This is a genomic window from Grimontia sp. AD028, from assembly GCF_000973155.1.
GTDB classification, from domain to species: domain Bacteria; phylum Pseudomonadota; class Gammaproteobacteria; order Enterobacterales; family Vibrionaceae; genus Enterovibrio; species Enterovibrio indicus.
Map to the genome: position 1 here is coordinate 1 of NZ_LASY01000135.1, position 49325 is coordinate 49325.

Here is a 49325-nt window from a genome sequence, read left to right on the forward strand (position 1 = left end):
GGGCTTTGTTTGGATTGGCAATCAGTCTTGGTATTCAGTCTGATCTTCAGGGCGTAGTTTTAGCTGCACACCCATCAGGAAATTACGCAGGATCTGGTCTTTACACTGACGGTAGTGTTTGTTGTCCGGCTTGCGGAAAAAAGCACTCAGTTCATGCTTGCTTAAGCGGAAGTTCGCCAGCTCCAGGATCTCCAGAATATCTTCCGCTTTCAGGTTCAGCGCAATACGCAGCTTCTGAAACACCATGTTGTTGCTCAGATGGGCATCAGGCTGAGGTTGTTCACCGTCGCGTTTACCGCGTTTTAGGTTGATCAAACCGTTCAGAAAAGAAGAAAGCTCGATGCTGTTCATTTGCACGAACGCTTCGTCTTCATCTCTTTTCATCCAAGCCGCCACTTGTTCAAGCGTCACGGTTACATCAGCCAGCGCGAAAATTTCCACAACTTCTTTGTCTTTAAAGTCGAAGGTATAGCGAATGCGGCGCAAGATATCATTATTGGTCAAAGCAGATCCTAGTCTTAGGTGGTCCGGCGTAATCAACACGATTTACCGGAGAGGCGGGGGAGTCTATCAGAGTTCCAGGCTTGCACCTAAGGGAATCATCCCGCGTACAACCCCTGTTTTACAGGAAAAAAAGAGAGCCCAAGTGACCTTGGACTCTCGTTCTTTTGAATCAGTGTCTTGCGACGTTTGAAGGCCTAGATGTAGTAAGCTTCAACCGTGCCTTTCAGTGTGATCAGCAATGGCTGGCCACGACGATCCAGTGCTTTAGGTGAAGGAATTTTGATCCAACCTTCGCTGATGCAGTACTCCTCAACATCAGTACGCTCTTTACCGTTGAAGCGAATGCCGATGTCGTGCTGGAAGCATTCTTCCACAAAGTGTGGGCTACGTGGGTTACCAGAAAGGTGGTCTGGCAGCGCTGGCTTTGAAGTTGTGTCGTTCATTATATTGACCTGATGTCATTTGAAAGTGCGCCATTGTAGAACATAGATGGGCTCTAGCTCAATCGGCATCATTGCACTGATTTCATGTCGCCGAAAATGAATGGTTTGCATCGTGATGGCTGGATCTATTCAATCCAGCACCAACTCTAAGTCGACGAAACTACGTGTTTTACAGAGGCTATCGAGGATCTCTTTCCGTACTATCACCAAATCATCGCTTTTGTGTTTAAATACTTCCGCGGTGAAGCACACGATGATGAGGTAACTACTGCCGACCTTCATCGCCAGTAATTCTTTGCATTGAATGTCCCTTGCACTGAGCAGCTGTCGAATGGTTGTGTCGATTTCACGCTGCTCGTCTTCATCTTTAAGGCTACCACCCATTAACTCATGAAACGCGCACCGGATTAGATCAGCAGGCTGTGGCATCATCGCTATCCCCAACAGCACCACGACAATGGCATCTCCAATGTAATGCAGAAAACCCCACGCCCCGTGAATATCCACGAAGATAATGGCAATCAGCGCAATACCAATTGCAGCAGAAAGCACGCCATCCACCAGCGAAGACTTTGCCTCCGCATCCAGTAACATACTGTTGTATTGCACTTTTTTGTTTTCATTACGGTAGTAAAACGCCAGCCCCAGACATATCGCCACCATAGCCAGGGTATAAATCATGATGGGCCCGATCACGAGCGGGGGTGTCGGCTCCCCTTCGATATAGCCAAAGATTTTGCCAATATTGGTCGTGATAGAAGAGAGCAACACACCAAGGATCATGATGCCTTTGAACAGGGTATACATGGACTCGCCAGCAAACTTTCCAAAAGGAAAATCGTCCGTCACCAGCGCTTTAACGCGGGTCAGGCGAAGTGCGACTATTGACGAAAGAAAAAGAATAAAGGAAAGGTTACCGTCCAGCAGCAACGCTTCAGAGCCTGATAGGTAATAGGTCACCCACCCTGAAAATGCCATCACCAAATTAGCCATAATACTGACTTTCAGCGCTCTTTCTTCAGTGGCAATCAACGCATTGTCTTTCATAAGTGTCCGCCCTATCGACTCACTTCTTTGCATCCTTCATCAGTTGTAGTTGCCGAGGGTGGTATTTTCCGTCTGGTAAGTGAGCCAGAAGACAGGTTTGTTCTTGCGATGAATCTTTGGGTAGTTTTGATGCGGGGTTAACGGCTTTGACAATGAGAGATGTTGATTAAGTCTCCACCAAAACTCTTACCAAGAAAGCCCAAGATAAGGAGTCAGGAAGGTTTCAACCTCATCCCGTGCGAGACCAACCTCAACATGCACGCCACCCTGCTGCAACATCGCAATACCCGCGCCATTGTTTCGCCGATCTGGGTCGAGTAGCGAAACGACCACTTTGCCTATCCCTGAATTCAACAAGGTTTCGGCACACGCTGGCGTTCTGCCAATAAACGAGCAGGGTTCAAGTGTGACGTATGCTGTTACCGTTTTAATATCGATATTTGAACTGAGCTTCCCGAGTGCTTCCACTTCCGCATGATGGCCGCCAATAGGTTGTGTAAACCCTTCCGCAACAATATCGCCATTGGCGACAAGGACGCAGCCCACAGGAGGGTTGGGTTGGCAATAAGGCAGTGCATTTTTTGACACATCGAGCGCTCTAAGCATGAATCGCTTTTCGTCTATCACGTCCTGTTTCCTGCTTCTTTTCCCGTTGGAATGATCATCTCCGTCGACGCGCCTGACGTTCCTCGTTGAAAATGACACTGCCCCCCCAATCTCTTTACGCGTGATTGAATAGACGCCAGTCCATACCCGTGATCACTGTCATCTTGTTCTTCACTGCATTTTCCGTCGTCTGTAATCTGAATATGTAGTGAATTTGATTCCATTTGGCAACAGAACATCACTCTGGTCGCGTCCTTTGCATGTTTGATCGTGTTGGTTATAAGCTCCTGAAAAACACGCAGTAAGTCCAGCTTTTGTTGGGCGCTCAAGTGCATTTCTTCGTCACAGATATCAAGGCTCCACACTAAGTCGATACCAGAGGCCTCCAAGACGGGCTCGATGCGTGAGCGCCACTGACCAAGGAGCACGGTAAACTGGGTTTCAAACAACGGGTTCCGGCTATCAAGAATCAGTCTGAGGTCATTGAGACATTGCTGCGCTTTGAGTTGGAGATCTTCCCGGCCAACGCTCTTCACTCTTAGCAAGGTGATCAGCTCTACCAACTGGCTACCCAATCCATCGTGCATGTCAGATAACAGGTTTTGCCGTTCCGTCAGCAAAGCACGTTGCTTCTCACTTTCGTGGGCTATCGACTGCTCTTGCTCAAAACGTTTTACTGCTTCAACGACTTTGTCTTCCAACGTTTTCTGCAACTCTTCACTCTTGTTTAAGGCGCTCACATAGCGGTACATCAGCAAGCCACAAAGTGTCAGAAAGATCAGTAAGTTTGCATGTATACTCAGCGGAAAATACATATCCAGAAGCTGCATGCCATCCAGTGAATCCAACACCCCAGCATAAACACCCACCAGACCGGATATCGCCAAGATAAGCGCACTGAGGCTGTGTCGTAAGTATGCCTGCCACAGCAGTATGTACCCGATATAAACCGCACTCAGCGCCACGAATCCCCGCAGGAAGCTCTCGTTAAATCGCCACCATATATATTGAGGATCCCATTCATACAACGCAAAGGAGGCAACCACCAGCAAGAGGGAAACACACCAAAATACATACTCAAGCTTTCTCGCCTGAATGCCATACCAGCGGTGAAGAAACAGCACCATAAACAGGGTGAGCAAAGGTTGAAATGAAACAGACAACATCCAATAAATGTGCTGGGAAATCGGTAAGTTGGAAATCGTGAACGTCATATTGGTCATGGCCCAGCAGACCGTACCCAGCGCGAAGTAGAGATATTCGCTGTTCTGACGACGAAACCACCAGAGCATCAGGTAAAACAAGGTGATGACCGGCGTGAGCCAGAGCATCACTTTATGAACGCCTATCTGAGACCAGTACAAACGCTGATAAACAGGTTTCACCTCTTCAGGCGTACCCGCGTAGATTTGAGGAAGCCGCAGCCCACCACTGGATCCAATATCTATCGAGACAGCTAGGTTCTCTCCGTCAAATAATCGATTGGGGAACTCGTGATAAACAGGCTGATAGCGAAAACGCGGCATCATACGTTCGCGGGAGTAGGCCACAGGCGCTGTCTGCCAAATTAACTCCCCTCCGGTTCGCATTGCCAAGGTATCTCTGAATGGCGGCAACAAAATCGCCGTGGTATCTCCACCCGCTTTTGGCAGTACCAAACTGTATTGCCCATAGGAAAAACCGCTACCAAGGGTGTAGTTATGCGGCAGGGAAACCTCCCGGTATGTGGGCTTACCGTCTTGCTGAATCACCTGAGTCGCCACATCAACGACGGGCAAGTTGATATGGTTAGTCACCTCAAGTCCCTTCACCATTATCAGCAGCAAGATTGCAGGCAGCACGAGTACCAACACAAAGCGAAATACTGCATTGGTTAGCGCCTTTCCAGAGTGCATCGCAGACATTCTTTGGTGCATTAGATCCTTAATACCCCCCAGAACTTGGGATGGTGATTATTCCTGTCAGATTTAGGCTGTTTGGTAAGCACTTCGCCCAAGGAGTTACCCATGAAATTCGCTGCCGTTACCGGAACAAACGGGAAAACCACCAGCATTGAGTTAACCCGCCAACTACTGAACCATATCGGCGTGTCCGCAATGACATGGGGCACGTTGGGGCTTCGCCACCAAGACATCACCGAGTCCCTGCCCTGGTATTGCAACACCCCTGAGCGAATCCATGACCATGTGAAGGAGGTGATGGCGCAGTGGCAAATCGACGTCTGCTTGATGGAATGCTTCAGCAGGTTACTGATTTTAGGACAGTACCAAAGATTCCAATTTGACTGTGGGGCTTTTACTAACCTGTCTCACGATCATCGCGATTACCATAAAACCGAGACAGACTACCTCAACGCTAAACTCACACTCACCGATCATTGCAAACCGGGCGCAAGCATCTGGCTCCGCCATGAAGAGCCACACCGCGAAGCATGGCTGACCGCTTGTCACCAACAAGACTGCATACCCCGAACATTCAGCAGCGAGACGCCACAAAGTGATTGGTATGGCGAGCTTGATCATCAAACACTGACGTTAAAACTCAACAACTATTCCTGGCAGGGCGAGGCCCCTTTTATTGGGCAACACAACGTCTGCAACTTGCTGACCGCCTTGGGCCTGGTCGCCAGCCTTTGTGGTTATCATGCCATGAAAAAAGCCCTTGCCTTTATCCCCTCTCTCACTCTGCCACCGGGTAGGTTGCAAGCCATTCCAGTCAACGATAAACGGCGGATTTTTGTCGATTTTGCCCACAACCCTGATGGCCTGGGTCAAACGCTTTCAGCGTTGAGAGAACACTATCAGAAGCCCTTAACCGTCGTGTTTGGGTGTGGGGGCGATCGGGACAAAACCAAACGCACGCCTATGGCAAAAGAGGTGGGGAAATATGCCCAACGCATTTTTATCACTGGTGACAACTCACGGACTGAGCCGATTGAGCATATCGTTACCCCCTTGCGCCAGACCTTGCCTCATGCGCGTTTTGTGAAAAACCGGGTCGAAGCCATTTATCAGGCACTCTCTGGCCAAACTGATGAGGACATTCTTGTCGTCGCGGGGCGAGGACATGAAACCTACCTTCCCGGCGCTTCACCTTTGCTACCTCCCTCTTTCTTCAATCAGCCGTTGTGCGATGCCGACGTCATCAAGATTTGCCTGAAGCAAATACAACAGCGCTGAACCTCACTCCAAAAGCCTGTTATCACGACATCTTTCTCTCAACACCTCTAAGGAGGAATCTATGCGAGTTGCAGTTATTGGCGATTCCGTCATGTGGGGACAAGGGCTCCCCCGGCATCAAACCTACGCAAACCAACTGGTTGCTTGGCTTTCCCGAGAGCTTCGTATTGGCGCTTCCATCAATGACATGCACCAACCCATCACGGGTGACTACAAAGCCCACTCAGGCGCGATTATTGGTAAAAAGAACGAGCATCATCGTCGCCCAGCATTCGACACCCACCTGCCACAACCCACGTTTTTTGGTGAACTGCCTGCGGCTTACCCCACCATCACGAAACAGCTGACAGAGCTTCAGCGCCCAGAGGATATCGATCTGCTTCTGGTGAACGGCATAGCCAATGATGTCGGTTTACTCTCCCCGGTCAGAGATTTCGAAAAAGCCATATCTAGCCTTGAACAACGTGTTAGCGACCGTCTGATCCCTTTTCTGACAAAAACCAGATCACAGTGCCCCAACGCGCTGATTCTCTACACAGGCTATTTCCCCGCAGTGTCACCCCATTCCAACTTCAAGAGCATTGAGCAGTTTACTGACGTGATGCATTCATCTGGCTCCATGATGCGACAGATATTGAATTTCAAAACAGGAAACCGGTATGCCGATACAGCTATCGATATGGCAAAAGCGCTTTCTCCTGTCGATGACGTATTGGGTTGGTTGTCTAAAAAGCTGCAAAAGCCAGACAACATGATTGAGCGAGTCAAACTCGATGGTTACCTCTTTTACAAAGCAATGGAACTGAGCACGATGCAGGCAGTAGATAGGGTTAACCGACGTCTGGCGTCGACGAACAAGGACCCGATATGGTTTATTCACCCAGGTCTATCAGCCACCCAGTCCATTTTTACCCGCCGCCCTCAGGTTTGGGGATGGAACGGCGACCGTATCGTAACGCGCGAACGCCAAAAGCTGTGCCCAAATTACCAAGCAGCCCTCGAGTATTCCGCCAAAAATGGGATTGAGGTAGAGCAGAACTTGTTTTCTGCCGTTTCCTGCAAAAACGCGCACCTTCTCCACCCAAATAAAGCAGGTGCGAACCAGTATTTTTCTAGGCTACGTTCGATGATGACAGATCATCACAACTTCAGCCTGCGAAAAGTGATGAACAACATCGCACCTAGCTATAGCCTCCGCAAAGCGACCCAAGAACTGGGCATTCCTTTCTATGGCTCCCTTCGAAACCTCATCCCTCATCAAACCCTGAATATGCTGGGAGCTACCCTGACCGTTCAGGCAAAAACCCGCGCCAAAAAGCTCACCTTCCACCTTCATTACAGCAACCGAAAGTTTCCATTGGTCGTGAATGCCGTCACAAATCAAGGTGCGATGACGCTATTCGCTTCTGAGCAGGTGGTGCTTGATCTGGAAGCGAGATTACCCATCCGATCACTCAACAAACTTTCACTACGCTGCGCCACATCTGGCGTCAGTAAAGTCAGTAACGTCAACTTGCAGGTGATGATCAACGGCGCGAGTTTCGCGTTTGATCTTGAAGACGCTGCAGCTGCATTGAGACCGCAAGGTATTCCTCTCCCGTTTGGTCTCAACGCAACCCAATAACAGTAAAAGGACACTCATTATGGCGACAGACATCAAGCTCAAAAGAACCTGTATCGACAACATCGCCCGCATGATTCGGTTTGGTGAACAACTGGACACCAACCGTGGTGGCGGCATGGTGTTATATAACAACACACTTTTTATCACTGACAATATCACCCGTTTTCGTAATGGCTTCAGTAGTAAGCGAACGTATATTACGCCTGACAAGGTATCGACAACCAAAGTCACCAGTTTTGAAGCCTTCAGCGAGCAGTTAGAGTGCCGCAGGGAGGTACGTGTCGGCATGTTGGGCTCAGTGACAGAAGCAGTTGATAACGAACCCGGCTCTCTAAAAGTGATTACCCCGAAAGACTCACCCGACATTCACATCGACGGCCGAACCAGCACAGTCAAAGCACGACATTTCAGCCGCACCTCAGATGAACGGCTAAAACAGGACATTAAACCCATTGTTTCCGCCCAGCAGTTGCTTAACCAAATCGAAGGCGTGACCTATCGGTGGAAGGATAGTCATCAGCCAACGGAGGAGTTTGGCCTGATTGCCCAGCAAGTAGAGACAGTGATCCCCTCTCTTGTCGATCAAGACGAAGATGGGCTGAAAAGTGTCGATTACGAAGGCTTGATCCCTTTGCTGCTTGAATCCGTCAAACAGCTGCATGCACACGTTCAGCAGCTTGAAACCCGCATTATTGAGCTGGAATCGGCGTCATCCCAGCCCTAACCCCCAACCCTAAAAGGAGGCTCCCATGAGTCAGACAGAACCCATGATCAAATTCGATGACGGTGGCAACCCAAGTCTGCTCCGTTACGACTTACCTGCATCGACAGCATTCACTTATGAGCAGGTTTCTGAACTTGTGATACCAAGCAAATTCAAACGCAAGAAAAGTACCGACAGTACATCCAATCAGGAGAAAAGCGGTCAAACCGTGGTACCTATGACCATGATGGCCATGAAAGCCCACGCCATCAGCCCACTTTGGCATGCAGTGCTTGCAAACGAAACGGATGAAAACGTTGACGAGCAACTCATTCAACCCGCGCCGGTGAATGACGTTATCGAGGACACCCCCATCCAAAACGAAGCGATAGTGCAAACCGCCGTCCAACCACTGGACTACCTCATGGATAAGTATGGTACGGCGCAAGTGCAGTACATGCTTGAGAACGGCTATGTCATAGACCGCTCTGTTGGCATTTCAGGCATCCCTAACTATGACCTCTACCTACCCAATTTGACATCAGTTCCAACGATTCGTCTGGTGGAAAAGATAACAGTCAGAAACTATCTCGGTGATTATGGTGCAGGCCGAGTGGTGGATTCCTTCTCCTTGCTACCAGGGGAAGAAGTCGAACTTTCCATCCGCAGCTTTGAGCAAACCAAAACCAACCGCTCGGAAACCCAAAGTATTCTTGATGCGCATAGTTCAGATACCCAATCAGAACTGACAGAATCACTGGATAGGGAGAGTAAAACCGAGTTTTCAGAAGACACGCAGGATAAATGGCGTCTTGAAGGTCGCACCGACTACCGGATGAAAACCAGCGCCAAAGTGGATATCCCTTTTGTGGGTAGTGGTGGCGGCGAGAATGAGCTAAAAATATCAGTCAGTGGTGGCTATGAAACACAAACCAATACCCACCGCGCCAACACACAGAAAACCGCAGAAAGTGCACTGAAAAAACACATCGACAAGGTGAATGCGAAACGCGAAGTCAATGTTCAGGTCGATCGCAGTAGCAGCCATACTGAAGAGAACGAGTTCAGTGAAAAACGGACGATTCGCAATATCAACGTCAGCCGCACCCTGAACTTTGTCGCACGACAGATGAACCAGGAATACCTGTCTACTTTCGCATTGACCGGTGCCTATCTTGAAGTCGACTACGGCACGCCCGCCAGTATCAAACGCTACGAGCTTTATGAGCTGGACGCTTTCTTTGAAGACTGTATTGCGGATCAACACTACCGGGAAGATGTCACTAAAGTTCTCTACCGAATGCTGGCCTCTATCCGCGACCACCAAGGAAATACCCGAAGCCTGATTAAACAGGAACACATCAAAACGCCAGAAGAAAAAACGCTGCTAAGTGTTGATCATCATGTAACGACGCCCGTATCTAACATCGGCGGCAAGCCCATTGATGTGCCGGGTATTGTATTGGCGGTTAACCAAAACATCCTGCAAACATCCGGTGTCGTCGTGGAAGCTCTGCTTGGTCAATCCAACGCGCTAGACCCTTACTCTATGGGGCTGCAAGCTAACGAAGTACGACGCCGGGAGCTCGAAAACAGTGAGCGTAAACTGAAAACCCATGTGATCAATGCGCTGATTGATATCGCCAACCAACCCGAGCACAAAGAGAACGCTATTGCAGCGATTTCAGCACTCCAGACCATTCACAACGATTGCTGTGAGGAAGAGAAAGGAGATAGCGCATGACGGACACACTCACCAACTCATCTTCCCTTATCACAGCGTCGACTAACCAAAGTCCGGTTGCCCCTTTGGGGCAATCTTTGGTGACGCCGGAAGAGGCTGCCCCGCGTAATCTCGGCACAGCCAAATTTAAATTTCATTTGCTGGATATGGAATATTCCAATGGTTTGCTGACCTTTTCTGTGCTGCTGGCAAACTTTGCTGTTAGCGAGCACAAGCTTTTACCGGGTCAGAAAAAATACCTTGATGAACTGGTTTCTCTTTTTAAAGCCTATGGGGATGATGCCAGAGTGACTCACCTTATTGGCAGAGCGAGCAAAACTGGCCCTGAAGGTAAAAATAAAGCCTATGCCAAAAGGCGGTTGGAAAGTGTTAAACAATATCTGGAGGAACGATGCCCAAAACTGCAAATCCTAAAAGAATTTTCTGATGGTTCAGCCTCTCCCACTCACGTGAAAAACGAAGCATCACAATTGGACTGGAACCGTTCGGTAGAAATCCGAGTTTCTGTGCTCATTCCAGCGCCCAAATTTCCTAAGCCAACACAAAAGGCAGTACCCAAGCCCAAAAACGTTTGCCCTAAAGGAGCATCGTATAAATGGCAGCTTGATCTGAAATTGATGCTGACGTTTGACTACTATTTTGGCGTTGTCTTTCTGGCAGGTAGACTATACAGTCTGGACGATCAAGGCGCTCGACTTGATGGCGGGAAGGAAGCTTACATAGTTGGGGTCTCTGTCAGCCCGCCACTATCCAAGTTTTCTAAATACCCTAAAGGGATGGGTAAAAAGAAGGCAAGTTCAGCCATTAAGGTGGCGGTATCAGCCAAGCGAATCGCTGCCTTGTTTAAGGCTGGAAAGATGGACGCGCTGGTCAGAGCCCTAAAGAAAAGCCAGCTCGGCGTCAGTGCATCTATAGTATCCACCAAGGACAGTGGCCTGGTCTCCTTCAAAGCTGATGATGGAATACACTGCTACCAGTACTCAGATTTCAATAAATGCCCTGTTGGAATTGCATTCGCTGCAGGGCAGGTAGCGACTGCCAGTGCTGAATTCTCCGTGCTGAAGCTGTTGGATAGTAAGTTTCCAGTAGAAAGGAAATTCTGGCTACATTATAAGGGTGTAGTTATAAATAAAAAGGGACTCGCGTTGGCAGATATTTCTATAGGCCTCGCGGGTGCCATGATGTTTGTGAAGTGAAAGTTAGGCTTACAGCAATCCTTGTTGATTAGCTTCAAACACCGCCTCACAACGACTACTCACTTCAAGCTTGCGGTAAATGGCCTTGATATGGTCATTTACCGTGTAGTGAGAGATGCCCATTGCGCTTCCAATCTCACTGGTTTTTAGTCCCTTTGCCAGTAGCACCAGCACTTCGTTTTCGCGGTTAGTTAAAGGATTATTCAGCGGCGTTTGCGTTCCTACCTGAATTTGATTTAACACATGCGCTGCCACCGCCGCACTCATGGGGGCGCCGCCCGCCAACTGACTTTCAATCGCTTCTTCAATTTTCTCAAACGGCGTGTCTTTTAACAGGTATCCGCGGGCTCCCGCCTGAATCGCACTTAGCACATTGGTTTCATCACCAAAAATGGTCAGCACCATCACCTCAGTGTCAGGGTGGTTTTTTCGCAGGTAGTGAATCAAATCCCGGCCATTGCCATCGGGCAGGCCTAAATCGACCAGCGCCAAATCGTACTCATTCTGTTCAGCCAACATCAGTGCCTCTGCCAGTGAACCAGCGCAATCACAATGGGTTATCTTATAGGAGGAGGCCAACTGCCCCAGAAACTGCTGATAGGCGGGGATATCTTCCACAATTAATAAACGGGTCACATGCCACCTCTTACTTCGGCAAAACAGAAGGAAAAAGTATCTAAGAATCAAAGCCGGATGGGTGTAATAAGCGCAAGACTGAGCACAATCTTACCTATACGTAGATCACTTAAAGAAATGGATATTTCAGACTAGAAAGTCTCACCCTCTATTACCTTGGGTTTCCTATATCGCGACTCTTTTCAACACGCTAGCATCTATGCTCACGCCTTATAAAGTGAAAACATCTGACGCGAATTGACTCCAAGGAGCCGGCATGTTTTTCACCAAACGATTCTTTCCCTATTTTCTTACTCAGTGCCTCGGCGCGCTGAATGACAACATCTACAAAAACATTCTGTTGTTGATGGTGACCTACAGCTTTATTGATTCACTTCCTGTTTCGGTCGATCTCTTCGTCAACCTTGCTGCTGGCCTTTTCATTCTGCCTTTCTTCCTGTTTTCTGCGCATGCTGGCGCGATTGCCGACAATATGGATAAAGCCAAACTCATTCAGCGTTTGAAACTGGCAGAGCTCGCCATTATGGGCTGCGCCGCTGCAGCCATCTTGACGCAAAATGCGTTACTGATGTTGGCTTTGCTTTTTATGACGGGAACCCAGTCGGCGTACTTTGGGCCTGTTAAGTACGCTCTTTTACCTCAGGCTCTGAAGGCCAATGAATTGGTAAAAGGCAATGCCTGGGTCGAAATAGGCACTTTCCTCTCTATCCTTATTGGTACGCTCAGCGCAGGTCTGCTGCTCGCCATTCCTGGCGGGACATTCATTGCAGCGTGTCTGGTTGTTTCGCTGTCATTGATTGGCTTTTTGAGTAGTGTGAACATTCCATCTTTGCCCGTTTCCAACCCAGAGAAAGTGCGTTTTTCTCCGATTTCAGGCATGAAGAACACGCTTAAAGTCGCCAAAAAACAACGCGGGATCTGGATGTCGATTCTCGCCATTAGTTGGTTCTGGTTTATGGGTGCAACCTACCTGACGCAGTTTCCGAACTTTGCCCGTGAACACCTGCACGCAGACAGTACCGTGGTTTCGCTGCTGCTCGCCCTGTTCTCTATTGGTATTGCCGCAGGTTCTTTTATCTGTGAGAAGCTGTCTTTCAACAAAGTGGAACTGGGCATTCTTCCTTTCGGTATTCTTGGCCTGACACTGTTCAGTGCGGATTTGCTTTGGGCAGTTCCTTCCGTTGAATCTTTCCCCGAGCAGTTTTATGGCGTGCAAAGCTTCATCGCTCAATCAAGCCATCTGCGTGTGATGTTTGATCTCTTTATGTTGGGTGTCAGTGGCGGCGTGTTTATTGTCCCGCTGTATGCATTTATTCAGTCTCGCGCTAAAGACGGTGAGTGCGCGCGCTCTATCGCAGCAAACAACATTATGAATGCGTTGTTTATGGTGGCCTCGGCACTGGTTTCTATCTTGGTATTGAGCGTATTGGATTTCTCGATTGTCGAATTGTTCGCACTGATGGCGGTAGGGAACTTCATCGTGGCAATTTACGTTTACCGTCAGGTGCCTGAGTTCACACAACGTTTCATCAGTTACTTATTGAGCCACTGTCTGTACCGCGTATCGGTTAATGGCCGCCAGCATATTCCTGAGCAAGGCGCAGCCTTGATTGTCGCAAACCATGTCAGCTATGTAGACGCATTGCTCCTGATGGGAACATCAACCCGCCCAGTGCGTTTTGTGATGGATAAATCCATCAGTGAAATGCCGATACTGAAATACGTTTTCCGTCATGCGGGTGTCATTCCTATCTGCTCGCCCCGCAAGTGCGAGAAGACCTACAACGCGGCATTCGAAACCATTGGGCAGGCATTAAACAACGGCGAAGTCGTCTGTATTTTCCCAGAAGGCCGTTTAACCTCTGATGGTGAACTTGGCGAATTCAGACCCGGTGTGGAGAGAATCCTCGCTCAATCACCGGTTCCGGTCATCCCAATGGCATTGAAAGGCTTGTGGGGTTCCTTCTTCAGTCATAAAAACGGCCATGCACTGACGACCCGCCCAAGAAGGTTTTGGTCAAAGATTGAAGTGAATATCGGCGGGCTGTTAAAACCGAACGCATTAAACCGTCACTTACTGCAAAAGGAAGTACAAAGTTTGCTGGTGTAAAAACAAAAAATGCCACCCTGTTGAGGCGGCATTTTTTTACCAATTGGTTAAACAGCAGCAGGCATCGCCTGAACACGGAACAGTTTGCGGCAACGCTCCAGGAATGAGCCATATACCACACCCAACAAGCCGGAAAGCAGCGCGTTTGAAGCGACGGCTGTTGCGATTTGACTTGGTTCAGCGCCAACGGTAAACAAAATGGCTGCATACACTGGCGACTGGAAAGCCACATAAGCCACAAAGTCCGCCACGCGCTTCATTGTTTTGGTCGAAGATAAACGTTGCGAGAACTTCTGCACATTGTCGCGGAATACACCGTAAGGCCAGGCAATCAGGATATTGACTGGAATCGACAACAGTCGCGAAGCCAAAGATTGTTCGAAAGACATACCAGACACGAAGATCTCGACCATCATGCCAGTGACGAAGCAGAACACGACCATGGCAAACATATCAGCCACGACGCTGCGAACGCGGTTAGCGCCACCCATTTACTCACCCCAAAATCGCTAAATCAAAACGGCTAAAACAGCCAAAAATTCAATAAAAAAACGGGTTGGAGAAGTGCCGTTCACGCCGACTTTTTCACCTCCGTTATATCGGCTATTAGAACAAAACTCTGTTGGATTTAGGCGCTATATTTAAAATTAAAACCAGTGTTTTATTCTAATTATTAAGACAATTATGGCTCATGTGACCACAATAAATCTGGCACATGTTAAGCCCATTTGATCACAATCTAGTCTGGCTTTCGGGACAGGTCTCTGGCCATGATCAGCGCCAAGCCTAGTATCTGGAGGAAAAGGGCAAGGTTTCGGTAGTTAGAGATGCTACTCACAATTTCCCGGTAGGAGTCTGCTAACTGTAGGTTATCGAGATATAGCGTATCTATCTTGTTTCGCAGAAGATCTTGCTGCTGGTCAATGCCGAGCATGATTTTGTTGATGTTGGCCATATCTAGGGGTGTATCTGTCATATCAGAAAACGGTGAAAGCAGTTGGCTAACGAGCATCTCTGGGAGCTCTCTACCCTCTTCTTGGGTGGTAAGAATGATGAGCAATGTTTCCCTTCGGCGCTCAAGGGCATCGACTTGCTGCCAGGTCAATTGAATAAGTTGATTGTTGCTGCTCTGGGTTTCTTCCACCACCGCCGCTTTCTCTCCCAAACCATCAATCACAAAGTTGGTCATCAGCGCGGCGATCACATTCATGACCAGTCCTGTCGCAACAATCACCCACGTTGGCAGTCCTATTTGCACCTTGTTACTCCCTCAACACAAAGCTACCGTTCTGCCTTCATGTATAGCGCAAAAACAATGCGTTAGGGGTCTCACTTATACCTAATGATCAGAGAAATTCGCTTGTGAACGCTACAAATGAAAAAGGCCAGCGTATCGCTGACCTTTGGCGTTGGATTTAAATAGCGCTTACGCGCTTTGCGCTACCGGCATGATTTGCGCCAGTTTCAGGTAAGAATGCAGTTCGCCGTTTTTGTACTCGATGGCCGAGTGAATGTTCACCGATTTATTGGCAATGACCCGGCTGCGGTAGGTGTTGTCGTTTTTTACGATTTCCAAATCGAGCACACCTTGTTCCAGTTTCCACCAACCTTTGGTTGGTAGGCGGTTGAACAGGGTAAATTCTTCAAGGGTGCCATCTTCTTTAAGCAACAGCTCAGTCACATAGCCCGCACTGCAGGTTTTAATCCAGCGTTGGCCTTTCACTTCAGATACCGAGAAAGAGCGCTTACTGGACATCCAGTCAAAAAGGGCGATGGCATCGACATCTGACACGTCGGGAAGTTGTTCAATATTCAGCATGGCTGCGGTGCCAGATTCACGCAGAAAAAGCTGTAAGTACGAGCTGTTTACCTGTTTTTGCATCTCTTACGTCACTGTCATTCCTTGAAAAAGATGAAGATAACCGCAAGCTACGCCCTCTTCATCCCTCTTTTTGTAGGAATGTTAACCAGCGCCGAAAACAGGCCGGAATCCGATAGTCAGTGTTTGATAATGAGGCGTTAATTCAGGAACCAATATCACTAAATGAAAGGGGAATTGCGCTGAATCAAAAATGAGCAATGCATCTCACTGGAGAGGCACTGTTGTGTGAACTATCTTTAAAACGAGTGGGTTCACTATCAGGTGAGGATTATGCGCTATCTCGTTGTTAAATCAATAATTATAACTTCGGCTCTGGTATCTGGTTTTGCCTTTGCTGCAAAAGATCAGTTGGGTGAAGTGGTTACAGAAAGAAACGAATCAATCTGCAAGCAGAAGTTCACGCAAGAGCTGTTTACACAACAGCGTATTTTCAGCTCTGATCGCAACGGCTCTGATAAACGCCGAATTGCTGAGCGTAAAATCGAAGCTGCCCGCCAAAAATACAATGATACGGCAAGCTTTTGTGATGCATACGACGAGCTACTCACTTTCAATCCAGAAACGCTGGACCGTCGCCCTGGTGACGCACAATTCGATTAGTGACTCTTTATTAGCGATACCAGTCGAAGTTAGACAATTAACACAAGCCACTGATAAAGTGGCTTGAAATGTTTCTAACGACAGGTGTTGTCATGTTCGCTGTATCAAAATCGTTTTCTTCAAAACCACTTCGCGCGCTGATCGCTGCATCTGTATTCGGTCTTGCATTGGCAGGCTGTTCAGACGATGAAGTCGGCGATGTCAGCTTGGGATTGTTCACGACCAAAGACATCAAAATCCAAATCTTTAATGACCCAGAAGTGCCCGGCGTCACTTGCCACATCAGTCATGTGAAAGCAGACCTCGATTTTTCTGATCCGTCAGATATGGGTATCTCATGCCGACAAACCGGTGAAATTACCCCAGAAATGATTGCGAATGTGGATCGCTCTAAATCCGGTGAAGTGGTGTTCACAGCATCGAAAAGCATTTTGTTCAAATCGATGAAAATCCGCAGAATCTTTGATTCTAAAAACCAAACCTTGATGTACCTCTCTTACTCGACCAAAGAGACACAAGGGAGCCATAAACACAGCCTCTCAACGGTTCCACTTTGGGGTACTAAGGCGTGGCAAGCGCCTACAGAAGATAAATAAAACGCTGCTTGCTCATCCTTCTGGTGAGATTTTTAATGAAGGATGAGCACGCTTGCCTATCAGCAAGGTAGACTGCGCTCGTATCGTCCAACGATGTAAGTCACGTATCCGACTTTGAATACTCCCGCTATCACGATGGTCACTATGTGGGCGATGGTTTGATGGAAAATTGAAAAATTGTCCGCAAATGGAAAGCTGATGAGTAAAGAGCTCACCATTATCAAGCCCGACATAATCATCAACACGCCGCCGACCTGCGTAACCTTTTTGAAGTTAATGCCTCGTTCATTTCCAGATTGGATTACTACTTCCATAACCTTCTCCTTTAAAGATGTATTTCAAATGCACTTTAAATAATAAAGGCTCTCCCGTCAAACTAATGCGAATGATTTTCACTCATTGGCAGGCCAGCTCGCTTTCTTGTTTTGGTATAAACGTTGGGTTTGGCGAAATACGCCGTTAATATACCGCTGTCACATTCAACAGAGTAATTACCATGACCGCTTTTCCTTTCAAAAACCTCGTCGAGCAACAAACCACAGAATGGCTCGAGAAAGTCGTCATTGGCTTAAACCTCTGCCCGTTTGCCGCCAAGCCGCAACGTAACAAGCAAATCAAGGTTGCCGTATGTGATGCCCAGGATGATCAGGAAGTGATGGAAAGCATCATCACAGAGTTAACATTGCTGGAAAAAAGCGACGTGGCGGATTTAGAAACAACCATCGTGGTCACTCCGAATCACTTTCTGGACTTTGATGACTACAACCAGTTTTTGGATGTCGCAGACATGCTGATTGATCAGTTTGGCTGGCGCGGTATTTACCAGATTGCGAGTTTCCATCCGGATTATTGCTTTGCGGATGTTGAACCGGAAGATGACAGCAACCTGACCAACCGTTCACCGTTCCCGATGTTTCACCTGATCCGTGAAGCCAGCATTGAAAAAGCCCTGAAGCACTACGGCGGGGACGCGGAAGATATCCCTCAAATCAATATCGACCGCGTTTGCAGTTTGTCCGCAGAAGAGAGAAAAGCGCTGTTTCCTTATCTTTTTAAGGCGCACTGATACAACTAAATTCTGCCAAAACTTCATCTGCTAACGTCAGCGTTAACGCATCACCGTCAGCGAGTTTACCCACACCTTTCGGTGTGCCAGTCAGCACGGTATCGCCCGGTACTAATGTAAAGTACTGGGTGAGGTGGCAAATCAAATCGACCACAGGGTTAATCATCAGGCTGGTGTCTCCGCGCTGGGTTGGCTCGCCGTTGATGTCCAAACCATAAGTAGTCGCGGCCAGATCTATGCCTTCAAAAGGTACGAACTGGCTTTGCACGCAACTGGCATCAAAGGCTTTTGCCAGCTCCCAAGGCAACCCTTTTTCTTTCAGTTTGCTTTGGGCTTCGCGGCGTGTGAGGTCTAGCGCAACCCCAACCCCAACAATCGCGTCCAATACTTCTTCCGCTGTTGCCTTCGTCAGCGGCTTGCCGATTAATACTGATAACTCAGCCTCATAATGAATAGGGGCCAGACGTTCACTGAGTGCTAGCGAGGAATCGGTGCTGACGATTGATGTCGCCGGTTTGATAAAGAGCACAGGCTCATCAGGGATAGGATTATCGAGCTCTTTGGCATGCTCAACATAGTTTCTTCCAATACAAACCGCTTTGCCTGTTGGCAACCCTGCATCCTTTCCGTCAACCCATTGATGTGAATACATTCCTGACTCCCTGCCTTCCCAAATAACCTTGCCATATTATCAAACATCTTTTGTGATGATGGCGGTTCGATCCAAACTTGTTAATTCTTATGCCGTCTTAGTCACGATTAGTTAAGTGAGTGTTATATTATCGCGTAATCGTCCGTCTTTTTGGCCTTGAATTTCAGCGGTATTCGGTAGACACGGACGAGTCAGTAAGTCATATAAAAGGATAAAATATGAACCTCGATTACTTTGCGCTTGGGCTGCTGGTCTTTGTCGCTCTAGTGATTTTCTACGGCATCATTGTCATTCACGACATCCCCTATGAAATCGCGAAAAAGCGGAATCATCCGCATCAAGATGCCATCCACCATGCTGGCTGGGTGAGTCTGTTTACCCTTCACGCGCTTTGGCCCTTCTTATGGATTTGGGCAACGCTTTGGCGCCATGATCGCGGCTGGGGAATGAGTGCGCTGGAACATAATCAGGAAGCCATGCAGAGCGAATTCAATGCGCTGAAAGAACGCATTACTCTGCTGGAAAAAAAGCTCGAGGAAAAAGCTCAAAGCGTGGAGACCTCAACCACCAGCGGTGACAAAGACGGGGAGGAAAAATAATGGATTTACTCCTCATTCTGACTTACACCGCACTGTGTGTGGCTATTTTCAAAATCTTCAAAATCCCTCTGAATAAATGGACCGTACCGACTGCGGTATTGGGGGGTATCGTGCTGATTGGCACATTGATTCTGCTGATGAACTACAACCACCCGCACACGGCGCTGGGCGGTAATGTGTATGTCACCACGCCAATCGTACCGAACGTTCGTGGACAGGTTGTCGAAGTGCCCGTTCAGGCTAACCAACCGCTCAAGCAGGGCGATATCCTGTTTAAGATAGACCAGACCCGATTCAAAGCCCGGGTAATGGAAGCCAAGGCAGCCCTGCAGGACGCGCAGCAATCGGTACTGACCCGTCAGGCCGCTTACTCAACGGCTAAGGCCAATACCCTCAAAGCGTTAGCTGAACGGGACAGAACAAAGAAAGAGTTTGAACGTTACCAAAAAGGTGCAAAGAAGGGAGCGTTTACTGCTTCTGATGTCGACAACAAACGTCAAATCTATCTGGCTGCGGAGGCCTCTCTAGAAGCCGCAGAAGCGGAAGAAGATCGTCAGCTTCTTGGTATTACCTCTCAAATCAATGGTGTGGACACCACGGTAGCGAAAGCACAAGCTGCACTGGAACAAGCACAGTTTGATTTGGACAGCACCATTGTCCGCGCACCAACTGACGGCTACGTGACCCAAGTGACGCTGCGCCCAGGTATGATGGCCGTTCCTATGCCGCTTCGTCCGGTGATGACCTTTGTGAATGAAGACCGCACCCGATATGTGGGCGCGTTCCGCCAAAACAGTCTGCTACGTCTGAAACCGGGTTTTGAAGCCGAGTTCATCTTCCGTGCTCTGCCAGGCAAAACCTTCCAGGGCAAAGTCGTCGAAGTGCTGCCTGCCATTGCAGAAGGTCAGATTCAAGCGCAAGGCATGTTGATGGGCGACAAGATGTTTAGCGACCAAGGCCGTGCACTGGTTGTGCTGGAGATGACAGACGACATTTCTGAACATATGCTGCCGAACGGTACCAATGTCGAAATCGCCGTCTATTCAGACAGTTTCCATCACGTCTCTATCATGCGTAAAGTTCTGATCCGTATGAAGAGCTGGCAAAACTACCTGTACCTCGACCACTAATCCCCCCTTCAATTCCGGCTCAACCAGAAGGTTGAGCCGGCACACATTTCCCCGCCCATGTATCACTCTTAATAAAACAAGATCTTAGATGGATTTTTCCACCTGTTCGCAGCAATTGATAAGACCTAGCTAGCAATTTATTAAATGGCACGTTGTTGGATTTACTGGTCAGGTTAAGGCTTAGAGTATCGACATTATTGTGAAACCAATTGAACGAGAAGAATGAACTCCTTTGACTTTGATGTCCCAGTTTCTTGTGTCATTTTTGACTGTGACGGCACCTTGGTTGATAGCGAAGTGCTGTCCCAGATGGCGATCGTTGAGATTTTCTCAAACTACGGCGTGAAACTGGATTTGCAGGAATGTCTTGATAATTTTCAGGGTGGCAAACTGGCAGATATCCTGATCCAGACCTGTGAGCGCTATAACCTGAAAATTTCGATTGATGAACTGGAACATCTCTATCGCCAGAAGTGTTCAGAACTGTTTGCTGATCACCTAGATCCGGTCGATGGTGTACCAGAACTACTCGATACTCTCAAAGAGGTCGGTATTGACATGTGTGTCGCCTCAAATGGGCCTGTTAATAAGATGGAAATGTCTCTGGACATGACAGGATTGCTTCACCATTTCCGCGACCATCTTTATAGCGCATTTGATGCCAACAGCTGGAAACCTGCCCCCGATCTTCTCCACTATGCAGCCATGAATATGGCGGTGTTGACTCAGGAATGCCTGTTTGTCGATGACACACTATTGGGGGTAGAGGCAGGCATCAATGCAGGTATGCGCACGGTTTATTTCAACCCGGGAAACAGAGAAAGCATTGAGCATCCTCTGGTGATTTCGGTTAGCTCAATGAAAGAACTGCAGGCGCTGATGGAACGCCTGCCGCTGTCAGACTGCTGGGCGTGATCACACCGAGGTGATCAGTATGCCGTCATCTATCATCTTACCGAGAATTTCAGAGCCTGAACTCCCACTGATGCCTAAATCCTGGCTCAGTTGATCCAACGACTTGTTCTCAAAGACAATCACCTGACTGTCCGCTTCGCCTTCAAGGCCAACGGTCAGCGTCGCTTTACCTTCTTTGTCTGAAAGAGAAACCAGATAATCTTCAATACTTTCGTTGTTCAAGCCATCCAACAAATCGGAAAGGTCTAACACATCCATACTCACATCGAAGTCAGTCAAGGTGTCGGTCGCCAAGGAATCAGCATCGCCACGGAGGAATTGGAACACATCGCGCCCTTCTCCACCGGTCAGCTCATCGTCGCCCGCCCCGCCAATCAAGAGGTCTTCACCAAGGCCGCCGTCCAGAATATCGTTGCCACCATTACCTTGCAGGGAGTCTGATTCATCACGGCCCACCAGCAAGTTCGCGTTTTCATCCCCTGTCAGCTCGGTGGTGTTAATCAGATCGCTCAAGTCGGCATCTGCGTCGGCGTTGTCATCCACCCGGATGTCCAGCACGCTTTGAATCCGCAATCCACTCTCGTTGACCAAGGTGTAATTAAAAGACTCTAACACGTCGTCACTCGGTACATCGGTCATCAATTGATAGACATAATCACCTTTTGTATGGGAATCGTCACTTTGCCCATAAATGGTCAGCGAGCCGTATTGGGTCTCAATGATCATCACACCTTCAGATGCGTTATAAGTGGCACCTTCAAACTGCACAGATTCAAACGACCAGGTTCCGCTTAAGGCATCATTGTCGAACAAGTTCCCTGTGGCGATGTGCGCATTTACATCACCATTTAGCCCCGACGTTTGAACCGTGGCGATATCTGCCACCACGCGGGAACTGTCGTCATAACTGAGAGTAAGCTGTGCCTGTGCGCTGTTACTGTCTGAATCAGCCAGTGTGTAGGTAAAGATTTCATCTTCGACGTCGTGAGTGGTGAGTTCAGCGAAGATCGTTTCAACCGTGAGGTTTTCAACATCCAAGGCCACATAACGGAAGGTGGTATCGGCCGGCGCGGAAAGCGACAGCTTTCCGTCCGTTAATGTACTGGAACCTGTGCCAACGACATTGCCCGACACGTCATAGAGGAACCAGTCCACCACTTCATTGTCAGCTAAGCCTGAAACCGTCAACGTCACTTCGTCGACTTCATCATCGAAACCATAAATCGAAGCCGAATAGTCCCCGTCTTCATCTGATGTATCGAAGGTGAACATGTCTGCGGTGAGGTCATCCTTATCAACACCGTTGAGCGTCAAAGTGCCGGTATCAAGGGTGATGACGGTATTATCTCCAACCTGCTCAATGCCCAGTTCTGCAAAGGTATCAATCGTCGATGCGTTCTTGATAATAATGGTGTCGTTGTTGGTATCGAAATCCATCACTGTGTCATTGCCAGATTCAAACACCACGGTGTCTGAGCCTTTACCGAGTGTGAGCTCATCATCGCCCGCGCCGCCCACCAATCGGTCATTACCGCGACCACCATCTAGCGTGTCATTGTCATCGCCGCCATAGAGATGGTCTTCGGCATTGTCGCCTGACAGGGTATCGTTACCCGCTTCACCGTAGATTTCATCCACACCGTTACCGCCAGACACTGTGTCATTACCCGCGCCTGCGTAAACAATATCTGCACCGTTCCCTGCATCAATCGTGTCGTCGCCATCTGTACCTATAATCGCGCCTTCTTCCACTTCGTGCTCGACAATCCCTTCATGTGAAGGGTGATGCACCTCATCCAAGTCCAGCCCGTTCCCTGCATCACCACTTAAGAAGGCGGCACTTGTCAGGTTGCTACCATAGAAGGTGACCCCATTGGTGCTATCAAAAGCGGTGTTCAGTTCGCTGGCGTAGAATTCTGTCTGCACAGATGAGGTGAAGGTGTAAACGCCGTTGGAAGAGACCGTCAGTTGTCCTGAGTCCGCACTGATGGTGACACTGCCATCAGTCAGCACGTAATCCACACCATCGTAGGTCACTTGGGTCACGTTGACAGAGGAAGGTGACGTCAGGGTATCTGCCCCACTTCCATCACCATTGCTGCCAGAGATAACGTTACCCGTCGCCGTCGAAGACGCAGCAATCTCGTCACTGTCATTGGCGGAAACAATATCGTCTACCCGATTAACGGTGACACTCACATTTTCCGAGTCGACATAGGTTCCATCGCTCACCCCTACCGTAAACGACAAGCTTTCCAACGGATCGGCAGCACTGTCGCTATTAATTGCCGCTACGCCTGCTGCGGTCAGCAACACCTGATTCCCGACGAGTGTGAAATAGCCAGCGCCATTATTACTGAGGCTGTAAGTCAGTATATTTTCATCAGCATCAGTCGCCGACAGGGTCGCAACCACATCATTTTCTGCGACGTTTTCTTCCGTCAGGTCGTTGACAGAGACAGTCAGCTCAGGTGCATTATCATTCACGCGGGTGACAGTCACGTTTGCATCATCGCTGCCTGTGCGGGAACCATCTGAAGCTGAGACAGTAAAGTTGATGGCGCTGATTTCGGCCCCATCATCGTTGATGGCTGCTACACCCGCCGCAGTCAGCTTCACTTCATTGCCATCAATGGTTACCCAATCTGCATTCGCACCTGAGATCGTGAAAGTCAGCTCATTTTCGTCTGCATCGGAAGCAGAGATAGTCGCCACCACGGTATCAACAGAGACGGATTCTTCCGCCACACCGACCTCGGTCAGGGTTATCACGGGGTCATTATCATTCACACGGGTGACGGTCACGTTCGCATCATCGCTGCCCGTGCGGGAACCATCTGATGCCGTGACAGTAAAGTTGATGGCGCTGATTTCCGCGTCGTCATCGTTGATGGTTGCTACACCCGCCGCAGTCAGCTTCACTTCATTGCCATCAATGGTCACCCAGTCCGCATGGGGACCTGAAATGGTGAAAGTGAGATCATCTCCGTCAGCATCAGAAGCAGAGATAGTAGCGACCACAGTGCTGACCGACACAGACTCTTCCATTACGTCCGTCTCGTTCAGGGTGATAACAGGAGAGTTGTCGTTTACACGCGCGACGGCCACCGTATCACTGGCAACGACGGTATACGTTCCGTCGAATGCCTGAACTGAAATCGGCATGCTGGATATCGCATCGACGCCGTCTTGATTGATAGCGGCAACGCCATCTGCAGTCAGGTATACACCGTTCCCATCAAGCCGGAAGTAGCCGTCATCATTGTTCAGCAAAGTCAGCGAGACATCATCTGCGTCCTCATCTGACGTTGTGATGGTCGCCACCAGCGTTGATTCTGTGACCGACTCTTCGATCAAATCTTCAACAGCAAGGGAAAGTGTTGGCGGAGTGTCGTTATCACGACCAACAAGAAGCGTGGCGGAGGCATCCGTAACATTTTCCCCGTCACTGGCCTGAACAGAGATCGTCAGGGAGCGGATATCCAAACCGTCATCCTGTACCGCCGCGACGCCATCCGCGGTCAGGGTTACTTCGCCGTCTGAAAGGAGGAAGTAGTTATCCTCGTTGCCAACCAATGACAGGGTGACATTATCTCCATCCGCATCAGCGGTGCTCACAGTCGCCACAACTAGCCCAGCGGTAACAGCACTTTCAGAAATGTCACTGGTGGAGATGTTCACGGTAGGGCCGTTGTCGTTCACTCGAATGACTGAGATTGTGTCGGAAGCACTGGCTTGAAAATCACCGTCAGAGACGGTCAGAAAGATGCCCAATGATTCGATGTTCAGGGCATCATTATTGATCGCTTCAACACCTGCTGCCGTCAGCAGCACTTCACCATCTCCTAGTGAAAAATATCCGTTATTGTTATCTGTCAGTGTGTAGCTAAGGGTGTTTCCATCAGCATCAGAGGCCGAAAAGGTCGCAACTACCATGCCTTCAGAAACAGATTCCTCAGTCACATCAACCGCTTCCAATGTCAGCGTGGGGACGTTGTCGTTCACCTTGTTAATAGCAAGCACGCCAGATGCCTGCTCACTCAACTCACCGTCATCAGCCTCGACCACAATCGACATACTTTCCAAGCCGAGGGCATCATTGTTAATTGCATCCACGCCAACCTGAGTCAGCACCACATTGTCGTCCTGAATGCGGAAATATCCGTCTTCGTTATCAAGCAGATTGAGGGAAACGGCGTCATTGTTCGCATCCGTCGTGGTGATAGTCGCCACGACCTGACCTTCAATGACTGACTGTTCAGTGACGGTCAGCATGGAGAGTGTGACAGAAGGCGCCTGATTGGAATCAGTAGGGGATGGCTCTGGAGATGGCGTGGTTGGTGTGGAACCGGGCGTCGTGGGGGCTGACGGCGTCACATCCGCAGTGTCAGCCGTTTGTGTCGCTTCGTTTAATTGTTCAAAGAAAAAGCGTTGCAGTGAAGAGAGGGAGTTAAGCTGAAATGCCGTCAGATTGTTTGCATTCAGTGATTCGACATTTTCGCTTTCCTCACTTTCTCCTTCTTCCAGCAGCTCGGTCAGGCTTGGGCGTGAGCCAGTGCCTTCCACAACCACATCACCGGCAACAAAGAATGTGGATGAACTGGTGGCTTGGCCAGCAGCTGGATCTGCATTTTCGCTGGGTTCTTCCCCTTCTTCGACGCCGCGTCGGGCTGCATTCACTTCCTCATTTGCATCAGGAGGTGTTTCAAAGCGAAAGCCACTGTTAGCATTCACCTGAATTTCCCTTTCACCATTTTCTTTGAGAACCGCACTACTACCGTTTTCCGTGACTAGCACTTCTTCCGGTTTAAGCTCTGCGTATTGTTCTGCAACCCTTACGCTGCCATCCGGTGCAAAAATTAATGCGTTACCGTCCAGTTGCGTAATAATCATTTTGTCGGCCATTCGTTGCCCTCATACTCGGATCAAAGGCTTCCTGCCTGTTGAAGCGGGTAAATTTCGTGCCAGACGCACCTCTCCATTACTAACTGTAGTGCATATGTCTTGTGACTGGATCGTGTGATCTTAATCCTAAACTCAGTCTTTTGGAGGAGAAGGGATGAGACGACAACCTGATGTCTAGATAGCTTGTTGATATAAAAATAAAAAAGGGACGCTTCAGCGTCCCTTTAACAACGATAAGTGGGATTATGGCAAGGTCTTCAAACTCTGCTCATAATCATCAAATGTCTGCATCACAGTGTTTTCCGCACCGCCTGTCGCTTTACTCACAGCGATAATTGCAAGACCCGCCAGAATGAAGCCAGGGACAATCTCATAGATATCGAAAATCCCGCCAGTCAGTTGTTTCCAAACGACCACGGTCACACCTCCGACAATAACACCAGCCAGTGCGCCGTTACGGTTCATGTCTTTCCAGAACAGGCTCAACAACAAGGCTGGACCGAACGCAGCACCGAAACCAGCCCAAGCGTAAGATACTAAGCCCAGTACCGAGCTTTCTGGGTTCATTGCCAGCATCAACGCAATGATGGAAATGCCCACCACAGCGAAACGACCAACCATGACCACCTCTTTGGTCGATGCATCAGGACGGAACACTTGTTTGTAGAAATCTTCGGCCAGGGCAGAAGATGACACCAGCAACTGGGAATCTGCTGTACTCATCACCGCCGCCAGAATTGCCGCTAGCAAGATACCTGCAATCACAGGGTGGAACGCCGCGTTCACCAGATACATAAAGATGGTTTCGCCATCTGCCAGTTCACCCCCGAGGTGTTGGTCAACATACAGGATACCCACCAGGCCAATCAGGATTGCACCTGCCATAGAGACAGCACTCCAACCCACGGCGATACGGCGTGCTGTAGTGATGTCCGCATTGGTGCGTGTTGCCTGGAAACGAGCAAGGATATGCGGCTGACCAAAATAACCCAGACCCCAGGCCACGAGAGAAATGATTGCCACGGCAGTCAGAGGTTCACCATTAACATCTTGCCAAAGGGTCAGAAGCTCAGGGTTTTTCGCTTCCAGCGCAGCAGGCAAGTCGGTGAAAGAGCCATCCAGCGTCGCGATAGGCACGATCATCAGTGCTGCCGCCATCAAAAGGCCTTGCACCAAGTCGGTCCAGGATACCGCAAGGAAGCCACCAAACAGGGTGTAAGAAACCACACAGACAGTACCGATGACTACCGCTGTGGTGTACTCAAGGCCAAAGACCGTCTCAAACAGTTTACCGCCTGCTACCAAGCCAGAGCTGGTGTAGAAAAGGAAAAACAGCAAGATAAAGAAGGCAGAAATGGTCTGCAGCAGTTTCGAATTATCTTCAAAACGGCGAGACAGGAATTCAGGGATAGTCAGTGCGTTGTCGACTTCGATACTGTAAGTACGAAGGCGCTTGGCACAGATTAGCCAGTTTAAGTAAGTACCCGCTAACAAACCACCAGCAAGCCACAGCGATTCGATACCTGCAGCGTAGGCATAGCCCGGCAGACCCAGAAGCAGCCAACCACTCATATCAGACGCGCCGGCTGACAGTGCTGCAGGCCAAGGGCCAAGAGAACGTCCGCCAAGGAAGTAGTCTTCAGAGTTTGACGTGCGCTTGTAAGCGTATACGCCGATTGCGAGCATTAGAATCAGGTACACGATAAACGTGGCGCTGATTGCAAAGCTGTTTTCAATCATGTTTTTTCCCTCAATAACAAGGCACAAAGATTGGGGATCATAGATCTCCAGTGCCTAATTCCGATTATTTAAAACCGTCAGCAACAGAAAACCCAAGGCCTCTGCTTTGCCAGCAGAGAACCTGAGTTTCTTCACATCGGGTTACTTGGGTTTAATGTTCGCCACTGCCAAGTTCCAGCAGGGTGGCGTTGCCCCCTACCGCAGTGACGTTTATGGTTCTCGTCCGCTCGGTAATAAAGCGGAGTAGATAGGTTGGCGAAGCGACAAGAGGTAATTGGCTTGCGTTGTCTTCAGCGACAAACTGCACCAACACACCGTCTCGGGCTGCCAGTTTTCGGTTCATAGCAATCAAGGTTGCTGAGTTCGCCACCGCGGCCACACCACAAATCGGTGCGTAAACAATGGCGTCTTCCGTCATTTCGCTACTCAGCAGCGAAACAAGTCGGTTTGGTGCACTGGCTTTTACCAGATCGCCAATCAGCGCTTCGGCTTCATGGTGTAAAGTGTTTGGCGGTGCTAACAAGGCGCAGTTACCCGATACCAATACTGCGGCTAACTGTCCTGCCAATGACACCACGGACAGTGATTCATCACCGGTGATAAGAAACAGCCCACGGCCAGCGGTATAGAGTTCGTTGCTTTCCCCTGTAGGTCCCGGCATGTCGTGGACGGGCGCGAGCAGGCTTTCAGCCTGATTAAGATGGAAGCGAATCAGGCTTGCAGCGTCCATAAAGGCATCACCACGTTGACTCAGGTTGTCAGCCCACACATTCAACAGTGCTGCGCGTTCAACCACACCAAGCGCATTCCACTCTTCCCAAACCGCCTGACTTTGTGCGGCGAGCGTTTGTACGTCATTCATTGCCTGCATTCCTATTACCTTGCTCATGCCACAACCTCCTCTTTCGTGAAGCGATAGAGATAGTGAGGTCCGCCTGCTTTGGGTCCTGTACCAGATAGCCCCTGACCACCAAATGGCTGCACACCAACCACTGCCCCAACCTGATCACGGTTGATGTAGCAGTTACCCACTTTGGCGCGGGATTCAATGTGGCGATAGGTGGTTTCATTACGGCTGTGAACACCCAGTGTCAGACCAAAACCTGCACTGTTGATGTCATCAATCACGCTATCGAGTTCATCGGCGTGGTAACGCACCACGTGCAGGATTGGGCCAAAGTGCTCTTCTGAAAGCATTGAGATACTGTCGATTTCAAACGCCACCGGAGCAATATATGTGCCCACGCGGGTTTCGCTTTTCATCGGTGCTTTGGCGATGAATTTGCTAGTCTTGAACAACTCGTTGATGTGGTTTTGCAGCTTCTCTTGGGCGGTCTCATCAATCACTGGCCCCACGTCAGTGGAGTGAAGATAAGGCAATCCAATGCGCATTTCCGCCATCGCCCCTTTGATAAGGTCAATCACACGATCCGCCACATCTTGCTGGACATACAGCACACGCAGGGCTGAACAGCGCTGGCCCGCAGAAGCAAATGCAGAGCGAAGTACATCACGCACCACTTGTTCAGGCAGCGCTGTACTGTCCACCAACATGGCGTTCTGACCACCAGTTTCCGCAATAAACGGCACTGGCAGAGCTTCACGGGAAGCAAGCGATTGGTTGATGCGCTGCGCCGTCGGCGTCGAGCCAGTAAAGGCCACACCGGCAATGCTGTCGTCAGCGGTCAATACGCTGCCGATTGCCGCACCACTGCCCGGCAACAGCTGGATGACCCCCGCTGGAATGCCAGTATCAAGCAGCAACTCAATCGTGCGGAACGCAATCAGTGACGTTTGCTCCGCTGGCTTGGCAACGACGGTATTTCCGGTCACCAAGGCTGCGGAAATCTGACCGATAAAGATCGCGAGCGGGAAGTTCCAAGGGCTGATGCAGGTGAACACACCGCGCCCTTCACGGCGCAAGGTGACAGACTGGCCATCAAAACGGGTGAAAGATTGCAGATCGCCTTCAATCTTTTCAGCCTGAATCGGGTAGTAACGGAGGAAGTCCACCGCCTCACGCACTTCATCAATGCTGTCGTGAATGGTCTTGCCCGCTTCACGGTGACAAAGTGCCACCAGCTCGCCCAAATTCTCTTCAAGCAAGTCAGCAAGCTTAAGTAAGTACTTACCTCTCTCTTTGGCAGGCAGTGCACGCCAGCTATCAACATTCGCTGCAGCAACGCTCAGGGCGTCTTTAGCCTGTTCAGGTGTTGTCCAGTTTATGCTACCGACTTTCAGGCGGTGATCGTAAGGCGCCACAACAGTGTGAGCGTCGCCCGTCAGACGTTCGCCATCGATGATAGGCCCCGCACTCCAGGTTGCATCCATAAAGGCCTGAACCTTGGCATCATAGGCTTCCCATTCGCTTTCAATGTCGATCGCAACACCTTTCGAGTTCTGGCGTGATTCACCAAAAATCTCAGAAGGTTGAGGGATACGTGGGTTATGCAGCGTTGGGCGAGACGTCAATGTGTCCACTGGGTGTTGCGTTAAATCAGAGACCGGACAGGCCGCATCCACCAGACGGTGAACAAACGAGCTGTTGGCGCCGTTTTCAAGCAGACGACGAACCAGATACGGCAGCAGATCTTTATGGCTGCCCACTGGCGCGTAAATACGTACAGACTGACCAAACATTTCCTTGGCGTGGAAGTAGAGTGCATCACCCATGCCATGCAGACGCTGGAATTCGTAGTTGCCATGCTGAGCCATGGCTTTCACCGCTGCCACGGTTTGCGCATTGTGGCTGGCAAACTGTGGGTAGATAAGGCCGTTAACATGCTCAGAAAGCAGGAAACGCGCGCAGGCAAGATAGGCCACATCGGTGCCTTCTTTTCGGGTATAAACAGGATAACCCGGCAAGCCTGCCTGTTGAGCCAGTTTGATTTCACTGTCCCAGTAAGCGCCTTTCACCAGTCGCATCGGGATCACGGTGCCGTGCTCTTTCGCCAACGCCGCCAGCCAGGTAATCACGGGCAGGGCACGTTTAGAGTAAGCCTGAACCACCAGACCAAACTGACCCCAGCCTTTGATATCGTCGTGGGTGAAGAGTTTTTCGAAAAGCTTCAGTGACAGTTCCAGACGGTCAGCTTCTTCTGCATCAATAGTGATCGCCACACCCAACTCACGGGCGCGTTTCAGCAGGCGAAGTACCGTCTCGCACATTTCGCCCATCACACGGTCTTCATTCGCCACTTCATATCGCGGATGCAAAGCAGAGAGTTTGATGGAAACAGAAGGTGATGGCCCGTTGCCCACAGACAACTGCTGCGACACCGTTTCGATCGCCATCATGTAATCATTGAAATACTTTTGAGCATCCTGCGTGGTGAGTGCAGCTTCACCCAGCATATCAAACGAGTAAGTAAAACCTTTTTGACGCAGTGGCTTGCCGTTTTCCAACGCTTCGTTGATTGAACGGCCAAGGACAAACTGATGACCCATGACTTTCATGGCTTGATGCATCGCCTGACGAATCACAGGTTCAGACATCTTGTTAACCAGACGATTGAGTACCTTGCCTGCGCCACCCTCTTTACGCTCATCAATCGTGACGACTTTGCCGGTCAGCATCAGTCCCCAGGTCGAGGCGTTCACGAACAGAGATTCAGAATTCTTAAGATGGGCTTTCCAGTCTGCCACGCCCAGCTTGTCGCGGATCAGAGCATCAGCGGTTTTCGCATCCGGCACACGCATCAATGCTTCTGCCAAACACATCAGCAAGATGCCTTCACGGGTATCCAGACTGTATTCGAGAAGAAGTGCGTCAATCATCTGCACGGCCGTTTTATCCGCACGCACACGCTCAATCAGATCTGCCGCTTGGGCTTCTGTCTGTTTTCGCTCTTCATCCGAAGGTGTTGCAAGTGGGAGCAGTGCAGCAAGCAACTCACTTTCATCGACACAATAGTGCGAAGAAATATGAGGCCATAGCGCGGAAGCGGGTTGCTCAAGGTAACTTGGCACCAGCACATCGGTCGCTTTTAACATAAGCAGATTCCTCTCTCCATCAACCACGAGGCAGTGGCATATGTTACTAATATGTTAGATTAAAGACCGATTCTAGGTATGAGGTGCCGATGAGTCTTTCAAAATTCTGCGGCATTATTGCAAAAAACTCCGATGATTAACAAACAGAGAACCACGGCCGATGCGTGCCGATAACAACTTTTTGCATATGTTGATGATTTAGATCAGGGTTACAGCTCAGTGCTGCTGGCGAAAACGGGAAGGAGATACGCCAAACGCACGGGTAAACGCAGAGGTGAAACCGCTTTGGGAGGCAAAACCACAGCTGTCTGAAATCTGTGCCAAGTTCAACTCGCTGGTGCTGAGCAGTTCCTGCGCGAGTTCAAAACGTTTCTTCAGCACATATTGATGCGGGGTTACGCCCACTTGGGATTTGAATAACTGGTGGAACTGGCTTTCTGCCAGAAAAACCGACCCCGCCAGCTGCGCCACGCTGATCTTACGACTGATATGCTGGCGAATGTAGAGGTCGATGATGTCCATGTTGAGTCGGTGGCCATGACGTCGCGGCGCGATTTGTTCGCGGAAGTGTCGTTCCATCACGCACAGTAAGGTATCGGCACAGGCGCGTCCCAGCATGACATCATGCGGATTGGCGATCATTTCAGACGTCAACGCCTTCACCAGCGTCTGCGCCTGGCTGTCTAACTGGAAATAGGCATCACGGTCGAACAGGCGCTCTATTTTGTCTTTCATGCTGAGTTCGCCGTGCAAGACAGACTCAGGTAAGTTGATCACCAAAATTTCGTTTTGCCCGACGCCAGAAAAAGCATGGAGCTCGGACTCGGAAACGAGGCACCCCTGACCCGGCCCGACAAGACTGCCGCGCCCGGAAAGTTCAAACTCAGTTTGGCCTTGCAAACCAATCACCACCTGACGGTATTCGTGCGCATGCAACGACGGGTGATTAGGTAAAGCAATAACCTGAGAGTGCTTCAGTTCGGATGCCATAGTTAACGATTGTAGTAGGGAAACTTCGGCTATTCTGCCACGCTCTAGCGGAAATCGAGAAGAAAAATCGCCTCGGAAAGATGATCAAGAGAGGGCCAAACTACGGAGGTTGTCATTTCAATACCAAAATTGTGCAGGATCTCAACAAACAGACCATTGCGATCATGGGTAAAATTTGCTTCTAACGAAAAACAACATTCAAGCAAAACCATAACTCATTGTAAAATATCATTTAAATTCACTTTTCAGTCAGAAGCATGATGTGACGAATCACTTGATCATGCTTTCGGTAATTTGAAGACATGATCTTTCCGTGATCATCGTTCCGGTGAAAAGGATCTTCCCTGTTTCATCGCAAAGGATAACTAAGCCGCGTTATCCGGTTTAATTTATCCTCCAGTCAGTATTGATATATCAAACGTCAAAAATATGACGATAAATAATCAAAATGCGTCAATTAAAATGATATTTTTTATCTATGATTGTTTTTACCAGACATTATTTCCTAAAACACAGAAAGCGGCTAAAATTTATTGAGTTATCACTCAAAAGATAAGCATTGAATAATAACGATAAGCGTCAAATAATTAGTAACATGAACAGGCTAATTGGCATTTACGTGTTAATCTAGCTAATTGGGACAAAGCTAATAAATACCGGGTTTTGCCGAGATACAGTAATGAGCAGGATGTCTTGGCGTAGTAAAGGTGTTTATGATTTCTGAGAATAAGCAAGGGACATATGAAAAGTAATCGCATCGCCGCGTTAGTATTCGCGTTATCGCCGATACTTCTTAGTAGTCAATCGCTTGCCAATGGGGCCAATGCGGCAACTGACGATCCTGTCGTTGCGCTGGAACAGAAGCTAGCCGATAAACGAAGTGAAATTAGCGTTCACGCTGAAAACCTCCAAACGCAACGAGATAAACTGGATGCTTTATTAAGCGAGCGTGAAACGCTGGCCACTAAAGCTATCGAGTTAGAGAAGAAACGAAATCTCGCCCAAGAACGTCTTGATGAGCAATTCCGTCGACTCCTCGAAAACCCAGATACCGATCTCACCCAATATAAAGATGATTACCAAGCTGCGTGGAGCGCAGTAAAAGATAATCAGTCTTCCACTCTAACCAATGATCAGGCCATTGCTGAACAGCAGCGTATTGTTGAAGGCGAAAACCGTCAGAAACAATTGCTGGTTAGCGCGTTGGAAAATCTGCAGGAATCCAAAAAAGAAGCCCGTGTTAAGCGTCTTCGTCAGGAACTGACCTTCGCAGATACTATCGAAGTGGTTCACACCATTACCTGTAGTGATTCGATGACGCTGGCTGCATGTTCAAATCAGGGCAAAACCCTGACCATGCAAAAAGCCGTTAATACCTTCCAGGCTCAGGTGCTGGATAATGTGACGGAATCGACCACTGCAAAACTCAACGCCAATCGCGTGTCATTCAATATCCATGTGATGAACAATAACGTGGTCGACAGCGGCTTTAGCGGCAACAATCGTTACATTACCCGTATGCAAGCGGAAATGCGCAGCCAGCCTGACGAAAACGCAGCATGTAAATTGCTGGATTTCGCTGAGCGCTACTGTGTGGAGAACTCTTTTACTTCCGCCAAAGCTGCACCGAAGCAACAAGCAAAACGCTGGGTTAATGTAAAAATCCGTTCAAACCGTTATGAAGACAATGTCACCATCAACGGTGTGACTTACGGCTCAACGCCGGTAGAGATCATGCTGCCAGCAGGCCAACATCAGTTGACCGTTGAGAAGCCAGGTTTCGAACCGTACAGCCGTCAGATGTTCATGAACAAGGATTCTACGGTTTGGGCAAACCTTCGTGAACAGGAGAACCGTCCACAGCCGGGAAAGCGTTTCGCTGACAAACTCTCGAATAATCGTCAGGCACCTAAAATGGTGGTGATTGGTGCAGGCCAATACCGCGTTGGCTTTGAAGCCAAACAACCGGTGGTTGTCGACCAACCCTTCTCTATTGCAGCGACGCCCGTCACTGTGAAACAGTTTGGAGAGTTTGTCGCCGCAACAGGCTATGTGACGGACGCTGAAGAAGGTCAGGGATGTACGTCTCTGATCAACGGCGAACCAAAACAGCTACTGAATCACAACTGGCGCAAACCCGGTTTTGACCAAGCTGAGAACTCACCTGTTGTCTGTATCACTAAAGATGATGCACAAGCTTATTCTAAATGGCTGAGCACGCAAACCGGGTTCAGCTATGCCCTCCCAACGGAAGTTCAGTGGGAAGTGGCAGCGCGTGCAGGCAGCGACTCTGACTTTTGGTGGGGCAACGATATTGGTGTTGGTAACGCCAACACTGGCTGGAGTGGCACCGTTTGGTCAAACAGAAGCACTTCGCCTGTCGCCAGCTTCCCTGCTAACCCATTCGGTGTGTATGACACTGCAGGTAATGTGTGGGAGTGGGCAGAAAGTCAGACACCTGTCGCCCGTGGCGGTGCTTGGAGTTTCTCACCAAGCAGCGCGCGTGTCGCAGAGCGTCTAGAGCTGAAATCAGATATTAGCGCCAACTACCTTGGCTTTAGGGTCGTGAGAAACATCTAGTTTCCAACGTCTCTTTATGTCCCTAAAAGCCCGCGATTGCGGGCTTTTTCATGCCTCGCAATTATTGGCAGCCCCGCCTAAACATCCAAACAAATATCCACAGAAAAACGAGATCAAGGTCGCTAATAACAAATAACATTGTCAGTTATTCGCTTAATTAGTGCATTCCCCCCCTGTCCGAATTTCTGGCTCCTCAGTATAGTGAGAGTCAAACAGGCGCATATTGCAGTATGCGCCTGTTTTATCACTGAAATTTACCTCGGTGACCCATCAGACAGTGTGTGATTACCCTCGAGCACAGTGTCAGGTGGCCTCTTCTACACGTCGTACAGGAAACCACTCTAGTGAGTGAGATCTTGTCTTTACCGGCTCCTACGAGCCGGTTTTTTTATCTAGAGACTTCGGATATTCCTGATCATTACTTCGAAGTAACCATATGATTAATATGCTTTTAATGTCATAAGCAATCACTTACAATACGATGTAACTTAAATCTATCGCCACCCAACGATGAACGACATATCCCTGCCACCTTCCATGCTGATATCCCTGTTTGAGCAACTCCCTGGCTGTTGGGGCTGTAAAGACACCCAGTCACGTTTTGTTCACGTCAATCTTGCCTATGCCAAGTTAGTCGGCGCTGACTCACCCGAGGCCCTAAGAGGGAGAAGCGATGAAGAGCTTCCTCATGCGATTGCCGACTGCGCAGCACTGTTCAAGCAACAAGATCGGCAGGTGATTGAAAGTGGTCGTTATATGCGGGTGCTCAACATCCACCCTTACCCCAATGGTCAATGGCAAGCACATGTGTTTACCAAAGTGCCTTGGTATGGTGATGATGGGGAGGTATTGGGAACGATTTTTCATGGACAGGCACTGAACGACAATCCGATACTGGAAGTCGGTCAGTGGATTTGCAAAGCTGCAGGCATTGAACCGGTTGAGCCCCAGCCCGCTGCAAACACACAAGGAAGTGCATCACTTTCCGCTCGCGAATCAGAAGTGCTCTTCTTCCACCAGTTCGGTAAAAAGCCACAGTTTATCGCGCAGTCTCTAGGTGTGTCGGTCAAAACCATTGAGAACCATTTCGCTAACCTGCGCGTCAAACTGGGTGCAGCAAGTAAAACCGAGTTGGTTGATAAAGCGCTGGAAAATGGCGTGGGGTGCAAAATCCCAGACTCACTGTTGAAGCAGCAACTAACTCTGGTGCTTTCAGAGTAGCTTTTAGCGATATATACCCGATGTTAGGCATAAGAAAGCAGCGCAAAAGCGCTGCTTTTTTTGGCTTAGAGAAGCGGAATTATGGCGCCAAGCGCTCAATATCCCACTGACCATCCTGTTCTTTCTGGAAGACAAAACGATCGTGCAGGCGATGTTCACCACCTTGCCAGAATTCGAAAGACTCTGGCTTCACGCGGAATCCGCCCCAAAAGGTTGGCACTGGCACTTCGCCCTTGTCGAACTGTTGCTTCAGCTCCATGTATTTGCTTTCCAATGCTGAACGCGCGGTAATACGTTCGCTCTGACGACTCGCCCAAGCGGCCAATTGGCTCTCTTTAGGACGGGATAGAAAATACTTCATCACTTCAAGCTTGCTGAGTTTTTCTGCGGTCCCTGTGATATGTACCTGACGCTCAAGTGGATGCCATGGGAAATGGAGGCTGATACGTGAGTTATCTGCTAATTGTTTAGCTTTACGACTACCGAGGTTGGTGTAAAACACAAACCCGTCGTTGTCGACATGCTTCAACAACACAATGCGTTGAAATGGCTGTCCATTTTCGTCAACGGTGGCAACAGTCATCGCCGTTGGGTCTGGCAGCTTGGCCTCAATGGCTTGTTTGAGCCAATGCTCAAAGAATTGAACCGGGTTTTCAGGCAGGTCTTTGCGTCTCAAACCGCCTTGGTTATATTCTCTGCGAATATCGTACAAATCCATTGTGGTGCTCCGAATACGTTTTTACGTCATTGTGATGGGGCATGCGTCTTTTCTCAAGCGAATTTCCGCACTCTACAGGCGGTTGGCGCTCATCACATCAACCAGTTATGGAACCTATTTAACAGGGAAGCTATGCGCCGTCGTCTTTTTATCTCACTGATCACAGCTATTGGCGTATTACTGACTGTATTGGTCGGTGTTTTCACCTATTCCTCAGTCGAAAAACGCTTCACCACAGAAATTGAGTATGACGTCAATCAGCTTCAAGAGAAGCTCTCTGCAGAGCTGTCCCGTTACAGTGAAATCCCTGTTGTTCTTTCTGCTGATCCAAGATTGAAACGTCTTCTACGTGTGCCGAAGAGTGAAAGATTACTGAATGATACCAATCTTTTGCTGGGTAACTGGAATACGCGCCTTAAAAGTGACGTGCTCTATCTGATGGACAAAAACGGCCTCACGCTGGCAGCCAGTAATGCCGGAGACGCCCAAAGCTTTGTGGGACACAATTACAACTACCGTCCTTATTTTCAGCAAGCAATAGAAGGCAAGAAAGGGCGTTACTATGCATTGGGGGTGGTGTCTGACAAGCGCGGCTATTACTTTTCTTATCCAGTGTGGGATGGCGAAGAAATCACGGGTGTGCTGACCCTAAAAGTCGACCTTTCTATCATCGACAGTATCTGGGATCAGCAAAGGTTCGACTATTTGATTGCCGACCCACTCGGAGTGGTTTTCTACAGCTCGCGCGACGAATGGTTATATCAGTCCCTTTCCATTCTGTCTGACAAACAAAAAGAAACGATTCGTGACTCCCGACGCTATGGGGACTCGTCTTTAAGTCATCTCACAAGGTTCAAAGCACTGGAAGATATTGAAGCGCAGGACGCTCTCCATCTTGGCTTGCCCAATAGAGATCGCGAACGTGTGCTCGTTTCCAATACCGACCTTGGCACTGCTGGTTGGCGGATATACGGTTTTATTCCCACCAGCAATGCCTGGCCGGTGGTTACCCAGTCTGTCCTTATTTTCGCTACCTTCTACGGCCTGCTGGTTTTGGTGCTTACCGCTTGGCTGCAAACCGTCAAAACCCAGCGAAAACTTGCAAGGCTCAACGATGAGCTGGAGCAGAAAGTGGCCTCAAGAACCGCGAGCCTTGAGGAAACCAACACCAAGCTGCGTCAGAGCATCCAACAATATGAAGACACACAAAAAGCCCTGCGTCAGACGGAAAATGAACTGATTCAGGCGGCAAAGCTGGCCATGCTGGGCGAGCTCTCTGCCAGCATTAATCACGAGATCAACCAACCTCTGGCCGCCATGCGCACTTATACCGAAAACAGCATCAAACTGATGGAAAAGGAACGCTATGAGTCAGTCAATGGCAACCTCAAACAGCTCAATGAGCTGATTGGCATGGTCGCAGACATTGTCGCGCGCTTTAAAATCTTCGCCCGTAAACAAAACCTCGAAGGCAAAGCACGCTCTTCAGTCGATGATGCAATTTCAGCATCACTGAAATTATCAGCGGCAAGCTTTATCAAAAAAGGTATCCAGATCGCTTGCCACATCCCAGAGAAAGGACTGGTAGTGAATGCGGACACCGTCCAGCTTGAGCAAGTGATTTTGAACCTTCTGAACAATGCGTCACAGGCAGTGGCCAATACCCCTTCACCAGAAATTGGTATCAAGGTGGAAACCTTTCTTGATCGCGTATCCATCCATGTGTGGGACAATGGACCCGGCATTGATAACGACACCAAGAAGCATATTTTTTCACCCTTCTATACCACCAAAAAAGAGGGGCTCGGATTAGGGCTAACCATTTGCCGACGGATAGTTGAAGAGTTTGGCGGCAGCCTTCAAATCAGCGACCATCCAACCGGTGGCGCTGAGTTCACCATCACCCTTCAACGTCTTTACGATGGAGATACCCCGCAGTGACACCGGAAATATGGATCATTGATGATGAGCGCACTATCCGTGATGCGCTGAGCCAGACCCTGGAAATTGAAGGGTTTCACTCCCGCGCTTTTGCCGCAGCCAAAGAGGCACTTGAACAGCTAACTCCAGCGTTTGAAGGCGTGATTATCTCTGACATCAACATGCCGCAAATGGATGGCATGACGTTCTTAACCAAAGCCTTGGAAATCGACCAAGAGCTTTCAATTGTCATGCTGACCGGACACGGGGATATTTCTACTGCCGTTTCAGCCATGCGTCAGGGAGCTTACGATTTTCTCGAAAAACCTTTCTCAACCGATCACCTGCTTGATGTCCTCAAACGAGGGGTTGATAAACGTCAGCTGGTGATGGAAAACCGCGAGCTGAAAAGGCAACTGGAAACGCAAAGTGCACCAGGACCAAGGATTTTGGGGAACGCGGATTCGGTCAAACAGCTCAGGAGAACGATCTTCCATTTGAAAGATCAAGACAGCGATGTACTGCTTCAAGGGGAAAGAGGGACAGGGAAAGAGCTGGCTGCACGCTTTATCCACGATCAGGGGACCAGACAGGACGAACCCTTTGTTGCACTGAAATGTCGCCAGGTCCCCGAAGCCTTGGTTGCGATGGAGCTGTTTGGATCCGAACAACAAGCGTATGCCACCCTGCCAAGTTACAAACACAGTAAGGTGGCAACGGCGGGTAAAGGCACCCTTTTTCTCGATGGTATTGAAGCGCTGCCTGCCAACGTACAGGAAAAACTCGCTGACCTGACAGAATCATCAGGCCGCCCGCGTATTATTGCGTCAACCCGCGTCGATTTGACTGCCAGCATTGCCCAAGGGCGATTCAATCAACGTCTGTTCCAGAACCTGTCTGAAACCACATTGGCATTTCCACCGCTGAGGGAGCGCAGCGAAGATGTGATCACCCTTTGCCAAAACTTCGTGCGTACCACCGCATCTCGCTTTGGTGTTGCCCCACCTACTTTAGACGCTGAGCACAAAGAAAAACTGCTACAACACTCATGGAAAGGCAATGTGCGGGAGCTTCAAGCGTACTCAGAACGCTGGGTGCTGATGGGAGAGCAATGCCTGACGAATGAAAGCGGGACAGAGCATGAAAAAGAACGCGACACACTGGCAGATCGTATTTTGAAAGTGGAGCGAGCTATTTTGTTCGATGCCCTAAACAGACATAACGGCATGCTCAAAGAGGTGCAAAATGAATTGGGGCTGGCCAGAAAGACCCTCTACGAAAAGCTTAAAAAGCATCACCTCGACAAGCAGAGCTTTAAAGGATAATCCTCCAACCACCTCCTCGGTAGCTGGGCATTTTTGGCAGACCTTTAATATGAACCTAAACACTTAACCCTTCAAAAAGTCAGGAAAAATACACAGCAAAACGAGCGAAAAATCCTACATTTTTTTCACTTTTTAAAAGAAATTTTTTCGACACCACCAACCCCCCTTCTTCCCACTAAAGCCGCATGAGGCCTAAGTTACGGAATACTCGCCAGTTTCTCGCCAGTGAGAAACTGGCTCTTGCTCATTCTCGTTACACTGCTCCCGATTAGTGAGAATCTCATAGATAAACTACTCTTTTATAGGGTCTGTTGGCATTTCTGGCCTGCAACCCTTTTTGTCTTTCTTGGATTTTTTTAGTCGGCATAACAATGACAAAATCAAATAAACCGGAATCTAAGCTGCCAGCCAGCGAGCACCTTGACTATATCGATGACAAGACCGCCGCTCTTTTGCTTTCAACCCCTAAAAGTGCGCGGGTCTTGCTTTGGGTTATCGCTCTTTTTATTACGATCAGCGCTATCTGGGCGGCATTTGCCGAGCTCGACAAAGTCACTGTGGGCCAAGGGAAAGTGATTCCTTCGTCTCAACTTCAGGTGGTGCAAAACCTTGAAGGGGGACTGGTTAAAGAACTGCTGGTCCGTGAGGGAGACATCGTCGAAGAAGGACAGCAACTGCTGTTGATTGATGACACCATGTTCCGTTCTGATTTTCGCGAGCGAATTCAGGAGCTCACCAGTTTGCGGGGCGATTCTGTCACGCTGAAAACGCTGGTGGACTCTGTGGTGGTCGATCCCGACGTCGAGGTTGAAGACTGGCAAAAGTCAGTCTCGATCAATCGCGTAGAGCTTGAATTTGATCCAACGTTCGTTGAGGAGCACCGTGCAGTGGTTTCCCGTCAACGAGCCGAGTACCGTGAAAAGCTCAACAACCTTCAAAACCAGTTGTCCGTCACGTCGCAGCAAATTCGCCAGAAACAACAAGAGCTCATTGAAACCCGGGCGCGTGTGCAAAACCTTCGACAAAGCTACAATTTTGCCCGCGAAGAATACAACATCACCAAACCATTAGCTGATGAAGGCGTGGTGCCACAAATCGATTTGCTGAAACTACAGCGACAGGTGAACGACACCAAGCGCGAACTGTCTTCAGCAGAATTGTCACTCCCCTCTATCACTTCAGCACTGCAAGAGGCCGTGTTTAAGCACGTTGATGTCGCGCTTAAATTCCGTGGTGAACAGCAGGAGCGCCTCAATGATGTAGAAGACAAACTTCTTGCCATGACGGAGACCCGCGTCACCCTTGCTGACCGCGTGCAACGAACCGTGGTTGTCAGTCCGGTCGATGGCACCATCAAGAAATTACACGTCAACACGGTTGGTGGCGTCATCCAACCTGGGATGGATTTGGTTGAAATCGTACCGAGTGAAGACAACCTGCTAATCGAAGCAAAAATTGCCCCACAGGACATTGCGTTCCTCCGCCCCGGGCTTGAAGCCATCGTGAAATTCAGCGCCTACGATTTTACCGTCTACGGTGGTCTGACAGGCATTCTGGAAACCATCAGTGCAGACACAATTCAGGACGAAGAGGGAAATAGCTTCTATCTTGTAAAAATACGCACTGAATCCAATAACTTGGGTGTAGGTGAAGAGTTACCCATTATTCCGGGGATGACAGCATCTGCTGACATCATCACGGGTAAGCGCAGTGTGTTGGACTATCTGCTAAAACCCATACTGCAAGCGCAAAAATCCGCGCTTAGAGAATAAATATTTAAAAAACCAGCCCATAAAAAGAGGCTGTGACATAACAATAATTTGCGCTAAATGCTGCCTTTATAGGGGGATGTGTTTTGAACTGGAAAAAGCTTTTGATCGCTTCTGCAATCAGCTCACTCTGTGCGCCTGCGTGGTCCATGTCTGTGGAACAAGCCGTCGCGACCACGATCGCTACCGATCCAGAGCTGAAAAGTGCATTTAATGACTTCATGAGTAATAGGGAAGACATTGATGCGGCCACGGGTGACTACCTGCCAGACATCAACCTCAATGCAGGCGTAGGTTATGAGCGTATTGATAACTCATCCACCCAAGCCAGTGGTGACATGGACTTCAACCGTCGCGACGCCAGCATCAGCCTGACCCAACTCATCTGGGATGGACAGACCGGAGATAACATCGACCGCACTGAGTTTGAGGCGGAAGCGCAGCGCTATCAATTGCTCTCCGATGCGCAGGATAAGTCGCTGGCAGTGACGGAAGCCTATGTGGCTGTGCTGCTTGCCAAACAGCTTCTCTCATTGTCTGAAGCCAATGTCGAAGTCCATGAAAAGATGCTGGCAGACATTCAGCGGCGCGCAGAATCGGGCATTGGTTCCACCGCTGACCTGTCACAGGTTCAGGCACGTGTTGCACGTTCTATCACTAATATGCTGGCTGCCAGAAGTAATATGGATGACGCGCAAACTGAATTCCTGAGAATTGTCGGCGTCGACATCAAAGACCCTGTCGACCCAGAGGTAGATGCTCTCTATCTACCCCAGTCACAAGCAGAAGCGTTAGAAGTGGCTTTTGCCAACAATCCGGTAGTCAAACTAGCGACTTATGACATCGATGCGGCACGTGCCCAGTATCGACAAAACAAAGGCAACATGTACCCATCGCTTACTTTCGAGGCCAGCCAGAGCTGGAGTGAAGAAGCAGGTGGTGTCGAAGACGAAGTGAACGAGCTCAGCGCCATGCTGCGGGTTCGATTCAACCTATATAACGGTGGCACCGATGCCGCCAACATGCGTCGCAGCGCGTATCAATTGAACAAGTCGAAGGACATTTTCGACAACGCCTCGCGACTTTTGGGAGAGGGTACACGTCTGGCCTGGAGTGCGTACCAGCTAACCGAGCAACAAAAGAAGTATCTTGCACAACACGTAGATGCGGCGTCTGAAACCGTTATCGCCTACGAAAAGCAATTCAAAATTGGCCGCAGAACCTTACTGGACCTGCTAAATACTGAAAATGAACTGTTTGAGGCAAGGCGATCATATCTCGATGCGCACTACGCGAACATTACGGCCAAATACCGTGTACTCAACAGTATGGGCACCCTGCTGGATGCGCTACGTGTCGATGTACCGGAGGAATGGCTTGAACCTGTGATAGACAAAGAAGGTTAATCCATGAAACACGTATTGCTATTCAGCAGCATTCTCCTTGCCATTAGCGGCTGCTCACTTTCCGCTGACCAACCTCCTCTTGCTGAACAACGCGCCGATTTATTGGACGATGATAGTGACGGTGTGATCAACGCGCGCGATTTGTGTGACAACACACCGGACGTGGCAATCATCGATAACGATGGGTGCCCGAACTACCTTTTGCTTGAAAGTGACAACTCATTAAGAATTCAGTTTGCAAACGACTCTGCAATTGTAGAACCCGCTTACCGTGAAGCACTGGACAAAATGGCTGGATTCCTTAAGCTTTATCCCGAAACCTTTCTAGAACTTCAAGGACATACAAGTTCTCCAGGGTCTGACGACTACAACAGGGATTTGTCTGTCCAACGTGCCAAAGCAGTTCAAGCACAGCTCATAGAAAGAGGCGTTCCAGTCGATCGTCTCACCATTGTAGGCCTGGGTGAAGGCGATCTCATGCTGGCTGACAGCACAGAAACCACACAGCTTGTGAATCGACGTGTTGTAGGTCGCGTGAAAGGATTTAAAGGGGAAATTAAGGAAGCATGGACCATCTTTACCCAACGGGGACAATAGTGGCTGAGGTTGCCTGATGCGAAAACGGGCGACCTTACTCCTCATGTTCCTGTTGCCATCTATCGTAACGTTCGCACTGAGTGATACTGACAGTCAGTGGGTCAACAAAGTAGCGTCATTTTACGGTGAAAGAGCGGGAAAGCGAGTCGCGGCATGGCGTGATGTTGTCGCGCAGTCTGCCGATCTTTCAGAAACGCAAAAGCTTGAAGCAGTGAACAACTTTTTCAACCAGCTCTATTTTGTGAATGATATCGATTTGTGGGGAAAGAAGGACTATTGGGCGACACCATTGGAGTTTCTTGGCAGCGCGGCGGGAGACTGTGAAGATTTCAGTATCGCGAAATACTTCACGCTCAGAGAGCTCGGCATTGACGATAAAAAGCTGCGTCTTGTTTACGTTAAAGCCATCAAACTCAATCAATTCCATATGGTTGTTGCCTACTACCCAACCGCTTCCTCCGAGCCTGTCCTACTGGATAATATCGACCCAGAAATTAAAAAGGCCTCAAAACGACGAGACCTACTTCCTGTATACAGCTTCAACGGTAGCAGGCTGTGGCTCATGAAAGAACGCGGTAAAGGTGAGCTTGCAGGCAAATCATCGCGACTGGGATTGTGGAACGATCTCCGGGCGCGCATGGGGTCTGTAAAGCTGAACAGACCGATCAAAAACTATGATGGGTAAACGTCTATGACTTTATACCGGCAATTGTTTACATGGATGTTGGCGATATTCTTCCTGCTGATTCTGGCAGTGACAGGTATTGAGCTCAACACCACTCGTAATTTTCTGCTGACTCAGCAATCGGCTGAGGTAAATAACACCATTAACTCGATGGGCCTCGCCCTCGCGCCTTATCTTGAAGACGACGATAAAGTCGCTGTGGAATCGGTGATCAATGCACTGTTCGATGGCGGTTTTTATCAGGAAGTCCGTCTGAAAATGCTCTCCGACGGCAGCGAAATTATCCGCGAGTATCCGATACATGTAGAAGGGGTACCAGACTGGTATACCAATCTGGAACTCTTCCCTGTCATTACCGAAGAACGCACCTTTACCAGCGGTTGGTTACAGCTTGCCGAAGTCACCGTGGTTTCACACCCGGGTTACGCTTACAAGGAAATGTGGCGTTCCACCATTCAACTGGGTGTATGGATAGGTATTTTGTTTGTTATTGCGATGCTTATTATCGCCATACAGCTCAGCCGTTCACTGCGACCACTTGATACCATCACCAAACGTGCAAAAGAAATTGCCCGTAATAAGTTTGGCGAACCGATACCATTGCCACCAACTCGTGAGCTAAAAACCGTGGTTCGCGCTATTAACCAAATGAGCAGCCAGCTCGAAGCGTATTTTGAGCAACAAGCCAAAGAAGCCGACCGTCTGCGTGAGCACGCTTACCGTGACACTGTTTCTGGTTTGGGTAACCGTAGCTTCTTCGTTGGCCAGCTTAAATCTTGGCTGGCAGAATCAGCCGTCGGTGGTCTGGTGATGGTAAAAGTTGACCTGATCACAGATACCTACCGCAATCAGGGTTTTGCCCAAGGTGACACCATTGTTGGTCAATTTGCCAAGAAGCTGAACACCACCCTGACCGATGCTGACTGCACTGCGTCGCGTATCTCGAAAGACGAATTTGTGATTCTGGCACCGAACAGCACAGGTGAAGATCTGCAAATTATCGGTGAAAGTATCATGGCTATCGTAAACGATATGCAGCATGACCCAATGGGGATTACTCCACCGAAAGTGGCTATCGGCCTCGCGGTTAACAGCTCAGATAACCGCGATGCGAGTGTTTTGCTGGCGCAGGCTGATAACGCCCTGACTCAAGCACGCAATACGCCGAATCACCCAATCTCTATGATTGACCAAACGGCGAATGATGCTTCGATGGGTAAACAACAGTGGAAATCACTTATCCTTGATGCCATGGCGCACGACTGGTTCAAATTCAAATTTCAGTCAGCCTCATCCAGCGATCAGACCGTTATTCACCAGGAAGTTTTCTCCGCGATTGAGAAAGGAGAAGAATACTATGGTGCCGCGCATTTCCTTGGTGCTGTGGAGCAACTGGAACTGGGAGAGTCCTTCGACCGCTACGTAGTAAGCCACATGATTGAGCGTTTGAGTGATGACCCGAACCTTGGTCCGGTCGCGATCAACCTGACCCAGAACAGTGTCACCAATGCTTCCTTCATTCGCTGGCTGACTACCACGATGCAGAAGCACCGCAACATGGCGGGGCGCCTGTTCTTCGAAATCCCGGAAAGTGTGTTTGTCCGCTTCCCGGATCACGTCAGCCTGCTGACCGAGGCGGCGCACCGCTTCAACTTCGGGTTCGGTGTGGACAACTATGGCCGAAACTTCCAGTCGCTGGATTACCTGAATAAATTCAAACCTTCATACGTGAAGATTGATTTTGCTTACACCAGTAATCTCGACGACGAGTCGCAAAGCCATGTGCTAGCTTCAATATGTCGTACGGCACACAACCTGAATATCACAACCATCGCCACGCGCGTAGAAACGGAAGCCCAGCTCAATAAACTGTCTGAGCTGTTCGTGAATGGTTTCCAGGGCTTTATATTCGAGAAGAAATCAGAGAATCATGGTTAAAGACCCCCTGCTGCAATCTTTGGTTTACGTCAGCCGATACTTCGGTCAATCAAACTCGCCGGATGCGTTAGTATCCGGCTTGCCGATTTCTGACGGATACCTCTCCCCCTTCCTGTTTCCCCGAGCCGCGGAGCGGGCGGGGATCGATGCCAAAGAAAGCCGCCAGGCGCTCAAAGATTTGTCGCCCATGCTCTGTCCTTGTGTTTTGTTACTCAAGGACAATCAGGCATGTGTGCTTCAGAGCATCAATCATGAAACCGGTGAAGCGGAAGTGGTTGAACCGCTCACCGACACCACGCCTGCCGTTCGCCCTATCAGCGAACTGGAAGAGGATTACCTTGGGCGTGTTTTCTTACTGAAAAAACAATTCCGCTACGACGAGCGATCTCCCGAAATTCTTAAAGAGCGTCAGGGCCATTGGTTCTGGAGCACCCTTTGGGAATCCCGCTCGATTTATCGTGATGTGCTGATAGCCTCCATTTTCATCAACGCTTTTGCTATCGCCACCCCACTCTTTTCTCGCATCGTCTACGACAAAATCGTGCCCAATTTGGCGTTTGACTCACTTTGGGTGCTTGCCACCGGGGTCTTCGTCATCTTCCTGTTCGATCTTGTGCTCAAGATGCTGCGAAGTTACTTCATCGATATCTCAGGGAAAAAATCGGACTTACTGATCTCTTCCAGAATCTTTGAGAAAGTCATGGGGATTCGCATGGAGGCACGCCCGCCTTCTGTCGGTGCCTTTGCTCGCCATATGCAGGAGTTCGAATCCATACGGGATTTCTTTACCTCTGCTTCTGTCTCCGCCTTGATTGATTTACCCTTTGCGTTCTTCTTCCTGTTTATCATCTGGATTGTGGCTGGGCCTCTGGTTATTGTGCCTATCGCAGCCGTGCTGATTTTGATGATCCACGCCGCTATCATACAAAAGCCATTACGCCATACCATTGAAGAGGGCTCTCGCCTGTCTTCCCAAAAGAACGCCAACCTGATTGAAAGTCTGGCTGGCTTGGAAACCATCAAGCTATTTGGCGCTGAGAGTCAGTTCCAATACCGATGGGAAGAAGCCGTGGCACATATGGCAAACTGGGGGATCAAAACCCGCCGCCTGACTGACTCGGTTCAAAACGCCGCTGGCTTTATTCAACAGTTCGTCAATGTCTCGATGATCGTGTTTGGTGTGTACCTTATCTCCGCGGGTGACCTGACCATGGGTGGATTGATTGCGGCAACAATGTTGAGTTCTCGTGCCGTAGGTCCAATGGTCCAACTGTCCTTGCTATCCACGCGCTACAATCAAGCCAAGTCCGCGATGGAAATCATCAGCCAATTGATGGATATGCCTTCCGAACAGGAAGAGGGGAAACGCTACATTCACCGCCCGATTATCCGCGGCAAGATTGAATTCGATCGTGTGAACTTCAACTACCCCAACTCAGAAGTGGCCGCACTCCGCGATATTTCCTTCACCATCCTTCCCGGAGAGAAGGTGGCTATCATCGGACGTATCGGTTCAGGCAAGACGACGCTCAGTCGACTGTTAATGGGTCTGTATCGCCCTACAGCGGGTTCAGTACGTATCGATGAGACAGACATCAGCCAAATCCATAATATCGACATACGCCGTAATATAGGCTGTGTCCCGCAGGACCCTATACTGTTCTTTGGCTCTATCCGTGACAACATCACCCTGGGACGCCCATTGGCAGACGACCGTGACATTCTTGATGCCGCCAACCGTTCTGGCGTCACCACCTTTACGCAGCGAGATCCTGCAGGCCTTGAACGTCAGGTGGGCGAAGGCGGCAATCAGCTTTCCGGTGGTCAACGCCAATCTATTGCTATCGCCCGCGCTATGTTGGGTCGTCCTCCAGTGCTTTTGATGGATGAACCGACCAGTGCCATGGACAACCGCTCTGAGCAATACATCAAGCAGCAAATGTCGTCACTTCGCCGCGACGAAACACTGATCATTAACACACACAAAACTGGTATGCTGGATGTCGTTGACCGTATCATTGTGGTCGAACAGGGAAGCATAGTGGCAGATGGCCCGAAACTGGCCGTATTGCAGGCTTTAAAAGACGGAAAAATTCAGAAGGTTGGATGATAAAAACCGTCCCTGTTAGGCAATAGAAAAGCACCGATATCGGTGCTTTTTTTGTGCCTGACATTTTACAGTGTAAATGACGGTAACTAGGGGCTGTTGATCTTTGGTGGTTAAATTTTGTTCTCGCTATAAGCGTTTTAGGCGCGGCGAGGTGTGTGCCGCCTAGTGATTCTAAGCAAATACACCTCAACAAAGC

General features: G+C 49.3%; 39 protein-coding genes. 22 read left to right on the plus strand and 17 right to left on the minus strand.

Annotation, left to right across the window (positions count from 1 at the left end; translation table 11 throughout):
* Positions 1 to 21: 21 nt before the first annotated feature.
* The 5 genes from RN22_RS21750 to RN22_RS21770 all read right to left on the minus strand — a co-directional run bounded on the left by RN22_RS21750 (position 22) and on the right by RN22_RS21770 (position 4516).
* Positions 22 to 504, minus strand: a complete 483-nt coding sequence (locus RN22_RS21750) for a DUF1456 family protein (RefSeq protein WP_002536577.1) — start codon at positions 502 to 504, stop codon at positions 22 to 24.
* A gap of 194 nt (positions 505 to 698) precedes the next feature.
* Entirely contained in the window at positions 699 to 947 is a 249-nt protein-coding gene (locus RN22_RS21755) for a DUF3297 family protein (protein WP_002536576.1), read from the minus strand.
* A gap of 129 nt (positions 948 to 1076) precedes the next feature.
* Positions 1077 to 1994, minus strand: a complete 918-nt coding sequence (locus RN22_RS21760) for a cation transporter (protein ID WP_046307703.1) — start codon at positions 1992 to 1994, stop codon at positions 1077 to 1079.
* 186 nt (positions 1995 to 2180) lie between these two features.
* Positions 2181 to 2621 (minus strand): bifunctional diaminohydroxyphosphoribosylaminopyrimidine deaminase/5-amino-6-(5-phosphoribosylamino)uracil reductase RibD, encoded by a 441-nt coding sequence (locus RN22_RS21765; RefSeq protein ID WP_255350074.1) that lies wholly within the window; start codon positions 2619 to 2621, stop codon positions 2181 to 2183.
* Positions 2618 to 4516, minus strand: a complete 1899-nt coding sequence (locus tag RN22_RS21770) for an ATP-binding protein (RefSeq protein ID WP_046307705.1) — start codon at positions 4514 to 4516, stop codon at positions 2618 to 2620. Before RN22_RS21770 ends, RN22_RS21765 begins: the two co-directional genes overlap by 4 nt.
* Positions 4517 to 4606: 90 nt before the next feature.
* Here RN22_RS21770 and RN22_RS21775 point away from each other — a divergent pair, with 90 nt between their 5' ends.
* From RN22_RS21775 to RN22_RS21795, 5 genes are all read left to right on the plus strand, one after another.
* A complete protein-coding gene (locus RN22_RS21775; protein ID WP_046307707.1) occupies positions 4607 to 5779 on the plus strand; it encodes a Mur ligase family protein in 1173 nt (390 codons plus the stop codon).
* A gap of 61 nt (positions 5780 to 5840) precedes the next feature.
* Entirely contained in the window at positions 5841 to 7403 is a 1563-nt protein-coding gene (locus RN22_RS21780; RefSeq protein WP_046307709.1) for a hypothetical protein, read from the plus strand.
* Positions 7404 to 7422: 19 nt separating this feature from the next.
* Positions 7423 to 8127, plus strand: a complete 705-nt coding sequence (locus tag RN22_RS21785) for a tail fiber domain-containing protein (protein ID WP_046307711.1) — start codon at positions 7423 to 7425, stop codon at positions 8125 to 8127.
* A 25-nt stretch (positions 8128 to 8152) separates the two neighbouring features.
* A complete protein-coding gene (locus RN22_RS21790; protein ID WP_046307713.1) occupies positions 8153 to 9850 on the plus strand; it encodes a hypothetical protein in 1698 nt (565 codons plus the stop codon).
* On the plus strand, positions 9847 to 11046 hold the full coding sequence (locus RN22_RS21795; RefSeq protein WP_046307715.1) for a hypothetical protein: 1200 nt from the start codon (positions 9847 to 9849) through the stop codon (positions 11044 to 11046). The genes RN22_RS21790 and RN22_RS21795 overlap by 4 nt, the downstream gene beginning before the upstream one ends.
* Positions 11047 to 11055: 9 nt before the next feature.
* On the opposite strand, the gene RN22_RS21800 is transcribed toward RN22_RS21795, so the two are convergent.
* Positions 11056 to 11682 (minus strand): response regulator transcription factor, encoded by a 627-nt coding sequence (locus RN22_RS21800; protein ID WP_046307718.1) that lies wholly within the window; start codon positions 11680 to 11682, stop codon positions 11056 to 11058.
* A gap of 256 nt (positions 11683 to 11938) precedes the next feature.
* Between RN22_RS21800 and RN22_RS21805 the strand changes: the two genes are divergently transcribed.
* The gene (locus RN22_RS21805; RefSeq protein ID WP_046307720.1) at positions 11939 to 13792 is read left to right on the plus strand and encodes an MFS transporter; all 1854 of its coding nucleotides are present in this window, start codon (positions 11939 to 11941) and stop codon (positions 13790 to 13792) included.
* 47 nt (positions 13793 to 13839) lie between these two features.
* Here the strand turns inward: RN22_RS21805 and RN22_RS21810 are convergent, their stop codons facing one another.
* The 3 genes from RN22_RS21810 to RN22_RS21820 all read right to left on the minus strand — a co-directional run bounded on the left by RN22_RS21810 (position 13840) and on the right by RN22_RS21820 (position 15674).
* Positions 13840 to 14283 carry an L-alanine exporter AlaE gene (locus RN22_RS21810; protein WP_046307722.1) on the minus strand — a complete coding sequence of 148 codons (444 nt, stop codon included), beginning with the start codon at positions 14281 to 14283 and terminating at the stop codon, positions 13840 to 13842.
* A 248-nt stretch (positions 14284 to 14531) separates the two neighbouring features.
* Entirely contained in the window at positions 14532 to 15050 is a 519-nt protein-coding gene (locus RN22_RS21815) for a hypothetical protein (protein ID WP_046307725.1), read from the minus strand.
* A gap of 168 nt (positions 15051 to 15218) precedes the next feature.
* On the minus strand, positions 15219 to 15674 hold the full coding sequence (locus RN22_RS21820; RefSeq protein WP_046307727.1) for a hypothetical protein: 456 nt from the start codon (positions 15672 to 15674) through the stop codon (positions 15219 to 15221).
* A gap of 270 nt (positions 15675 to 15944) precedes the next feature.
* Between RN22_RS21820 and RN22_RS21825 the strand changes: the two genes are divergently transcribed.
* The gene (locus RN22_RS21825; protein ID WP_046307729.1) at positions 15945 to 16274 is read left to right on the plus strand and encodes a hypothetical protein; all 330 of its coding nucleotides are present in this window, start codon (positions 15945 to 15947) and stop codon (positions 16272 to 16274) included.
* 92 nt (positions 16275 to 16366) lie between these two features.
* Positions 16367 to 16870 carry a CreA family protein gene (locus tag RN22_RS21830; RefSeq protein ID WP_039849648.1) on the plus strand — a complete coding sequence of 168 codons (504 nt, stop codon included), beginning with the start codon at positions 16367 to 16369 and terminating at the stop codon, positions 16868 to 16870.
* Between the two features lie 59 nt (positions 16871 to 16929).
* On the opposite strand, the gene RN22_RS21835 is transcribed toward RN22_RS21830, so the two are convergent.
* The gene (locus RN22_RS21835) at positions 16930 to 17184 is read right to left on the minus strand and encodes a hypothetical protein (RefSeq protein WP_002536558.1); all 255 of its coding nucleotides are present in this window, start codon (positions 17182 to 17184) and stop codon (positions 16930 to 16932) included.
* A gap of 182 nt (positions 17185 to 17366) precedes the next feature.
* Here RN22_RS21835 and RN22_RS21840 point away from each other — a divergent pair, with 182 nt between their 5' ends.
* The gene (locus RN22_RS21840) at positions 17367 to 17936 is read left to right on the plus strand and encodes a DUF1415 domain-containing protein (RefSeq protein ID WP_046307731.1); all 570 of its coding nucleotides are present in this window, start codon (positions 17367 to 17369) and stop codon (positions 17934 to 17936) included.
* Here the strand turns inward: RN22_RS21840 and RN22_RS21845 are convergent.
* Positions 17923 to 18588 (minus strand): fumarylacetoacetate hydrolase family protein, encoded by a 666-nt coding sequence (locus tag RN22_RS21845; protein ID WP_046307734.1) that lies wholly within the window; start codon positions 18586 to 18588, stop codon positions 17923 to 17925. The two genes, RN22_RS21840 and RN22_RS21845, sit on opposite strands and share 14 nt — an antisense overlap.
* Before the next feature lie 218 nt (positions 18589 to 18806).
* Between RN22_RS21845 and RN22_RS21850 the strand changes: the two genes are divergently transcribed.
* The 3 genes from RN22_RS21850 to yieH all read left to right on the plus strand — a co-directional run bounded on the left by RN22_RS21850 (position 18807) and on the right by yieH (position 21232).
* Positions 18807 to 19187, plus strand: a complete 381-nt coding sequence (locus RN22_RS21850; RefSeq protein ID WP_046307736.1) for a DUF3302 domain-containing protein — start codon at positions 18807 to 18809, stop codon at positions 19185 to 19187.
* Positions 19187 to 20317, plus strand: a complete 1131-nt coding sequence (locus RN22_RS21855) for an HlyD family secretion protein (protein WP_046307738.1) — start codon at positions 19187 to 19189, stop codon at positions 20315 to 20317. Before RN22_RS21850 ends, RN22_RS21855 begins: the two co-directional genes overlap by 1 nt.
* A gap of 222 nt (positions 20318 to 20539) precedes the next feature.
* Positions 20540 to 21232 (plus strand): 6-phosphogluconate phosphatase, encoded by a 693-nt coding sequence (gene yieH / locus RN22_RS21860; RefSeq protein WP_046307740.1) that lies wholly within the window; start codon positions 20540 to 20542, stop codon positions 21230 to 21232.
* Here the strand turns inward: yieH and RN22_RS21865 are convergent, their stop codons facing one another.
* From RN22_RS21865 to RN22_RS21885, 5 genes are all read right to left on the minus strand, one after another.
* Entirely contained in the window at positions 21233 to 26137 is a 4905-nt protein-coding gene (locus tag RN22_RS21865; RefSeq protein WP_046307742.1) for a calcium-binding protein, read from the minus strand.
* Between the two features lie 243 nt (positions 26138 to 26380).
* Entirely contained in the window at positions 26381 to 27877 is a 1497-nt protein-coding gene (gene putP / locus RN22_RS21870; RefSeq protein WP_046307745.1) for a sodium/proline symporter PutP, read from the minus strand.
* Between the two features lie 151 nt (positions 27878 to 28028).
* Positions 28029 to 28766, minus strand: a complete 738-nt coding sequence (locus RN22_RS21875) for a delta 1-pyrroline-5-carboxylate dehydrogenase (protein ID WP_231590950.1) — start codon at positions 28764 to 28766, stop codon at positions 28029 to 28031.
* Positions 28763 to 31870, minus strand: coding sequence for a bifunctional proline dehydrogenase/L-glutamate gamma-semialdehyde dehydrogenase PutA (gene putA, locus RN22_RS21880; RefSeq protein WP_046307747.1), 3108 nt, complete (start codon positions 31868 to 31870; stop codon positions 28763 to 28765). Before putA ends, RN22_RS21875 begins: the two co-directional genes overlap by 4 nt.
* Before the next feature lie 216 nt (positions 31871 to 32086).
* The gene (locus tag RN22_RS21885; protein ID WP_046307750.1) at positions 32087 to 32860 is read right to left on the minus strand and encodes an AraC family transcriptional regulator; all 774 of its coding nucleotides are present in this window, start codon (positions 32858 to 32860) and stop codon (positions 32087 to 32089) included.
* 741 nt (positions 32861 to 33601) lie between these two features.
* Between RN22_RS21885 and RN22_RS21890 the strand changes: the two genes are divergently transcribed.
* Complete coding sequence (locus RN22_RS21890; protein ID WP_002542606.1) at positions 33602 to 35440, plus strand: SUMF1/EgtB/PvdO family nonheme iron enzyme; 1839 nt, start codon at positions 33602 to 33604, stop codon at positions 35438 to 35440.
* Positions 35441 to 35950: 510 nt separating this feature from the next.
* Positions 35951 to 36661: a helix-turn-helix transcriptional regulator gene (locus RN22_RS21895; RefSeq protein ID WP_046307751.1), complete on the plus strand. Its 711-nt coding sequence runs from the start codon at positions 35951 to 35953 to the stop codon at positions 36659 to 36661.
* A 79-nt stretch (positions 36662 to 36740) separates the two neighbouring features.
* On the opposite strand, the gene pdxH is transcribed toward RN22_RS21895, so the two are convergent.
* Positions 36741 to 37379, minus strand: coding sequence for a pyridoxamine 5'-phosphate oxidase (gene pdxH, locus RN22_RS21900; protein WP_002542603.1), 639 nt, complete (start codon positions 37377 to 37379; stop codon positions 36741 to 36743).
* A 132-nt stretch (positions 37380 to 37511) separates the two neighbouring features.
* On the opposite strand from pdxH, the gene RN22_RS21905 reads away from it, so the two are divergent.
* The 8 genes from RN22_RS21905 to RN22_RS21940 all read left to right on the plus strand — a co-directional run bounded on the left by RN22_RS21905 (position 37512) and on the right by RN22_RS21940 (position 49129).
* Positions 37512 to 39320, plus strand: coding sequence for an ATP-binding protein (locus RN22_RS21905; RefSeq protein ID WP_046307753.1), 1809 nt, complete (start codon positions 37512 to 37514; stop codon positions 39318 to 39320).
* On the plus strand, positions 39317 to 40624 hold the full coding sequence (locus RN22_RS21910) for a sigma-54 dependent transcriptional regulator (RefSeq protein WP_046307754.1): 1308 nt from the start codon (positions 39317 to 39319) through the stop codon (positions 40622 to 40624). Before RN22_RS21905 ends, RN22_RS21910 begins: the two co-directional genes overlap by 4 nt.
* Before the next feature lie 371 nt (positions 40625 to 40995).
* On the plus strand, positions 40996 to 42396 hold the full coding sequence (locus RN22_RS21915; RefSeq protein WP_046307757.1) for an HlyD family type I secretion periplasmic adaptor subunit: 1401 nt from the start codon (positions 40996 to 40998) through the stop codon (positions 42394 to 42396).
* Positions 42397 to 42479: 83 nt separating this feature from the next.
* Positions 42480 to 43799, plus strand: coding sequence for a TolC family outer membrane protein (locus RN22_RS21920; RefSeq protein ID WP_046307759.1), 1320 nt, complete (start codon positions 42480 to 42482; stop codon positions 43797 to 43799).
* 3 nt (positions 43800 to 43802) lie between these two features.
* Entirely contained in the window at positions 43803 to 44396 is a 594-nt protein-coding gene (locus tag RN22_RS21925; protein WP_046307761.1) for an OmpA family protein, read from the plus strand.
* Between the two features lie 16 nt (positions 44397 to 44412).
* Positions 44413 to 45081 carry a transglutaminase-like cysteine peptidase gene (locus RN22_RS21930; protein WP_046307763.1) on the plus strand — a complete coding sequence of 223 codons (669 nt, stop codon included), beginning with the start codon at positions 44413 to 44415 and terminating at the stop codon, positions 45079 to 45081.
* 6 nt (positions 45082 to 45087) lie between these two features.
* The gene (locus tag RN22_RS21935) at positions 45088 to 47019 is read left to right on the plus strand and encodes an EAL domain-containing protein (RefSeq protein WP_046307765.1); all 1932 of its coding nucleotides are present in this window, start codon (positions 45088 to 45090) and stop codon (positions 47017 to 47019) included.
* Complete coding sequence (locus RN22_RS21940; protein WP_002542593.1) at positions 47012 to 49129, plus strand: type I secretion system permease/ATPase; 2118 nt, start codon at positions 47012 to 47014, stop codon at positions 49127 to 49129. Before RN22_RS21935 ends, RN22_RS21940 begins: the two co-directional genes overlap by 8 nt.
* Positions 49130 to 49325: the final 196 nt, after the last annotated feature.

Excerpts from the sequence above, each read along its gene's own strand:
- RN22_RS21755 (WP_002536576.1), bottom strand. The coding sequence starts at position 947 with ATGAACGACACAACTTCAAAGCCAGCGCTGCCAGACCACCTTTCTGGT.
- RN22_RS21760 (WP_046307703.1), bottom strand. The coding sequence starts at position 1,994 with ATGAAAGACAATGCGTTGATTGCCACTGAAGAAAGAGCGCTGAAAGTC.
- RN22_RS21770 (WP_046307705.1), bottom strand. The coding sequence starts at position 4,516 with ATGCACCAAAGAATGTCTGCGATGCACTCTGGAAAGGCGCTAACCAAT.
- RN22_RS21775 (WP_046307707.1), top strand. The coding sequence starts at position 4,607 with ATGAAATTCGCTGCCGTTACCGGAACAAACGGGAAAACCACCAGCATT.
- RN22_RS21780 (WP_046307709.1), top strand. The coding sequence starts at position 5,841 with ATGCGAGTTGCAGTTATTGGCGATTCCGTCATGTGGGGACAAGGGCTC.
- RN22_RS21785 (WP_046307711.1), top strand. The coding sequence starts at position 7,423 with ATGGCGACAGACATCAAGCTCAAAAGAACCTGTATCGACAACATCGCC.
- RN22_RS21790 (WP_046307713.1), top strand. The coding sequence starts at position 8,153 with ATGAGTCAGACAGAACCCATGATCAAATTCGATGACGGTGGCAACCCA.
- RN22_RS21795 (WP_046307715.1), top strand. The coding sequence starts at position 9,847 with ATGACGGACACACTCACCAACTCATCTTCCCTTATCACAGCGTCGACT.
- RN22_RS21805 (WP_046307720.1), top strand. The coding sequence starts at position 11,939 with ATGTTTTTCACCAAACGATTCTTTCCCTATTTTCTTACTCAGTGCCTC.
- RN22_RS21810 (WP_046307722.1), bottom strand. The coding sequence starts at position 14,283 with ATGGGTGGCGCTAACCGCGTTCGCAGCGTCGTGGCTGATATGTTTGCC.
- RN22_RS21820 (WP_046307727.1), bottom strand. The coding sequence starts at position 15,674 with ATGCAAAAACAGGTAAACAGCTCGTACTTACAGCTTTTTCTGCGTGAA.
- RN22_RS21825 (WP_046307729.1), top strand. The coding sequence starts at position 15,945 with ATGCGCTATCTCGTTGTTAAATCAATAATTATAACTTCGGCTCTGGTA.
- RN22_RS21830 (WP_039849648.1), top strand. The coding sequence starts at position 16,367 with ATGTTCGCTGTATCAAAATCGTTTTCTTCAAAACCACTTCGCGCGCTG.
- RN22_RS21835 (WP_002536558.1), bottom strand. The coding sequence starts at position 17,184 with ATGGAAGTAGTAATCCAATCTGGAAATGAACGAGGCATTAACTTCAAA.
- RN22_RS21840 (WP_046307731.1), top strand. The coding sequence starts at position 17,367 with ATGACCGCTTTTCCTTTCAAAAACCTCGTCGAGCAACAAACCACAGAA.
- RN22_RS21845 (WP_046307734.1), bottom strand. The coding sequence starts at position 18,588 with ATGTATTCACATCAATGGGTTGACGGAAAGGATGCAGGGTTGCCAACA.
- RN22_RS21850 (WP_046307736.1), top strand. The coding sequence starts at position 18,807 with ATGAACCTCGATTACTTTGCGCTTGGGCTGCTGGTCTTTGTCGCTCTA.
- RN22_RS21855 (WP_046307738.1), top strand. The coding sequence starts at position 19,187 with ATGGATTTACTCCTCATTCTGACTTACACCGCACTGTGTGTGGCTATT.
- yieH (WP_046307740.1), top strand. The coding sequence starts at position 20,540 with ATGAACTCCTTTGACTTTGATGTCCCAGTTTCTTGTGTCATTTTTGAC.
- RN22_RS21865 (WP_046307742.1), bottom strand. The coding sequence starts at position 26,137 with ATGGCCGACAAAATGATTATTACGCAACTGGACGGTAACGCATTAATT.
- putP (WP_046307745.1), bottom strand. The coding sequence starts at position 27,877 with ATGATTGAAAACAGCTTTGCAATCAGCGCCACGTTTATCGTGTACCTG.
- RN22_RS21875 (WP_231590950.1), bottom strand. The coding sequence starts at position 28,766 with ATGAGCAAGGTAATAGGAATGCAGGCAATGAATGACGTACAAACGCTC.
- putA (WP_046307747.1), bottom strand. The coding sequence starts at position 31,870 with ATGTTAAAAGCGACCGATGTGCTGGTGCCAAGTTACCTTGAGCAACCC.
- RN22_RS21885 (WP_046307750.1), bottom strand. The coding sequence starts at position 32,860 with ATGGCATCCGAACTGAAGCACTCTCAGGTTATTGCTTTACCTAATCAC.
- RN22_RS21890 (WP_002542606.1), top strand. The coding sequence starts at position 33,602 with ATGAAAAGTAATCGCATCGCCGCGTTAGTATTCGCGTTATCGCCGATA.
- RN22_RS21895 (WP_046307751.1), top strand. The coding sequence starts at position 35,951 with ATGAACGACATATCCCTGCCACCTTCCATGCTGATATCCCTGTTTGAG.
- pdxH (WP_002542603.1), bottom strand. The coding sequence starts at position 37,379 with ATGGATTTGTACGATATTCGCAGAGAATATAACCAAGGCGGTTTGAGA.
- RN22_RS21905 (WP_046307753.1), top strand. The coding sequence starts at position 37,512 with ATGCGCCGTCGTCTTTTTATCTCACTGATCACAGCTATTGGCGTATTA.
- RN22_RS21915 (WP_046307757.1), top strand. The coding sequence starts at position 40,996 with ATGACAAAATCAAATAAACCGGAATCTAAGCTGCCAGCCAGCGAGCAC.
- RN22_RS21925 (WP_046307761.1), top strand. The coding sequence starts at position 43,803 with ATGAAACACGTATTGCTATTCAGCAGCATTCTCCTTGCCATTAGCGGC.
- RN22_RS21930 (WP_046307763.1), top strand. The coding sequence starts at position 44,413 with ATGCGAAAACGGGCGACCTTACTCCTCATGTTCCTGTTGCCATCTATC.
- RN22_RS21935 (WP_046307765.1), top strand. The coding sequence starts at position 45,088 with ATGACTTTATACCGGCAATTGTTTACATGGATGTTGGCGATATTCTTC.
- RN22_RS21940 (WP_002542593.1), top strand. The coding sequence starts at position 47,012 with ATGGTTAAAGACCCCCTGCTGCAATCTTTGGTTTACGTCAGCCGATAC.